Origin of the sequence: Prevotella conceptionensis 9403948, from assembly GCF_000312305.1 — a bacterium.
GTDB classification, from domain to species: domain Bacteria; phylum Bacteroidota; class Bacteroidia; order Bacteroidales; family Bacteroidaceae; genus Prevotella; species Prevotella conceptionensis.
Genome location: NZ_HE999450.1, coordinates 57,983 through 107,027 on the forward strand (window position 1 = coordinate 57,983; position 49,045 = coordinate 107,027).

General features: G+C 47.1%; 32 protein-coding genes and 1 pseudogene. 15 read left to right on the forward strand and 18 right to left on the reverse strand.

Annotated features, from left to right (window positions below):
• Positions 1-796: hypothetical protein (locus BN93_RS18075; protein WP_052311380.1), on the reverse strand; the 796-nt coding region annotated here is incomplete at its 3' end.
• A 246-nt stretch (positions 797-1,042) separates the two neighbouring features.
• On the opposite strand from BN93_RS18075, the gene prmA reads away from it, so the two are divergent.
• Complete coding sequence (gene prmA / locus BN93_RS12135) at positions 1,043-1,912, forward strand: 50S ribosomal protein L11 methyltransferase (RefSeq protein WP_019188590.1); 870 nt, start codon at positions 1,043-1,045, stop codon at positions 1,910-1,912.
• Between the two features lie 76 nt (positions 1,913-1,988).
• Here the strand turns inward: prmA and BN93_RS12140 are convergent, their stop codons facing one another.
• Together BN93_RS12140 and BN93_RS18080 are read right to left on the reverse strand one after the other, a co-directional pair.
• Complete coding sequence (locus BN93_RS12140) at positions 1,989-2,426, reverse strand: hypothetical protein (protein ID WP_019188591.1); 438 nt, start codon at positions 2,424-2,426, stop codon at positions 1,989-1,991.
• A 358-nt stretch (positions 2,427-2,784) separates the two neighbouring features.
• A complete protein-coding gene (locus BN93_RS18080) occupies positions 2,785-4,362 on the reverse strand; it encodes an SEC-C metal-binding domain-containing protein (RefSeq protein ID WP_198007522.1) in 1,578 nt (525 codons plus the stop codon).
• 1,071 nt (positions 4,363-5,433) lie between these two features.
• Here BN93_RS18080 and BN93_RS12155 point away from each other — a divergent pair.
• Positions 5,434-7,512: a DUF7017 domain-containing protein gene (locus BN93_RS12155; RefSeq protein ID WP_009229142.1), complete on the forward strand. Its 2,079-nt coding sequence runs from the start codon at positions 5,434-5,436 to the stop codon at positions 7,510-7,512.
• A gap of 241 nt (positions 7,513-7,753) precedes the next feature.
• On the opposite strand, the gene BN93_RS12160 is transcribed toward BN93_RS12155, so the two are convergent.
• Both BN93_RS12160 and BN93_RS12165 read right to left on the reverse strand, forming a co-directional pair.
• Positions 7,754-8,386: a helix-turn-helix transcriptional regulator gene (locus tag BN93_RS12160; protein ID WP_019188594.1), complete on the reverse strand. Its 633-nt coding sequence runs from the start codon at positions 8,384-8,386 to the stop codon at positions 7,754-7,756.
• A gap of 336 nt (positions 8,387-8,722) precedes the next feature.
• Positions 8,723-9,295, reverse strand: coding sequence for a 30S ribosomal protein S16 (locus BN93_RS12165; protein WP_019188595.1), 573 nt, complete (start codon positions 9,293-9,295; stop codon positions 8,723-8,725).
• A 323-nt stretch (positions 9,296-9,618) separates the two neighbouring features.
• On the opposite strand from BN93_RS12165, the gene BN93_RS12170 reads away from it, so the two are divergent.
• The 5 genes from BN93_RS12170 to BN93_RS12190 all read left to right on the forward strand — a co-directional run bounded on the left by BN93_RS12170 (position 9,619) and on the right by BN93_RS12190 (position 13,245).
• On the forward strand, positions 9,619-10,419 hold the full coding sequence (locus tag BN93_RS12170) for an RsiV family protein (protein WP_019188596.1): 801 nt from the start codon (positions 9,619-9,621) through the stop codon (positions 10,417-10,419).
• Between the two features lie 99 nt (positions 10,420-10,518).
• Positions 10,519-11,139, forward strand: coding sequence for a 16S rRNA (guanine(527)-N(7))-methyltransferase RsmG (gene rsmG, locus BN93_RS12175; protein WP_019188597.1), 621 nt, complete (start codon positions 10,519-10,521; stop codon positions 11,137-11,139).
• Positions 11,140-11,242: 103 nt separating this feature from the next.
• Entirely contained in the window at positions 11,243-11,887 is a 645-nt protein-coding gene (locus tag BN93_RS12180; protein WP_044260686.1) for an MBL fold metallo-hydrolase, read from the forward strand.
• Positions 11,888-12,097: 210 nt separating this feature from the next.
• Positions 12,098-12,670: a crossover junction endodeoxyribonuclease RuvC gene (ruvC, locus tag BN93_RS12185; RefSeq protein ID WP_019188599.1), complete on the forward strand. Its 573-nt coding sequence runs from the start codon at positions 12,098-12,100 to the stop codon at positions 12,668-12,670.
• 104 nt (positions 12,671-12,774) lie between these two features.
• A complete protein-coding gene (locus tag BN93_RS12190) occupies positions 12,775-13,245 on the forward strand; it encodes a hypothetical protein (RefSeq protein WP_232211181.1) in 471 nt (156 codons plus the stop codon).
• A 310-nt stretch (positions 13,246-13,555) separates the two neighbouring features.
• On the opposite strand, the gene carB is transcribed toward BN93_RS12190, so the two are convergent.
• The 4 genes from carB to BN93_RS12210 all read right to left on the reverse strand — a co-directional run bounded on the left by carB (position 13,556) and on the right by BN93_RS12210 (position 20,654).
• On the reverse strand, positions 13,556-16,786 hold the full coding sequence (gene carB, locus BN93_RS12195; protein ID WP_019188601.1) for a carbamoyl-phosphate synthase (glutamine-hydrolyzing) large subunit: 3,231 nt from the start codon (positions 16,784-16,786) through the stop codon (positions 13,556-13,558).
• Between the two features lie 15 nt (positions 16,787-16,801).
• Positions 16,802-17,881 carry a glutamine-hydrolyzing carbamoyl-phosphate synthase small subunit gene (carA, locus tag BN93_RS12200; RefSeq protein WP_019188602.1) on the reverse strand — a complete coding sequence of 360 codons (1,080 nt, stop codon included), beginning with the start codon at positions 17,879-17,881 and terminating at the stop codon, positions 16,802-16,804.
• A gap of 6 nt (positions 17,882-17,887) precedes the next feature.
• A complete protein-coding gene (locus BN93_RS12205) occupies positions 17,888-19,783 on the reverse strand; it encodes an amidophosphoribosyltransferase (protein ID WP_019188603.1) in 1,896 nt (631 codons plus the stop codon).
• 76 nt (positions 19,784-19,859) lie between these two features.
• Entirely contained in the window at positions 19,860-20,654 is a 795-nt protein-coding gene (locus BN93_RS12210; RefSeq protein WP_009229154.1) for a polysaccharide biosynthesis/export family protein, read from the reverse strand.
• Between the two features lie 1,031 nt (positions 20,655-21,685).
• On the opposite strand from BN93_RS12210, the gene yfcE reads away from it, so the two are divergent.
• The 3 genes from yfcE to BN93_RS12230 all read left to right on the forward strand — a co-directional run bounded on the left by yfcE (position 21,686) and on the right by BN93_RS12230 (position 23,987).
• The gene (gene yfcE, locus BN93_RS12220) at positions 21,686-22,231 is read left to right on the forward strand and encodes a phosphodiesterase (RefSeq protein ID WP_044260688.1); all 546 of its coding nucleotides are present in this window, start codon (positions 21,686-21,688) and stop codon (positions 22,229-22,231) included.
• A 96-nt stretch (positions 22,232-22,327) separates the two neighbouring features.
• A complete protein-coding gene (locus tag BN93_RS12225) occupies positions 22,328-22,834 on the forward strand; it encodes a DUF6155 family protein (RefSeq protein WP_019188608.1) in 507 nt (168 codons plus the stop codon).
• A 349-nt stretch (positions 22,835-23,183) separates the two neighbouring features.
• Positions 23,184-23,987, forward strand: coding sequence for a TrmH family RNA methyltransferase (locus tag BN93_RS12230; RefSeq protein WP_019188609.1), 804 nt, complete (start codon positions 23,184-23,186; stop codon positions 23,985-23,987).
• 118 nt (positions 23,988-24,105) lie between these two features.
• Here the strand turns inward: BN93_RS12230 and BN93_RS12235 are convergent, their stop codons facing one another.
• The 4 genes from BN93_RS12235 to BN93_RS12250 form a co-directional block, all read right to left on the reverse strand.
• A complete protein-coding gene (locus tag BN93_RS12235) occupies positions 24,106-26,436 on the reverse strand; it encodes a glycoside hydrolase family 20 protein (RefSeq protein ID WP_019188610.1) in 2,331 nt (776 codons plus the stop codon).
• A gap of 132 nt (positions 26,437-26,568) precedes the next feature.
• Entirely contained in the window at positions 26,569-27,048 is a 480-nt protein-coding gene (locus BN93_RS12240) for a hypothetical protein (RefSeq protein WP_019188611.1), read from the reverse strand.
• Positions 27,049-27,336: 288 nt separating this feature from the next.
• Entirely contained in the window at positions 27,337-27,972 is a 636-nt protein-coding gene (locus BN93_RS12245; RefSeq protein WP_019188612.1) for a hypothetical protein, read from the reverse strand.
• Positions 27,973-28,194: 222 nt separating this feature from the next.
• Complete coding sequence (locus BN93_RS12250) at positions 28,195-28,878, reverse strand: hypothetical protein (RefSeq protein ID WP_019188613.1); 684 nt, start codon at positions 28,876-28,878, stop codon at positions 28,195-28,197.
• A 224-nt stretch (positions 28,879-29,102) separates the two neighbouring features.
• Here BN93_RS12250 and BN93_RS17705 point away from each other — a divergent pair, with 224 nt between their 5' ends.
• The 4 genes from BN93_RS17705 (at position 29,103) to BN93_RS12270 (ending at position 39,091) form a co-directional block, all read left to right on the forward strand.
• Entirely contained in the window at positions 29,103-29,285 is a 183-nt protein-coding gene (locus BN93_RS17705; protein ID WP_157462833.1) for a hypothetical protein, read from the forward strand.
• A 1,625-nt stretch (positions 29,286-30,910) separates the two neighbouring features.
• Positions 30,911-31,831 carry a TolB family protein gene (locus BN93_RS12255; protein ID WP_019188615.1) on the forward strand — a complete coding sequence of 307 codons (921 nt, stop codon included), beginning with the start codon at positions 30,911-30,913 and terminating at the stop codon, positions 31,829-31,831.
• Entirely contained in the window at positions 31,828-35,571 is a 3,744-nt protein-coding gene (locus BN93_RS12260) for a prealbumin-like fold domain-containing protein (protein WP_019188616.1), read from the forward strand. Before BN93_RS12255 ends, BN93_RS12260 begins: the two co-directional genes overlap by 4 nt.
• A gap of 2,743 nt (positions 35,572-38,314) precedes the next feature.
• On the forward strand, positions 38,315-39,091 hold the full coding sequence (locus BN93_RS12270) for a lipocalin family protein (RefSeq protein WP_019188619.1): 777 nt from the start codon (positions 38,315-38,317) through the stop codon (positions 39,089-39,091).
• A 618-nt stretch (positions 39,092-39,709) separates the two neighbouring features.
• On the opposite strand, the gene recA is transcribed toward BN93_RS12270, so the two are convergent.
• The 5 genes from recA to BN93_RS12300 all read right to left on the reverse strand — a co-directional run bounded on the left by recA (position 39,710) and on the right by BN93_RS12300 (position 48,789).
• On the reverse strand, positions 39,710-40,735 hold the full coding sequence (recA, locus tag BN93_RS12280; protein ID WP_009229180.1) for a recombinase RecA: 1,026 nt from the start codon (positions 40,733-40,735) through the stop codon (positions 39,710-39,712).
• Between the two features lie 37 nt (positions 40,736-40,772).
• Complete coding sequence (locus tag BN93_RS12285) at positions 40,773-42,011, reverse strand: saccharopine dehydrogenase family protein (RefSeq protein ID WP_044260722.1); 1,239 nt, start codon at positions 42,009-42,011, stop codon at positions 40,773-40,775.
• 81 nt (positions 42,012-42,092) lie between these two features.
• Positions 42,093-42,695, reverse strand: a complete 603-nt coding sequence (locus BN93_RS12290; RefSeq protein WP_019188622.1) for a DUF6621 family protein — start codon at positions 42,693-42,695, stop codon at positions 42,093-42,095.
• A 478-nt stretch (positions 42,696-43,173) separates the two neighbouring features.
• Positions 43,174-44,388, reverse strand: a complete 1,215-nt coding sequence (locus BN93_RS12295) for a porin (protein WP_019188623.1) — start codon at positions 44,386-44,388, stop codon at positions 43,174-43,176.
• A 612-nt stretch (positions 44,389-45,000) separates the two neighbouring features.
• Complete coding sequence (locus tag BN93_RS12300) at positions 45,001-48,789, reverse strand: hypothetical protein (protein ID WP_157462837.1); 3,789 nt, start codon at positions 48,787-48,789, stop codon at positions 45,001-45,003.
• 88 nt (positions 48,790-48,877) lie between these two features.
• On the opposite strand from BN93_RS12300, the pseudogene BN93_RS16980 reads away from it, so the two are divergent.
• Positions 48,878-49,021, forward strand: a pseudogene (locus BN93_RS16980) (transposase); the annotation flags it as partial.
• Positions 49,022-49,045: the final 24 nt, after the last annotated feature.

A 49,045-nucleotide genomic window follows, 5' to 3' on the forward strand; every position in this document is an offset into this window, starting at 1 on the left:
TATAGAAGTCGCCGTTGCTGCTGCGTTCGTAGCTGTTGCCATAGCTGCGGCCCGACGAGCGAGTGTTGTCGTTGTATTGGTAACGATAGTCGGTGCGGTCTCTTGCTGCTCGCGAACTCATGCTGCCATGATTGCGCGTGCCTGTTACGCCGCCATAAGAGTAGTAGCCCGGCGAATAATAATAGCCGCCATAATTGTAGTAGGGGCTGTAATATCCATAGTATGGGCCGTAGTAGCCGCCATAATAGTAGGGCGAACGCCAACCATAGCCGTAATAGGGATAAGCCCAATCGTTATACCAATAAGAATAATAACCACGCCAACGTGGGCCATAACCGTAGTAGAATGGGTCGTACCAATCCCAATCCCAACGTGAGTAGCCGTAGTAAGGCGAGTAAGCATAGTAGCCGAAGAACCACGGGTCGTAGAAACGGCTAACGCGGCGGCTATAATAATAGTCGTCGTCATCGTAATAGTCGCGCCTGTCGCGCCAGTCTCGTCGCGAACGGTTGCGGTCCGAAGACATGGCACTAACGTCTTCTTCAACGATGACGTTGCCTAGCGAGTCACGCCTAATCTTTTGGTAACTGCTGCCGTTTCGATTGCGGCGATTGTACTCGTCTACATTCCTGTTCGACCCCGAATAATACACATCGGCATCGCGTTCCCCCTTGTCTTGATATTCTTTGTTAATCCTGTCTGATTTTTTAGGTACGAAATACACATCGTCTGTTTGGGCCATTGCCGTGAATGTCCCCAGTGTCAAGCCGATTGCCAATAATCCTAATCTTTTCATGTCAATGTTCCTTTCTGCCAAAGGCAAGTTGTTACGTTGCAAATTTACTAATGATAGTTATGCAAATATAAGGATTTTCCCTAACTAAAAGGGGGATTTTCCCTATTTTTTTAGTATTTTTGCGAGGCACGTCCGACTAGTCGGGCTAGTCGGACGGGTCGGACAGGTCGGACTAGTCGGACTGGTCCGACAAGTCGGATTAGGCGGCTTGTTTGACATTACTTAAAGATAAAAGCACATCTATATATGGAATATCTCAAAACGGTCTTCACGCTGAACGTGGCGGAAGAATACATGGATGCAGCCAAAGACCTGCTTGCCGACCTTGCTGCGGCGGCTGGTTTCGAGGCTTTTGAAGAAACGGATAATAAGTTGGTGGGTTATGTTCAGCCGCAATTACTGGACAAAATGGCATTGGATGAGGCTATCGCCGACTTCCCCATTGCCTCGACAAGCATTGCTTACGAAATGGTTGAGGCAGAAAATCGCAACTGGAACGAGGCGTGGGAGGCCAGCGGTTTTGAGCCAATCTGCATTGATGGGCGTTGCATGATATACGATGCGCGACATTATTCGCAGGCCGACTTGCCTGTGGGGTTCGACCTGCAAGTGGCCATCGAACCGCGACAAGCCTTTGGAACGGGCGCACACGAAACCACGCAGATGGTTGTTGCCCAACTGCTGAGTATGCCCTTGAAAGGCAAACGCATACTAGACTGCGGCTGCGGAACGGGCATCTTGGGCATTGTGGCTTCTAAATTGGGGGCAGATAGGGTGTTGGGATACGATGTTGATGAGTGGAGTGTGGACAACAGCCTGCACAATGCCGACCTGAACGGTGTGCAAAACATGGCTGTGCGCAAGGGCGACGCCACGACATTGAACGCCGGCGACGGACTGTTTGACGTGGTTATGGCCAACATCAACCGCAATATTCTTTTGGCCGACATGCCCCGTTGGGTGCAAATGATGGCGCAGGGGGGAAGAATTGTGTTCAGCGGATTTTACCAAACGGACGTACCGATGCTTGTTGAGGCGGCTGCCGACTTGGGGTTGAGGCTCATTTCGGAGCGCGAACAGGAAAATTGGGCGTGTTTAACGTTCTGTAAAGAATAACTAAGCGCTACGGTTAAGGGCCGAACAAAGGCACGATGCCTGGCGTGTGGGCATTGTGTAGACGTGGCGTTTGGCGTTATTTCATCAAGTCTTTCATGAAACTATCAAGGTCTTCATCAAGGTTTTGGAGCAGCTCTCCCGTGATGATACTTGTATCATCGTCAACGAGATGCAGCTCTGCCACATGGTTCTTCTCATCGTCTTCGAGCACAAAGCTGAATGGTCTGAGAATGCCCATCCTTTCTACCACGTTGTTCAGTCTTCGTAAGCAGCCTTGCAAAATGTGTGTAACGCTGTGGTAAAAGTGTTCGTCCTTGCTTTCAATCCACTGCTCAACCACGCAGCGGGTTATCTCCCTGTCGTCGTCGTCGAAGGCAAGCAGCTCGCCTGAGTCTTGCGAAACCCTAATGTGGATGTCGGTGAGGGCGGTGTTGTTTTCTAGGTTTGGAAACTTTTGCGCTATTTTGTTGATGGCGCGTTCCACCTGCATGATGGTTTGTTCCGTAGCTTTCATAATGCAAATTGTTTTAATGGTATTGCAAAGATAGTAAAAAACCGCAAAGGCAAGCGCGTTTGTATAAAAAATGTTCGTCTTTTAAGGATATTTCATCTTGGCGGTAGGGGATGGTGTGCCTGCGTTGTGGGGTTGTAGTGGATGGGCTAACGGCCGACAATTTTGCGCCGCGACTCTTTGTTCCTACCACGAAACGGCATGGGCACATGGGGCAAAATCCCCTTAAAAGCAAGCCCCTTGAAACGCGCAAAGACCAGCTCCAATGCCCCAAAAAACAGAGGGCGGGGCAAAGCGCAGCCCCGCCTTAAAGGCTGTTTCCTAGCGGTACGGGGTGGGGCGGTGTTTGCCCCTTACGGGTTTAGTTTTCTCTTCCGCAGCATTTTTTATACTTCTTTCCGCTTCCGCAGGGGCAGGGTTCGTTGCGCCCAACCTTAGGTTGCTCCAAGTTTAAATTGCCAAAGGGATTTTTAAAACCGCTGTCAAAGGGAGAGTCTATGTTGAACATGGGGTTTGCAGCGGCAAAGTGGGCGTTCGGTCGCAGTCGTTTGCTCGCTATCTGTTCTGGCGAATACCCATTGAAATGCGGACGAGGAACGTTGTTTACGAATGTGGTGATGATGCTTATGTCTTTGTCGCTGGGTAACTTACTTTGTGGAAATACCTCAATAATTTCGCTTAACAGTTTTCCGTTAGGCATGCGCTCTTCCTGAATGCGGTGGAAAATTTGGGTAAAATGCACAAAGGCTTCATCCTCACTGAACCCCTTTCTCGTTAGTAAGTCGAAGAAATCCTGTTCTTCGGCGTTTATGGGGCGAATGAAAGGGTAGAGGCCGCGCAGCATTAAGTCGTCGAATGAAAGCTCGGGACGGTCGTCGTCCTCCCAATCGCTTTTGCCTAGGTTGGGCATGTCTTTCAGTCGCGGCGTACACAATGTACCGCCTTGTTTGTCCCAAGAGGCGGCACAGGTAAAGATTTTCGTCAGTATGCTGTGTTCAAAATAGATGTTCACGAACATACCCATTTCTTTTCCCATCTCTTTCCGCATTCTTTCCGACAATATTTGGATGGCTTTTTTGCGGCTAATCCATCCCACCGTGTTCATCAGTCCCACCAGCAAGGTCTCCAAAGTAAACTCGGCTAACGTCAGCTTAGCGATGATGGTGGGGCGGATTAGTGGTTGCAGAACCTCTTTAAGGTCGTCGTATATAGCTATATATTCGCCCTCCTTGCCGTCTATCGCTGTGTCCATAACGATTCTTAGCCAGTTTAAGGTGGGCGGTGTGTGGCTGTAATCAACCCTCACCAACTTTCCGTTTACCATTTCTTGTAGTAAATACAAGTCGCGCATCGGAAGTCCTAGCAGCCATTCCTCGGGGTGTTGGGTAACAAATTTGTAGATGTCTTGCTGCATTTTCTTCATCGACGATGCCCTAGTCGCCTTAATGGTGCTTGGCGCGCCGAGGAGGAAGGCTTCCTGTTCTAGCATGTTTGGGTTCATTTCGCCCAGTGCCTTTTTGTATGAAGTTGGCTCAAGGTCAAAACCACTGGGCTCGAACAGAAAGTCGTCGGACACATACAAGTCTAGCAACTCTTGGTACGTGTTTTCTATTTCGTTAGTCACCCTGTTCAGCTCTTCATCAATTTCCACATCAAATACGCTGTTTAACAGTGCGGCGCAGGCCGGTGCGGCCGTGCTTTGTACGTATGGCGTCAAGTCTTTGGTGGTGCATTCGCCTTGTACCTCCAAGTCTTTGAAGGCTTCGTATAGCATCTTTGTGGGCACATCCATGTTCTTTGTGCTGCCCACTTCGGTGAGGGTGGCTGTTTCGCGTGTTACATTCACCAGTGCGAATAGTTTTTTGCCCCTTCTCAACTTGAAAGTATCCAGTTTTTTTAGTGCTTCTTGAAACTCTTTAAATGTCATTGTTCTTGTCATTGTTGTTTGCGGTTGTATCAGTTTTTGTTGGCTTAGTGCTAACACTAAGCCTTTTTGTGGGTAACACTGCGGTGCATACGCGGTGACATACATGTTAATGGGGCAGCCCTGTCCGCATGTGCGAAGTTACAAAATTTCTTTCATAGTTACAAACTTCTTACTCGGTTTTGTTGTGTGCCGAATGGCTCGCCGCGTTGTGGCCGATGGTTAAGGCCCATCACCAACTCACCAATTCATCAATTCACAAACTCCTCAACTCGGAAACTTACCACCTCACAAACTCCTCAACTCGAAATATTAAATTGTTATTATTAATTTTACAAAATCGTTCTAATTCTCACTCCATTCTAGCGAAAATGTCGGCTATAAAATAGGCAAATAGCCACAATTTCTAGCCTTTCACGTCTTTTGTCTTGTCTGTTTTTAGGAGCAAAACCTGCATTTTGCACCATTTTGCCTTTCTAGTTTGGCTGCCGTCTCGATATTTTTCAAGCCCAATTACGCACTTTTAGCTCCTAAAACGCCACTTTTTAATGGCTATTTTGTCCTTTTTAGTCCTGTTTTTAATGCCTCCAAGAGGTTTTATTTATACCTTTTCAGCGTATTTTTATGCTTTTCATCTCGCATTTTGCCGCATTTCATCTTGCATTTAGCATCAAAACGCATTGCATTTAGCATCAAAACGCACTGCGTTTAGCGGCATATTGCACTGCGTTTAGCATCAAAACGCACTCCATTTAGCGGCAAATAGCCCCAAAATCTGGTCCAAATGGCAGTTTTCTAAATAAAAATTCATTTTGTCTGCATTCACAGGCTACCCCTTTTAGCATCAAAACTAACCTTCGCGAGAATCGATTTTTTGCGGCAAGGTTGGCGATTGGCCATGAATTTCGCAGCCATAGTGTTAAAATTTATGCGCAAAAGATTACATTGTCGGGCGTGCCCTAAAAGTTTCCATGCTTGTGTCTTTTCTCCTTTTAAGCCCGCTTTTCATTTTATTTTTAGAACCTGCCTAAAATAAAACAACAAAGTCGACGTTATTAACTACAAAGAAACCACTAAACCTAAACCATGAGTTTTATTGCTACCATGACACTAAGAAAAGCGGGCCGACTGAATGAGGCCTTGCAACAAGCCAACGCCGATTGGCAATACGAGAAAAGCCCACATGCATGCATGGCTATGTTTTGGGTACAGAAAGACATCTGCGACTGGCTAATCAAAGAACAACGATTGGACGAGGCCAACCAGCGCATCGCCCTTTTGGAACAGCTGCAACCCCTGATGAACGACACGGAGGGCATTGCCAGCAAGGCTATCGAACGGCTGAAAGAACACGCTCTGCCCTTTTATCCGCAGATACGACACATCGAACAAATGAGTAAAGACGGCTGCGAAAGGGTAGCATACGATGCCTTGCTGCCGTTTTTGGGCGAAAACTTGCCAACTGCCTTGCACGAAAGAGTGGGCTGGGTGGTGTTTCGCTATTTGAAACGCCTGCCATCCGAATGCCAATCTGCTACGGCACGAAGGGCTTTACTGAACTATATCATGCTGAAAAACCAACGCCCTTCTTTACTTCACTCGCAAATGTTGCTGATGGCTATCGCGGTAAAGGAGCGGTTTGCCGACTTTAAACTGCTGAATTTTATCGCTGCCTGGGACGTGAATGCCTTTGCCGAGGCCGACTTCCAGCCCTCGCAACACGAGGAGCAAACGTTCCGTCCACTGGCCGAGCGCGTTGTGGAGCATTGTTTCGATTTAGGTTATGGCTTGCAAGAAGTGCTCAATACATTCTTGCCTAACGTGCGTTTTACAGACGAAAAGGTGAAAGAACTCTATGCCCGAAGTAAATATTTCGCAATAATCAAGCTGCAAAAACAAGACGAAACGGCCGCCATTGGTCTGGCTGAACATTATGCGCAGACGATAAGCGGAACGTTTGTGCGCAACGAATACCATTCGGCCATTCTCCATTTCTACCTTCGGCATCTGCCCAAAGCCCATCAGCGACAGGCATTGCGGTTTGTTAAGGGGTGGGGAATGGACAATTTCAGGGATGAAGACTGGCAGCGCACCACCAAAGACGACCGCCGATACCCTGCATTGGTAGAGAAAACACTTGTTGCTTTGCTGTCGGCATGCGAGAAACACGAACTGAGAAGGCTGAACGAGCGGCCACCCGCCATCCTGCAAAAGGCTCTTGATGCCTATGCCGACAACGAAAGCTTGATGCGGCTATGGGTGAAAGTTAAGTTGGCTGCGTGTAAGGACCACGAGGCACTTGAAACACTTCGTTGCCTAATACGTAAGCAACAGCGTTTTTACTTATGGAAGGAGCTGGCCGACATTACACCAGACGAACAGCTTAAACTATCGGCTCTGTGTAAGGCCATATTGCTGCAACCCAAGGACGAGTTCTTGGGTAAGGTTCATTTTATGCTGGCCTTGTTGCTTAAAGGGCAGGGCTTGTTGTCTGAGGCTCAAGCGCAGATTAACGCGTATGTGGAAACCTATCGGCGAAACGGCTGGACGCCAACACCCGAAATGCAGGCCTTAGCCAATGCCATGCCGCCAGGCATCGCCCCTTGTGCCGATGTTTCGGCTTTCTATAATGCCCACTTAGATGCAGCCCACGACTTCTTGTTCCCCGATTTGCATTGGAACCTGCTGGTGGTGATGAACTTCTTTACGCAAATTAATCCCAAAACGGGCCGAAAAACAGACAAGGTGGCCTTGGCCGACACCAATGGAAACACCCTTTCTGTTAATCGTAAGCAATGGCCTAGTGGACACAGCTTGGCGAAGTTTGCTTGCGTTGAGGCCAAGATAGCAGTAGAAGGCAAACGAAAAAACATCGTAGCCATGCGCCCGTCGGCTGCCAATGGTCAGGATATTTGGCACTTGGAAACCGTGCAAATCGTTCGGGCAGATGAACAAAGACAACGCTATGTGGCCAAGAATGAGGCCGGATTAACATTTGTCGTTCCTTATTATATAATAAGGAGTAGGGTGGATTGTGGTATAAAGGCACGTCTCTGGTGGGTTGATGCCGCAACGAAGGAAGGTAAAGGCATGCGCCGAACGATAGCGGTAGAGTTTGTTGATGCAGAAAACAAACCTAAACCGCGCCCAGAAAAGAACGCTTGATGGCATGGCGTGTGCTGCTTTTGTTAATCTTTCGCCCGTTAGCTTGTCGGACGGTGTCGTTACCTACTTGTAAGGGCGCAGGTTCAACAGCCATTACGGGCAACAACCTTTTTGGTCAACACGTCGCCAGAAGTTTACAAGAGTGCAGGTTTAACAGCCATTACGGCCAATAACCTTTTGGGTCAACACGTCGCCAGAAGTTTACAAGGGTGCAGGCCCAACAGCTCATTTGCTCACATTCTTAAATGTAATACTCTGCTGCATCTACCATTCCTGCTCGTAAGGCGTATTTTGTTGCTTCATGAACATTGTTCACATTCAGCTTGCGGAAGATGTTCTTGCGATGGGTATTAACGGTATGAAAGCTAGAAAAACGTTTCTCGGCAATCTCTTTCGTGGTCAATCCTAGGGCGATGTCGCGTAATACCTCCATTTCTGTTTTTGTAAGTTTCACCCGTTCCACTTCTTGCCATTGTTCATTGGCCATTTGCACAAGGGGCGCATAGTGGTATGGCTCTCCGCGTAGGGCATCGTGCAGGGCTTGGCGAATTTGCGGAAGGGGTGCATCTTTGAGGATGAGGCCAAAGCGCGGTCCGCTTGCAACGACCACGCGTACGAAGTCGCTGGTAAGCGTTTCGCTAAATAAAAGCCATTGCACGCGGTGAAATCGCTGTTGCCAAATAAGCAATTCGTCGAAACTGGTGAAGTCGAACAAAGTATAGTCCAACACCACGGTGGCGTGTTCTTGTCCTTCGAGAAGTCTAGCGAGTGTTGTTTTGTCCGTGGCAATGGCGATGTCGTTATGTTTCATTTCGCTGCAAAGCCATTGCAAACCAGCTCGGGTGATGTCTTGATTGTCGGATAGAATGAGCATAATGAAAAGGGCTTATAAAGGTGAAAAGGCTTATAAAGGTGAAAAAGTGAAAGGGTGAAAGGGTGAAAAAATGGCTGCGCCTTTTAAAGGTGAAAGGGTGAAAAGGTGAAAGGGTGAAAAAATGGCTGCGCCACTAAACTTGCCAACATATTCTCTCGTAACCCCGCCAACTTATAAGTTTATCCACTTGTTAACTCGTCAACTTGTCAGCTCGTCAACTCGTAAACTTGTCTTCTTGTCAACTCGTAAACTTGTTAGCTGATTAAACAAGAAAGCAAAAAGGGACATGCCGTTTTGTGGCATATCCCTCGTTTGTTGTTTGTAAAGCGTTGTGCTTTATGCTTCAGCAGGAGCCTCGTTGGCCTCTTGAACAGGTGCTTCGGCTGTTGCCTCGGCAGCGTTTTCTACTTCAGCGTTAGCAGCCTCGGCCTCAGCTTTTGCGGCAGCCTCAGCAGCTTTCTTTTCGTTTACTTTCTTGGCGATAGCAGCGTTGACGCTCTTTTCAGCCTCTAGCTTTTTGGCTTCGAGGTCTTTCTTGGCCTTAGCCTCGTTGTTACGGATAGCTTCGTTGCCCTTGTTCTTCTCTTCTTTCCAAGCGTCGAACTTCTTTTGTGCCGTTGCCTCGTCGAATGCGCCTTTCTTAACGCCACCACGTAGGTGTTTCATCAAGTAAACGCCTTCGCCTTTAAGGATGTTGCGAACGGTGTCGGTGGGTTGTGCACCACACTCTACCCAATGCAGGGCGCGTTCGAAATTCAAATCTACGGTTGCTGGATTGGTGTTGGGGTTGTACGTACCAATCTTCTCAGTAAATTTACCATCACGTGGTGCTCTTGCGTCGGCGATAATGATGCCATAGAAAGCATAGCCCTTACGGCCGCCGCGTTGTAATCTGATTTTTGTTGCCATTGTGCAAATTAAAATGTAATTAGGTTTGAATTTAATGCCGTCAACTCGTGACAGCGGCTGCAAAGGTACGCATATTTTTCTGATAATGAGCAAGGAAGAGGAAGAAAAATTGATTTGAAGGAGTTGAGGAGTAAGGGTGAAAGGGTGAAAAGGTGAAAAGGTGAAAAAATGGCTACGCCCATTAATTCGCCAGCTTGTCAACTCGCCAACTTGTTAACTTGTAAACCGCTCAACTCCCCATAAAAAACACAGATTAACACCCAAGAAACCCAATCTTGCGCAATTTATTCGTAACTTTGCACATTATCACGTAATTGAATAACATGAAACGAATACTCATCGTTTGGGCCGTTGCACTTGTGGCGTTTGCTGCTTGCACGAACAAATCTGCTACTTCGGCCAAGATTGAAGGGCTGGATTTCGACAGTATTGTGGTGGATACCACCGTGGCGTTGACCGATTTGAAACTAACGCCGCAATGCCGAATCAGCCTTAATTTGCAGTACGCCAAAGGCAATAACGCCGACAAAATAAACAACGCGCTGCTGCATGCTGGCATCTTGATGCCCGATTATCTGGGACTTACCAACCAAAAGTTCAGCATGAAACAGGCGGTTGACTCGTTTGTGACACGTATGCTTAACGACTATGCAACCGATTATGCCGCGCTGTATAGGCAGGATAGGCAACACACCTCATCCTATAACTACGAGTATAAGGTGAAAACCTTCACGCGAAACGGAGCTGAGAACATTGTTGTTTATACGGCTAAGATATATACTTTCGGCGGTGGAGCACATGGAATAAACCAAACGTTGGTGAGAAACATCGACGTTACCACCGGAAAAGTGCTGCAACTGCAAGATGTTTTCGTGCCTGGTTACGAGCCTACGCTGAAAGAATTGTTGCTTAAAAAGGTGGGCGAACGCTTTAATGCCGACGGATTGGACGAGTTGAACAAGAAAGATATATTTGCCGATGGGCATGTGTATGTGCCAGACAACTTCGCCATAGACGATGATAGTTTCACCTTTATATATTGTGAAGACGAAATCGCACCGCACGCCGTGGGCGAAATAAGCGTTACTTTGAGTCGTAGCGAGTTGAGCAGAATATTGAAATGAATGGCGGATTGACTCGCACGGCGGCAGAATTTGCCCGACAAATGTGGGTCCGCAACAGACGAAACGAGGCATGAAACCTCGTAAGGAACAGAAAAGACAATGGACGAGATACGTAAATATTTTACCGAACTGACCGCCACGCAGCTTGAACAGCTAACGCAACTGGGCGAACTATACCGCACATGGAACGAACGAATAAACGTGGTTTCGCGAAAAGACATCGACAACTTGTACCTGCACCACGTACTTCACTCGCTGGCCATCGCCAAGTATGTGCAGTTTAAGACTGGTACACGCGTGCTAGACTTTGGTACGGGGGGCGGTTTCCCCGGCATTCCGTTGGCAATCGTGTTTCCCGAATGCAGTTTCAAGCTGATTGATCGCACGGCGAAGAAGATACGCGTAACGCAAGAAATTGCCGCAGCCATAGGCTTAACCAACGCTACTGCCGAGCAAAAGGCAGGCGAAGAAGAGCGGGGCGAGTACGATTTTGTGGTGAGCCGAGCCGTGATGCCCTTGCCCGATTTGATGAAAATAGTGCAGAAGAACATTTCGCGCGAACAACACAACGCCTTGCCCAACGGCTTGATATGCCTCAAAGGGGGCAATCTTGATGCGGAAACGCGCACGGTGAAGAAGGTTGTCGACATTACACCTGTGGGCAATTGGTTCGAAGATGCGTGGTTTGAAGAGAAAAACGTGGTGTATGTACCTATGTAAAGGGTAGTAGCCGCAAGTAATAAGGGGTTAGGGAAATGGTTGAATGCAGATAGCGGGCGACCACGATGAACCGATAACATAAAATGCAAAACGATTTAGCACAATGCTGAATATACATCACATAATGTGCAACATGTTGCAGGAAAACTGCTATGTTGTATCAGACGAAACAAAGGAATGCGTGATAATAGATTGTGGCGCATTCTTCGAGAAAGATAAGTCGGCGCTTACGCAGTACATCGCCGACAACGAATTAAAGCCCCGTCGACTGTTGGCTACGCATGGGCATGTGGACCATAACTTGGGAAATGCCTTTGTGTTTGCCACGTACGGCTTGCGTCCTGAGGTGCACGAAGACGATGGCGAGTTGTTAGAACATCTGCCCGAACAGGCCGCTTATCTGCTGAACATGCCACTGGATGAACAGCAACCGCGCGTGGAACGATATCTTACGGAGGCCGATACCATCGAATGGGGTAGTCATCGGTTCACCATCATTCATACGCCAGGCCATACGGAGGGCAGTTGTGTGTTCTATTGCGAGTCTGAAGACGTTGCCTTTACGGGCGATACGCTTTTCAAAGGCTCGATAGGCAGGGTGGACCTTCCTGGCGGAAGTATGTTTAAGATGATGCAAAGCATACGCCACCTGTCGCAATTGCCCGACACAACCCGCGTGTTTTCGGGGCATGGCCCAGAAACAACGATTGGTTACGAGCTTGCGCATAATCCGTATTTGGATAGATAAGGGGAGTAGTAAAGGTAATAAGGAGTAAAGGTAGTAAGTAGTAAAGGTAGTAAGTAGTAAGTAGTAAAGGTAGTAAGTAGTAAAGGTAGTAAGTAGTAAAGGTAGTAAGTAGTAAAGGTAGTAAGTAGTAAAGGTAGTAAGTAGTAAGCTAGTTAAGCCTAGGGTAACTAGATAAACTCGTTAACTCGTTTCCAACTTACAAATCGATTCATGTATAAGGAAGAAGCAGAAAAGATAATAATGGGTATCGACCCTGGTACCACGTTGATGGGCTACGGCGTTATCCGTGTGGTGGGCAAAAAGGCGCAGATGGTGGCTATGGGCGTTATCGACTTGCGCAAGATGCCCGACCCATACTTGCGCTTGGGGCATATCTTCGAGCGTGTTTCGGGCATCATCGATGCCTATCTGCCCGACGAACTGGCTATCGAGGCACCGTTCTTTGGTAAAAATGTGCAATCGATGTTGAAGTTGGGGCGGGCGCAGGGTGTGGCTATCGCTGCTGCCATACAGCGAGACATTCCCATACACGAGTATGCACCATTGAAAATAAAGATGGCCATAACGGGACAAGGACAGGCCTCGAAAGAGCAGGTGGCTGGTATGTTGAAACGTATGTTGAAACTAAGTGATGACGATATGCCCAAGTTTATGGATGCAACCGATGCTCTTGGCGCAGCCTATTGTCACTTCTTACAGATGGGCAGACCCGAAACAGACACCAAGTATCGCGGTTGGAAAGACTTCGTAAGTCGCAACCAAGACCGCGTGGCAGGCAAATAACTTGAGGATTAAAGCGATTAAGTTCGTGACAAATACGCAACCCCAATACTCAAAAACTCACAAACTCAATAAAATTAGAAGTATAAAAAATGAAAGGAACAGCAATGAAAAAGATTTTGATTTTGGTGCTGATGGCATGTACCACGGCGTTTACGGCGCAAGCACAAGAGGTGTATAAGCGCATATTGAAGGTGTCGAAACAAACGGCATCCGATAAGAGTAAGAGCATAGACGTGCGCAAGGTGGCCACGTTTAAGGTAGACGAACTGAACTATATGGCGATGAAGTCGAAAGAACTGATGCCCGACAGCACCGTTCGTATGCTTGATACGCAGGCTTACGCCATGCACGAGTTCATCAACTTGTTCTTCAAACGCCTTTCCGAGGCAAAGAAAAAAACGCAGAAAGAGTTGGTTATGGCTCGTTTTAAAAACGCCTCCATCAACAACAGTCGCTTTAACGACATGGATAAAGAACTGGTGTTGAGCTATTATGACAATGGCAACTATATGACGCAGTTCTCATTAGACACCGACTGGGTGAAGGCATTGGCCGAAATTCGCAGTAAAAAGTAAAGGCTTTTACCTTGCCTTTCCTCAACCGTAACGTTTCTTTTGTGCGTGAAATAAAGGAAAGGGTGGGGTAGGCAGTCGTTATTTTGATAGGCGAAGGCGTTTGAGCAACGAAAATGTTCGGCACTATCGCTACACATTATATAATACAATAAGGGGCTACGGATATTTCTTCCATAGCCCCTTATTGTATCATGACTTGCGTTTTTAGGGTTTTAGCGCTTGTGGGCTTTATCGAATTTGGTTCATAAACAAAGTGCTTACGAGCAGATATGCCTATCAACTCTATAACTTACAAGCGCACCGGCTTAAGCTATTTATACTCCGACCATGCCTTAATCTCGATGTCCTCAACGCGCATAGTGGTAAAGGCCGTGATGAATGCACTGGCCAAACGCGTGTTGGTGATAAGCGGAATGTTGAGGTCGATGGCCGCGCGGCGTATGCTGTAACCATTGGTAAGTTCGCGTGGGGTGAGGTCTTTGGGGATATTCACCACCATATCTATCTTCTTATCGCGCAACACATCAAGCACCTTGGGTTCCATTCCCTCGTCGGTAGGCCAGTACACGGTGGTGTTGGCAATGCCGTTCTCTGTTAAGAAGTGCGATGTGCCGCTAGTGGCATACAATTCGTAGCCGTTGTTTACCAGTCGTTTGGCGGCATCCAGCATCTCGGCCTTTTGTTTTCCGCCGCCTGTTGAGAGCAGAACGGTTTTCTTCGGGATGCGATGACCCACCGAAAGCATGCTTGTAAGCAGGGCAGCGTTGGTGTCGTCGCCCAAACAACCCACTTCGCCAGTAGATGCCATGTCGACTCCCAGCACGGGGTCGGCCTTTTGTAGGCGGTTAAACGAGAACTGCGAGGCCTTGATGCCCACGTAATCGAGGTCGAAAAGGTTCTTGTTGGGTTTCTCAACAGGTAGGCCAAGCATAACGCGTGTGGCCAAATCAATGAGGTTTAGTTTAAGAACCTTGCTCACAAAGGGGAACGAACGCGAGGCGCGCAGGTTACATTCGATAACCAGCAGGTCGTTATCGCGTGCCATAAATTGGATGTTGAAGGGTCCCGATATGTGCAACTCTTTCGCTATCTGACGGCTAACGCGTTTAATTCGGCGTACCGTTTCTATGTAAACTTTCTGTGGAGGGAATTGGATGGTGGCATCGCCAGAGTGAACACCGGCAAACTCGATGTGCTCGCTGATGGCGTAGGCCAGTATTTCTCCGTCTTTGGCCACGGCATCCATCTCTATTTCCTTGGCGTGTTCGATGAAACGACTCACCACTACGGGGTGGTCTTCGCTGACATTGGCGGCCAATTGCAAGAAACGTTCAAGCTCTTCGCGGTTTGAACAAACGTTCATGGCCGCACCCGACAGTACGTAAGAGGGGCGAACCAGCACGGGGAAACCTACGCGGTCGATAAATTCATTAATCTTATCCATCGATGTTAGCGCGCTCCATTCGGGTTGGTTGATGCCGTTTCGGGTGAGCATGGACGAGAACTTGGCGCGGTCTTCGGCGTTGTCGATGTCTGTTGCCGATGTTCCTAGTATGGGTACATGTTGCTCATCGAGTTTCATGGCCAGGTTGTTGGGTATCTGTCCGCCGGTAGACACAATCACGCCGTTGGGCGTTTCGAGGTCGATAACGTCCATCACGCGTTCAAATGTCAACTCGTCGAAGTACAGACGGTCGCACATGTCGTAGTCGGTAGATACCGTTTCGGGGTTATAGTTAATCATAACCGACCGATAACCCTCACGCCTAATGGTGTTAAGGGCTTGCACGCCGCACCAGTCGAACTCTACAGAAGAGCCGATACGGTAGGCACCCGAACCAAGAACAACTATAGAACGGCGGTAGTTGTCGAACCGAACGTCGCTTGCCACGCCCGAATAGGTGAGGTAAAGATAGTTGGTTTGTGCAGGATATTCGGCTGCGAGCGTGTCTATTTGCTTTACAACGGGCAGAATGCCATACGACTTTCGTAGGTTTCGTACCACCAAAGCGGCCTTGTGCATGTTGCCCATCTCCTTTTCAAGTCCCACGGCACGAGCAATCTGGAAGTCGGTAAAGCCATACACCTTTGCCGTTCGCAGCAATTCCTTATCCAATACGTTCACGCTGGTGCATCGTTGCAAGGCCTCGTCGATGTCGATGATATGTTTCAGCTTTTCCAAGAACCACTTGTCTATCTTCGTGAGTTCGTGTATCTGGTCGATGGTATAGCCTTTGTGCATGGCTTTCGAGATGATGAACACGCGTTTGTCTGTGGGTTCGCGCAGTGCTGCATCGATGTCGTCGATCTTCAATTCCTTGTTTTCAACAAAGCCGTGCATGCCTTGGCCAATCATGCGCAGGCCCTTTTGGATGGCCTCTTCGAAGGTGCGGCCGATGGCCAAAACCTCGCCAACCGACTTCATCGACGAGCCAAGTTCCTTGTCTACGCCGCGGAACTTGCTCAAGTCCCAACGTGGTATCTTGCAGACAACGTAGTCGAGGGCGGGTTCGAAGAAAGCGCTGGTGGTCTTTGTTACCGAGTTTTTCAGTTCGAACAGTCCGTAACCCATGCCCAACTTGGCTGCAACGAAAGCCAGCGGATAGCCAGTGGCCTTTGATGCTAGGGCCGACGAACGGCTAAGGCGCGCGTTTACTTCGATAACGCGATAATCTTCGCTCTTTGGGTCGAAGGCATATTGCACGTTGCATTCGCCGACGATTCCGATGTGGCGGATAATCTTAATGGAGAGTGCGCGCAGCTTGTGGTATTCGCTATTGCTAAGCGTTTGTGAAGGGGCAACAACGATGCTCTCGCCTGTATGTATGCCAAGCGGGTCGAAGTTCTCCATGTTGCAGACGGTTATGCAGTTGTCGTAGCGGTCGCGCACCACTTCGTATTCAATCTCTTTCCATCCTTTAAGGCTTTTCTCTACCAGCACTTGTGGTGAGAAGGAGAATGCTTTCTCGGCTAGCTTGTTCAGCTCTTCCTCGTTGTCGCAAAAGCCACTGCCTAGTCCGCCAAGGGCATAAGCTGCTCGCAAGATAACGGGATAGCCAAGGCTTGCAGCGGCTCTACGTGCTTGCTCGATGTTGGCGCAGGCCTCGCTCTTGATGGTCTTGACATTAATCTCGTTCAGTTTCTCAACAAACAATTCTCGGTCTTCGGTGTCCATGATGGCTTGCACGGGTGTACCCAGTACTTTAACGCCATACTTTTCGAGAACGCCGCTTTGATAAAGCTCTACGCCGCAGTTAAGCGCCGTTTGTCCGCCAAAGGCCAAGAGTATGCCGTCGGGACGCTCTTTTTCGATAACCCTTTCAACGAAATACGGCTGAACGGGTAGGAAATATATTTGGTCGGCTACGCCTTCTGAGGTTTGCACCGTGGCGATGTTGGGGTTGATAAGCACTGTTTTAACGCCCTCTTCGCGCAGGGCTTTGAGTGCTTGCGAGCCAGAGTAGTCGAACTCACCCGCTTCGCCAATCTTCAATGCGCCGGAACCCAGCAGCAATACTTTCTTTATGCTTTCGTCTTTCATTTTCTCTAAGGGGTTTTAAAGGGTGAGTTTTTCTACGAATAGGTCGAACATAAACAGCGTGTCGACCGGTCCTGAGCAGGCCTCAGGGTGGAATTGGGAAGTGAACCAAGGGTTGGTGTTATGGCGAACGCCCTCGTTGCTGCCGTCGTTCATGTTCACAAACAGCTCACTCCAATCCTTATCTAGTGTAGAGGCGTCCACAGCATAGCCGTGGTTCTGGCTTGTGATGTAGCATTTATCTGTGCCTACCATGCGCACGGGCTGGTTGTGCGAGCGGTGTCCGTACTTTAATTTGTAGATGTTAGCACCGCCTGCCTTGGCCATAAGCTGGTTTCCCATGCAAATTCCGCAGATGGGTTTTCGGCTTTTGCTCATCTGTTGGCGCAGAATGTTTACCGCATCTTGGCACAAGTCGGGGTCGCCAGGGCCGTTTCCAAGGAAAAGTCCGTCGAATTCCATTCCTGTATAGTCGTAATTCCAAGGCACGCGCACCACTTCTAGTCCACGTTCAATGAGGTTGCGAATGATGTTGGCCTTTACGCCGCAGTCTACCAGCACAACTCGCTTTCCTGCTCCTTCGTTGTAGCGAATAATCTCTTTGCAGCTAACGCGGTCTACAAAGTTCACGCCTTCGTATTGTGCTTGGGGAATGTTTGTGGGGTCGTCGTCGAAGATTATTTGTCCCATCATTACGCCGTGTTCGCGCAGAACCTTGGTGAGTTCGCGCGTATCAATGCCCGTAATGCCAGGAACTTGTTCGCGTTTTAGCCATTCGGCCAGACTTTCATTGGCGTTCCAGTGGCTGTATTGCTCGCTATAATCGCTTACAATGATGGCCGAGCCGTGTATGTGGTCGCTTTCCATGAACGTGGGTAGACCTTCTGGACCGAAGGTGAAGGGCGGAACGCCGTAGTTGCCAACCAAAGGAAAGGTGAGTGTTACCAACTGACCAGCGTAAGAGGGGTCGGTAAGACTTTCGGGATAGCCCATCATAGCTGTGTTAAACACCACTTCGCCTGCCACGGGCGCATCGTAACCAAACGACTTGCCGTGGAATTTGGTGCCGTCTTGCAGAACCAATGTTACATTTCTCATTATATCCTAGAATTTCTGTTCGTTTTGATAAACCTTTTCGATGTAATTAACGAAGGCCTGATTGCATGGTCGCATGCCTCCTGGGGTGGGGTAGTTGCCCGTAAAGTACCAATCGCCCTTGTGTTGGGGTATGGCCTCGTGCAGTCCTTCGATAGATTGGAACACCAACTCGATGGGCGTCTTCACGCCTTTGGGGCGTAGCATCTGCACAATCTTGCGGTTAATCTCGTCTACCGTAACGGCCTTGTATATTTGTCGCACGCAGTTGTCCATCTCTTCCACGGGCTTTTTCAGCTCACGTCGGCAGTTGTCGTAGGTTTGCTTGATAAGCGCGTGCATATTCTTCTCTTTGAGCAATTCGATGGCGGCTCGGAAAACGCAGAACTCTTCCAAGCGCGGCATGTCGATGCCGTAATAGTCGGGATAGCGTATCTGGGGTGCGCTACTTACCACGATTATCTTCTTGGGATGCAGCCTGTCGAGAATGCGAAGGATGCTTTTTTGTAGCGTTGTTCCGCGCACGATGCTGTCGTCGATAATCACCAAGTTGTCTTTTCCTGCGCGAATACTCTCGTAAGTAACGTCGTACACGTGCGAGGCCAAGTCGTTGCGCGAGTTTCCTTCGGCGATGAAGGTGCGTAGCTTGATGTCTTTCCACGCCACCTTGTCCAGCCTTACGGTGTTGCTAAGTATCTCTTCTAGTTCTTCGGCCGTGGGTGCATGGTCTAATGCCTGAATCTGAGCCACATGTTGTTGGCGCATGTAGCGTTTAAATCCAGCTACCAAGCCATAGAATGCCACCTCGGCCGTGTTGGGGATGTACGACAAGACGGTGTTCTTCGTGTCGTAGTCGATGGCGCGAAGAATGGGATTTGTTAGTTGTTCGCCCAGTTTTTTGCGCTCCTTATATATGCTGGCGTCCGATCCGCGACTGAAATAAATCCTTTCGAACGAGCAAGAACTGTCGGCTTTCTGCTCCATGATGCGCTCGATGCGACAGTCGCCGTCGCGTTTTACGATAAGCGCAGTGCCGGGTTCCAGCTCTTTCACGTCGTCGCACTCAATGGCGAAGGTGGTTTGCAGCACAGGTCTTTCGCTAGCTACAACGGCAACTTCGTCGTTCTTATAGTAAAAAGCGGGCCTAATGCCCCACGGGTCGCGCATCGAAAACATCTCGCCACTGCCCGTAACGCCGCATACCACGTAGCCTCCATCAAAGTGGGGCATGGTAGTTCGCAGCACGTTGGCCACGTTTACGTTGTCTTCGATGTATTGGGTAATGTCGGTGTCGGTAAGTCCTAGTGCTTGTGCCGCCACAAAGTTACGCTCCACTTCGCGGTCTAGTCGGTGCCCCATCAGCTCGAGCATGATGTAGCTGTCGCTGTAAATGCGTGGGCATTGCCCTTGGCGGGTTAGGCGTTCGAATATCTCGTCGATGTTGGTCATGTTGAAGTTTCCGCACAGGCTTAGGTTTTTAGCGCGCCAGTTGTTGCGGCGAAGAAAAGGATGCACGTACGAAAGGCCGCTCTTACCCGTGGTGGAATAGCGCAGGTGCCCCATGTATAGTTCGCCAGCAAAGGGCAATGTGCGTTCGGCGTAGCGTGCATCGGCAAGGTGTTCGGCCGTTTCTTTGGCGAACCCCTTTTGCACCGTCGAGAATATTTCGGTGATGGCATTGCTGCCTTCGGCACGTTCGCGGAACATGTACTCGTGTCCGGGTGTGGTTTTCAGCTTAACGCACGACATGCCCGCAGCCTCTTGTCCGCGGTTGTGCTGTTTCTCCATCAGCAGGTAAAGCTTGTTAAGCCCATACATCCACGTGCCGTATTTCTGCTGGTAATATTGCAGCGGTTTAAGTAACCTTATCATGGCCACACCGCATTCATGTTTTAATGGTTCCATCAAATCTTGTTCTTTTTGCCTGAGGTTTAAACAAGTTGAGGGATGTTGGCAAACATCCCTCAACGGCTTATTGTTGTTATCTCACAAGGTTCACTATCAAAGAGCTGAGCGACAACACGCTGCTTATCACCGAGAACCAGATGGTTGTAGAGGTGCTTGTCTTAGAGTTGGCAGCCTTCGCCTTGTTCGGCTCTACGTATATAACGTCGTTTTGTTGCAGATAATAGTAGGGCGAGTTGATGAGGTTGGCGTCGCGCAAGTCAATGCGGTGAGCCTCTTTGCGGCCGTCGGGGTTTTCGCGTAACAGCATCACGTTGTCGCGACGTCCGTAGATAGACAAGTCGCCCGCCTGAGCCAAAGCTTCAACGATGCTCATCTTTTCGCTCGTAACAGGTATTACGGTGGGTTTGTTCACTTCGCCCAGAACCGTTACTTGGTAACTAGCCATGCGAACCGTAACGATGGGGTTTTCGCTGGCGGCTAGGTAGCCCGATATCTTGCTCTTAATAAGGTCTTGGCATTCGTTCTTGTTCAGTCCGCCCACGTGCACTTTACCAATTACGGGGAAATCGATGTCGCCGTTGTTGTCTACCAAGTAGGTTTGAAGGTTGGACCCTTGTGCCAACTGTCCCTTTGTGCCAACACTGTTGCCCACCGTTAAGTTAAACGGCGCAGCTGCTGCTGGGTCTGTCGTAACCACCGTGATGGATAGCTGGTCTTTGGGCATAATCTTGGCTTCGTAAAGGCCCTTCGACGGCTCTAAACTAGTGTTATCAATGTTTTGGAAATACACAACATCCTTACTTCCACCACAACTCCCTAACAATAAAACGAATGTCAATAAGACAACTGAACTAAGAATTTTATTCATACCAATAATACAATCAATTTATTATGCTTGCAAATTTACGTTGTTTTTTCTGATTTCGCAAGTCTTTAACCTATTATTAATGCGAGTTCGAGGTGTAGTCTTGCGCTTTTTGCCCAAGCGGCACTGCCTATGGGTAAATCGAACAGTATTTTAGAGTTCTCGAACAGCCCTTTCAATGTTCCCTTTCTTTTAACAAAGTAGGGCGGGATATGTGGGAAACAGCTGTTAAGATAGTCGCCTCCCCACTTGTGTAGCAAGGCTTTTTGTGCAATCGGTTGCCTTAAATTTTTGTCACTTTCCGCATGTTATATAGCATGGTATTGAAAGTCTTTACGTATCTTTGCAGCCGTAAAAGAGAGACAGAGTTAGATAAGGTACAGTATAGCATGGGGCTTAAAGCCCATTTGCATCCACAATACCATAGGTATTAGATTGGCAATAAAAAGATTTATTCAAGGATTAGTTACATGGTAAGACGTTGGATATCGGTTGTTCGATAATTGAATACAAGCTTTTCAGTACGTATCGGACGCACAACGTCACTTCGTCAAGACCGTAGAGAGGGTTAGAGTTAGGCCATTTACAATTAAGAAAAGGAGAGTTGGGAATAGCTTTCAAGTTTCCGCCTATTACCGCGTGATACGGATATTGAACGAAGAAATTTTTTATGTTAGTAGAGAGAACCCGGCTGCATGTGTATGTGGCCGGGCTTTTTTATGCGCCTATTTTGGGCCGAACAAAATACATTTGGTAAAAAAGAAGGCCGCAGAAGGCGTGTATGGGCATTTTTTGTTACCTTTGTATGCAGCTCGCCAAGGTTGCCTACATCTTGCCGTAGCCTATGCTCGGGGTGTGGAATGCCGCCGAGTGGCTTTAAAACCAAGGCGAAAGGGTTGCTTGTTTACCTGATATGATGGCAGTGAACCCTTTAAACGGACCCTTTAATCGACTTTTTGAAACGAACATGGTTGCGGCTTGTTGGCTGATGGTGCTACGAACCGAAACCGCCAAATAACTTTAATACACAGAGAATGAAGTATCTATTGATTTCAGACATACATGGCTGTTTGCCTGCGTTGGAACGCGCATTGCACTTTTATAAGGAGCAGCACTGCGACATGCTCTGCATCTTGGGCGACATCATTAACTATGGTCCACGTAACCAATTGCCAGAAGGACTTAACCCCAAGGGCATTGTGGAGCAACTTAACGCTATGGCCGACGATGTTGTGGCCATTCGCGGCAATTGCGATTCGGAGGTAGACCAAATGCTGCTAAACTTCCCCATCATGGCAGATTACCTGCTACTTGTTGATGGCAACAAGCGATTAATGCTTACCCACGGACATGTTTATAATAAGGAGAAACGGCCGTTGGGCAAGTGCGATGCCCTATTTTATGGACATACGCACCTTTGGGAACTAACGCGCACACCTCAAGGCGTGGTGTGCAACCTAGGTTCGATAACCTTTCCCAAAGGCGGAAACCCGCCAACGTTCGCCACTTACGAGGATGGTGTGATAAGTGTTTATCAGACTGACGGCACGCTTTTGCAGACAATGAACCTCAACGAGTAGGGCAGTGGTTCGTAGTAGGCGGGCAGTAACAGGCAAACAAATGTGTAAGCATACGAGAAGAATAAACCCAACAGCAACAAAAACAACAAGTGATTCATGTCGAAAGCAAAGCTGAAAAAGCATCTATTGGCATTGTCCAAGGAGGAGATTATAAACGTTGTGCTAGATTTGTATGATGCACGTACTGAGGCGAAAGCGTATTTTGAGTTTTATCTTGCGCCAGATTGCACTGCCGAATTGGAGAAACTTAGGATGCGTATTATGCACGAATTTTTTCCTGTTCGTGGCTTATCGGAGAATCCTTCGTTTGCTAAATGCAAGAAGATTGTTACCGATTTCGCCAAGATGCAGGCTTCCCCCGACTGTGTGGCCGACCTTATGCTGACTGTAACTGAGCAGGGAAACAACTGGGCACTTACGTATGGCTATTGCGAAGGGGCGTATGAAATGGCTTTGGCAAATAGTTTTGCAAGGGCTATGGACTTTATTTTCCGCAATGGTTTGCTGCTTCATTTCTACGAACGGATAGAAAGAATGCTCGCTAGTGCCGCAAATGGATGGGGAGGCGACAGCTTGCGTGATATCTATCAGCAGTATAGATAGCGTATTTTCAGTTGACGAGTAGGCAAGTTGATAAGTTAACAAGTTGACGAGTTGACAAATTAACGGGTTGACAAGTAAACAAGTAAACAAGTTAACAAGTAAACAAGTAGACAAGTTAACAAGTTAACAAGCTGACGAGTTGACGAGAGGACGGGTTAACAAGTTGACGAGTTGACGAGAGGACGGGTTAACAAGTTGACGAGTAACGAGTGAATAAACTTTTAGTAGGTGGGCTTACGAGAAGAGTTGTTGGCTGGTTGAGTGGCGCAGCCATTTTTTCACCCTTTCACCTTTTCACCTTTTCACCCTTTCACCCTTTCACTTTTTCACCTTTAAAATACTCCTTTTCATGTCGATAGAACGACTTACATCACTCACTCACCCAGGCGTTGAAGTGTTTAGCGCACTAACCGAAACGCAGTTGCGCAATAGACTTCAACCTGATAAGGGTGTGTTCATTGCCGAAAGTCCTAAGGTTATACGTGTGGCACTTGATGCAGGTTACGAACCGCTGTCGATGCTGTGCGAGGAACGCCACATTGTGGGCGATGCTGCAGACATCATCTCGCGCTGTGGCGACATACCTATGTACACGGGCGAACGCACGTTGTTGGCCCAGCTAACTGGTTATACGCTAACGCGCGGCGTGTTGTGTGCCATGCGCCGAAAGCCTGTGGGCAACGTGGCAGAGGTTTGCGCCAATGCCACGAGAGTTTGTGTGATTGACGGCGTTACCGACACAACCAACATCGGGGCCATATTCCGTTCGGCTGCGGCATTGGGTATTGATGCCGTTGTTTTGGCCCTAAACGCGTGCGACCCGCTTAATCGTCGTGCCGTGCGCGTGTCTATGGGTTCGGTGTTTCTTGTGCCGTGGACGTGGTCTGAGCAACCTTTGGCCGAACTTTCTGCTATGGGATTCCGTACGGCAGCAATGGCACTGACACACAATTCTATTCCACTAAACGATGACCGGTTGAAAACCGAACCGCGTTTGGCCATTGTTATGGGTACGGAGGGCGACGGATTGCCACACCAAGTGATTGCGCAAGCCGATTATGTGGTGCGTATCCCTATGGCGCATGGCGTAGATTCGCTCAACGTTGCAGCAGCATCGGCCGTGGCCTTTTGGGAATTGCGGGTTGACAAGTAAGCAACTTGAATTAAGTAAACTAATAGATGAAAAAACAATTGACGAATTAACAGGGCAGCAAATAAACAAAAGGCAGCCCTATTAATTCGTCAACTAGTTATGTAAAAGCGTAGTTCTTCTATTCAATCGTCACCTCATCCACGAACAACCAGCCTGGTTTGCCCGTGTGAGGATGCCATGCAGGCATGCTCTTTTCTGACAGCATCTTGATGCGCACATAGCGAGCGTCTTTCGGCATGGGCAAAAGCACGTTGTCGGTGTCGATGTAGTCGGGCTTGTTTGCAGGCATCGGGTCGGCAGGCAGGTCGTAAATGTCCTCAAAGTTCTTGCCGTCGGTACTCACCCAAACGTACAGTCCGCGGTGGGGCATAATCCATTGGGCGGCACTAATCAACGTACGAACACTGATAAGGCGAATGGGTTTCACCTCGCCAAGGTCCAGTGTGAGGTCTAAATCCTTGCCAACGTAGCCCACCCAGCGACCTGAATTGAAGATAACACTACCTTGTAGACCATTAGTAAGTTCGCGAGGCGACAGCCCAGGGTACTTGGCATCGGGCTCAACGTTGTATTTTACCTCGGCCATCGTGGCCTTGCTGATGAGCAAATCTTCGCTGTTTTCGTTGCTGGTGAAGGTGGGATAAACGGCGATTGTGCGCAACTTGCACGACTTTTTCACAGGAAAGGGCTGCGTATAGCGAAGAGATTTTGCGGTGGGTGCCGTTCCGTCGAGGGTGTAGTAGATGGTTGCGCCCTTGCGCGCCGTGAGCGTTACGTTCAGGCTACCGGGCTTTTCGGCTGGCGAGAGTGCGATGTTAACGTTGAAAAGGTGTCGGCCGTAGCGGTATTTGTTCAAGTTATAGATGTTGAGCAATTGCGGCATGCGGTTGGCAAAGTCGTCGAAGTTCTTCTTTTCGGGCATAGTCCATTGCACCTCGCTTGCTGCGGCCAAACGTGGCAACGCCATGTACTCCACGTGGGGGAAGTTATCCATGTGCTCAGTCCAGAGGTTTGCCTGCACGCCGATGATGTGTTTGGCCTCTTCGGCCGTGAGTTTGGGCGATACGGGATTGAAGTCGTAGGTCTTTTCGATGGGTATGAAACCGTTGAAGGCCAGCGGTTCGTGTTCGCGATCGTTCGTTTGGTAATAGTCTAGATAGAGATGCGACACGGGGCACATGATGGCATCGTGGCCCAAGCGTGCAGCCTCGATGCCGCCTTCCATGCCGCGCCACGACAGCACCGTGGCATTGGGAGCTATTCCGCCTTCCAAAATCTCGTCCCAACCACCAACTTTACGTCCGCGAGCGGTAATGAAGTTGGCTATGTCGCTCATAAAGTAACTTTGCAAGCGTTCTTCGGCCGTGTGTTTGCCGTCGGCCGTCAGGCCTTTCTCCTTGATGCGAGCCTGGCAACGCGGACATTTTGCCCAGCTAACCTTCGGGCATTCGTCGCCACCGATGTACACATACTCGGCAGGGAAGATGTCCATCACCTCCGAAAGTACGTCTTTGGCAAACTGTAAAGTGCGGTCGTTGCCTGCGCACAGCACCTCTTCGGCAATGCCCCACGTGGTACGAACCTTGTAAGGGCCACCCGTACAGCCCAATTCTGGGTAAGCGGCCAGGGCAGCAACCATGTGTCCGGGCATGTCTATTTCGGGAATAACCATGATATGTCGGTCGGCTGCGTACTTAACAATGGCTCTTGCCTGTTCTTGGGTATAGAAACCGCCATGCGGTTTGCCATCGAACTTGCTTGCATCGTGGCCAACCATCGTTTCGGGACGCATCGACGAAACCTCGGTCAGCTTGGGATATTTCTTTATTTCGATGCGCCAACCTTGGTCGTCGGTAAGGTGCATGTGAAAGCGGTTGATGTTGTGTAAGGCTAAGATGTCGATAAACGTCTTCACTTCTTCGAAAGAGAAGAAATGACGAGCCACATCGAGCATCGCACCACGATAGCCAAAGCGTGGTTGGTCGGCGATGGTTACGCTGGGAAAGCTAACCCTTTGCGCACCTGTTTGCGGTATGGCCTTGCGCAAAGTCTGTATGCCGTAGAATGTTCCTGCGGCCGATGCGCCGTTGATGGTAATGCGGTCTTTGGTTACTTCTAGGCGATAGGCCTCCTTGTTGTTGTTTTTCAATGTGGCCGAAAGCACAATGAGGTTGCGTCCTTGTGCTGCTGTGGTTAGGGCGGGGCGCACTTTGGTGGCTGCAAAGAGATATTGCGCCAGCAATTCGGCATCTTTTTGCAGGGCTGTGTTGCCTTTGGGGTAGGCGATACGCGTCTGGGCGTTGAGCGAGAAGGCACCAGCCGATGTGTTCGTTATTTCTTGTGGAAGTGGCACAACGCGGAAGTTGGCCTTTGTTGTTGGGGTTTGCGCCTGGGCAAAGGTTGTGGTAAGCAGACCTAATGCGCCGAGGATAAATTGTTTAAAGTACATTTTTCTTATTATATTAACAGGTTTGTTTATCGTTTTATGGGTGTGTGCGATGGTTGTTGTGGCGGAAGAGGGGGTGGGGTAGAATGCGTTTTTTTGATGTGGTGAGGGTGCTTGTTGTAGGGTTGCAGAATGTCAGTACGTTTTAAGAATACGCTCGTTCATCTCTCGTTCCTTCTTCGAAGGACGTCTTGTGCGTTTGTCGAACATCCTAAAAAAGTCGAATCCAAATCCCCCTGGCGCCATCCTTGCCCCTATTCTCGCACTTTGCCTAGCAGCCTCTTGCACGTCGAACCCTGGCTTTGGCGCCTTACCATATACCACCACCTCGTTAAGCATGGTGGGAAGAAGTAGCACCGTGTCGGTTAATTCCTCCTTATTCATCATTCGGCGCATATATCCATAGGACACAAACGTGAGAGATTTGAACGTGGCAGGCAAGATGCACGTTCCCATAAAGTCGGTTTCGATGGTGGTATTGGTGTTGGTTTTCACGCGCACACCCTTCAAGGGGCGGTGTGTTTCCATGTCGGCCACCACGCATCGGGTTTGTGCCAAGGCCGTATTTGCCCATGTTATGACCACCCAACATAATGCAGTTGCACATCTTTTCATTTCTCAACATTGTTTCTTCCAAATGCTTTTTGATGCACCGAACAACTCTTTTTGCACTACAAAGATAACGAATTGTTGCTTATTTAACAAAAAAGTGGCCAAGTTTTCGTTGCAATACCCAAATAAGACATATTCTTTTGTATCTCGCTCCTGTATCTAATAACAGTGCATCCACTTATGAGTAGTATAACTGGTTTTTGTTAATAGTTGGCGTGTGAAATCGTTTGCATGGGTCGAGATGAATGAAAATGATGTTTAAGGGTTGTTTTTGCGGTTTACAAATGCTCATTATTTGTTAGTCCTTGTGGGCTTGCACTTGGTTCTTTTCACACAAGTAAGTGGTGGCGTCCATTCAACTCTTTTGCGACCTAGAAAGGTATCTGCTCGCGTAGACACCACTTTCGTTGGTATTTCTCTTCCAATTCTTATCACCCACGATTTTGTAATGTAGTTTGTTGCGGGCGAGGTGTATGACGATGTCGTGCCTTTTTCAAATGTGTCTAAGGGTTCGGCAAGTCGATTATAAGTGTCGATAACTGCCTTATCTGGCACAACAAACTCCTCCTGTAAGGTTTTTACCAATATTGTACGGCCGTTTAGTAGAAAGTACGAGGTGGGATAGCTTGTGCCAAGGGTAAATTCTCCACCATCGAAAAGTTGCTCTAACGCTGGCCCGATGCAAAAATAATAGGGTGTTTTGTAATCAAACCATTCTTCTTCTTGTACTTTTCCTTGCGCCATCAGAAACGTTTTGTATTGCGGATGCACCTTGATATAGGCCCTCACCACGGCCTTCAGCTCGGGTCTGAGCTTTGCCGTGTCAATACGGTTAAGTGGTAATTCTGTGCGTTTGTCTGTGCGTTCGGTGCAACCTATCGCAGTCAGTGCAAGGCAGCCGATAATCCAAAGGGCGATTGTTTTCATGACGTTGCGCTTTTTATGATGCAAATATACGAAAAATGCTGATAACGACAATGGTAACTTGATGCACCGAACAACTCTTTTTGCACTACAAAGATAACGAATTGTTATTTATTTAACAAAAAAGTAGCCAAGTTTTCGTCTTATTCAATGCAATAAAGAGCATTTTCACGGTATGCAACGAGAACTAGAAACTTTTTAATGGATTGAGGTTAAGCGCATGGCCTATATGCTGTCTGCTACTGCGGTGTCGTTCAGCGTGGTGTCTTTCTTTGTTGCGTGCCTTGGTTTTCGTGCTTTACTATTGGAATAAAGCAATTCCATGTTGGGCAGATTGCAGGGTACCCTTTTTACAGTAGCAAGTGTATCGGCTCGTGTAGATAGGAGTTTTGTTGTTGTTTTGAAACCTGTTTCCACCACCCATGCCTTAAATATGTAGCTCTTTATTGGGTGTACGTATGGTGTTGGCGTACCTTTGTCGAACGTGTCTTGAGGTTCGGCAAGCCTATTATAGGTGTCAATGGCGGCCTTATCTGGTATTGTCAAATCTTCTTGTATGGTTTTTACGAATACGATATGGCCGTCTAGGTCGAAGTAACTGGTGGGATAGCTTTCCATAAAGCCGAATTCTCCACCATTGTATAGGCCATCAAATGCAGGACCGATAAGAAAATAGGTTTCGGGATACACCGACCAATCATCTGCGGGTAATTCTGTCGGTGCTAATAAGAATGTTTTATATTGCCGATGCGCCTTGATATAGGCTCTCACCACGGCCTTCAGCTCGGGTCTGAGCTTTGCCGTGTCAATGCGGTTAAGTGGTAATTCTGTGCGCTTTTCTGTGCGTTCGGTGCAACCTATCGCAGTCAGTGCAAGGCAGCCGATAATCCAAAGGGCGATTGTTTTCATGACGTTGCGCTTTTTATGATGCAAATATACGAAAAATGCTGATAACGACAATGGTAACATGCGCTTTATGATGAGGGCTTATTGGCTTTTTGTGTTTCTATAAATTGAGAGGAGTTTGTTGTCTTTGTGACACAGAACACAAGATAAACACTCCGCTCATAATACAAAGGGCTGGGCAAACTAACTCATTGGCTTATCAAGTCACGAAAACCCTAAATTCCTGAATGTATCAACTCACAACTTCACCAACCCACAACTTCACCAACCCACAACTTCACCAACCCACAACTTCACCAACTTGCAACCTCACCAACCCACAACCTCGTCAGCCTTACAACTTCGCCAACTTATCAGCTCATCAGCTTACCAACCCATCAGCTTACAACCTCACCAACTCGAAAACTTAAAAATGTTATTTTTTATTTTACAATACCACTCTAATTTTTATCCCATTCTAGCGAAAATTTAGGCTAAAAAGTAGGTAAATAGCCACTATTTCTAACCTCTCACGTCTTCTAACTTGTCCTTTTTTAAGAAAAAGACCTGCATTTTGCACCATTTTGCCTTTCTAGATTGGTTGCCAACTCATGATTGTTTACGCCCCAAAACCCACTTTTAGACCCTAAAATCATACTTTTTAACGACTATTTTGCCCTTTTCAGTCATGTGTTTCATGGATCTGATAGGTTTTGTTTATACAATTACAGCGTATTTTTATGCTTTTTGTCTTGCATTTAGCCGCATTTTGTGCTGCGTTTAGCACCATTTTACCTTGCGTTTTGCACCAAAACGCACTGCATTTAGCACCAAAACGCACTGCATTTAGCACCAAAATGCACCGCATTTAGCGGCATATTGCACTGCGTTTAGCAACAAATAGCACAAAAACTGGTGCAAATGGCTGGGAGTTTAAATAAAAATTCATTTTGCCAACATGTACAACAATCCCCATTTTGCACCAAAACCAACCTTCGCGAGAATCGATTTTTTGCGGCAAGGTTGGCGATTGGTGGACAGAAAGGGCAGTCAGAATGTTAAAATTTACACTGAAAAGTTGACAAGGAATCTAGTTGGCAAGAATTCAAGTTGACAAGTTAACGAGTTAACGAGTTGACAAGATTTTAAGTTAATGAGTTAACAAGTTAACAAGTTGACGAGTTAACAAGTTGACAAGTTGACGAGTTAACAAGAATTCAAGTTGACAAGTTAATGGGTAGACAGGTTAACGTGCGTGTTGGTTCGTGAGTTTATAAGCAGTGGATTGATTTGTCCTGCCCTTTGTATATGAGCGGAGTGCTTATCTTGGTTTTGCAACACAAAGATAACAAGGGCCTCGCGTTAGAGAAAGATTAAAAATCAAGGCTACTTCTATGACTTATATTTTAAGGAATGACCACGGTTAATTGGATTTTAGGCTAGCCAACTGGTCCATTTGCGTGCTCAACAGCACATTGTTTGTTCATCTTTCTGCATCAATGTCATTACAATATTTAAATATCATGAAAATAAATTAAGGCTTATTGCAGGGTATTTATTTATTTCCTAACTTCGCAAATGAGAGCGCTGGAAGTATGCCATTGGGCTATTTTATATGGAAATCGGACATTTTGAGAAGAGAGAAACTGCGCATTAGGCGAAAAACAAAGAAGAACAGCGCAACACAAAACTGTAAGAAACTTGTTTTTTTGATTTGTTTTTACTGGCCAAGCACGCCCAAGCGCATGAGCAAATGGGCGAGTTAGTGGCGTTGGAGTGTTGTGAAAGCGAGTGAAAACATCTAAGGATAATTTGCCAACCCTGGCAAACCTAAGGCATATCGCCTTACACACGCCATCGTAAAAGACCATCTTTCGGCCGTAAGCGTGCGGCCTACGAAAGCCTAAATTATGCGTGTTCGTGTTTTATTGGCGACTTTGAGTTTTGTGGTTTCTCGCATTCAACCCACATACTAGCTAACTCGCCAACTCAATAACGCACGAACTTGCTATCTAAGAACCTAACATTATTATTTTAACCTAAAAACAACTTTCGTATGAGGAAAGTAGCATTAGCCTTCGCCGCAGCACTTACTGTTGGCTGTTGGGCGCAAGTTTTCAACGTCGCAAGCCTTGTTCCTGTGGAACTTCCGTCGGATGTGGGGAGCAAGGTGGTGGCAATCAGTGGGCAAGGAGATTTCCTTTTGCTCACAACCGACAACAACAGCGGACTTACTAAGCTAGACCTGAACACAGGGAAAGCCCAAAACATTACGCAGGCAGCAGGTGCCGGCTACGATGCACGTGTGTCGCCCGACGGCAAACGCGTGGTGTATCGAGAAAATTCGTTCACGTCTGGACATCTCCGAATGGTGTCGTTGCGTAGCATTAACCTAGAATCGGGACAGCATAAAGAACTGGTTGCCCCCACGAGAAGTTTGCAAGGGGTGGCCCTAAACAATCAGGCTGCCCTGCCCGTTACGCGTGGACAGGTGGCTGCCAAGGGGTTCGAGGGCAAGGTTTCGGCCAAGAATGCCGTGGTGTTAAGCATCAACAACAGGCAACTGATGATTTCGCGCAATGGCAAAACCAGCAATCTCTCGCCCAATGGCAAGGATAAAAGCTATCTGTGGCCATCGCTTTCGCCCGACGGAACCAAAATTTTGTATTATGTGGGGGCCGAAGGAGCATTTGTTTGCAACCTCGATGGCAGCCATGTAAAGCCGCTTGGCATGATGCGCGCACCCCAATGGTGGGACGATTCCACGGTGGTAGGCATGTACGACCAAGACGATGGCGAGTTTGTTTACGCATCGCGTATCGTGGCCACCAACCTCAAAGGCGACAAACAGACGCTTACGCCCGACTCGCTCATAGCGATGTACCCCAAAGTTTCGGCTCAGACGGGCAAGATTGCATTCTCAACGCCCGAGGGAAAGGCATATATCATCAACGTAACTAAAAGCCAACAGCCATGAAGAAGATATTACTTTTTATAGCAATGGCCTTTACTGCCCTTGCGCAAGCACAGACAAAAGACGCAAGTAAGCTGCGTATCTACCTCAATCCTGGGCATGGATGCTACGGGCCTAACGACCGTCCGATGCCTACCATACCTTATCCCAACCTGCCAGAAACAGGCAGGCCAGATAAGAAGGGCTTCTACGAGTCGTCTACCGTGCTGATGCGAACCCTCCCTATGGTAGACAAGCTGGTGAAGATGGGCGTTAAACGCGATAACATCATGCTTTCGCGAACAGACAACGGACCATATCCCTATGTTACTGGTGACCCAGAGAACGATAAATACGACCGACCATTGTCGGAGATTTGCGAAGAGGTGGATGCCAACAACATGGATTTCTTTATCTCGGTACACTCTAATGCCGCCACCGATGGGGGAAACACCAACTATCCACTTATTCTTTATCGTGGCAAAGACGATAAGGATGGCGACCTAGTACCAGGTAGCAGAGACATGGCCATAAAGATGTGGGAACCCCATTACATGGACGAACTGGACCCGCAAAGCTATTACAGCCGAACGAACATGAACGTTCGGGGCGACATCTCGTTTTATCATAGCTCGTCCGTTCGTCACGGAACGCATGGCGATTACGAAGGTTATTTGGGCGTTTTGAAACATGGTGTGCCTGGTTTTCTTATCGAAGGCTATTTCCATACCTACCAACCTGCTCGGCATCGCGCCTTAAACCCCGACTATTGCAAGCAGGATGCCATCAGGATGTCGCGCGGATTGGCCGACATCTTTAACCTCCCGGCCGAAAAAACGGGCTACATTATGGGTACGGTGAAAGACCTTCACGAGCGTATCGTTAACCCCGTTTTCCACTATGCGCCGCGTACCAACGACCAATGGCTGCCCCTGAACGGAGCCACCGTAACGCTCTTTAAGGGCGATAAGGCGGTGAAAACCTATCAGGTAGACACGCTTTACAACGGTATCTTTGTGTTCGAAGACCTCGAACCAGGCGAATACACCGTGCGAGCCGCCCTTAAAGGCTATAAAGAACAAGGCCATTTCACTGCCGATGCCACTTCTACCGAGTATCAAAAACTCGTGGCACAGAGCATGGAAAAGCTGGTAGTAAAGGCAAATCAAACGACTTACACCAAGCTATACCTTGAAGTTGAGGGCTACGAACCGCCTGCCGACACTTACGTTAATTATCCCGACCCCGTGCAACCGGCCTACTTAACCATGCCAGAGGCTATGAACATGAAGGCGGAAGAGCCCGTTACACTGGCCATTAAGGGCGAAGTTAAGCGTGCCATCACGCGCGAAGGCAAGACGGTTATATTGACCAACGACAACGGAACGCCACAGCTTTACTTGGTGAACAACGCCACGAGGAAGGTAGAAAAGCAGTTGAGCACCAACGGACTGCCGCCTGCCGAAACCGATAACAAGGGTTTCCACAGCCGTTTGAACGACATCGCCTTTACTGCCGACGGACAATTGGTGGGCGTAAACAGCGTGGAATGCCAGTTTAACGATGGAGAAGTGGAAACGGACAAAGGTTACAAGCGTGGCACGTTGCGCATCTTTAAGTGGCAAGACATGGATGCCAACCCCATTGAGTGGCTCACAACGCAAAGCTCGGCCAACTTCCTTAACGCCGATATGGGCAAGACGGTGGCCGTAAGCGGTGCTGCCAAGAGCTGCAAAGTGATTGTTGGCGGAACCAATGCCAATGGTGTTGCCAAGGGGGTGAGAAACTTAGTGCTCTATGTTGAGAACAACACCATCACCTCTTCGCTCTTTACCGAGAAAACCATCAACGCCAGCAGCAACTTCACCGAGGTGAAATTGGGCAACGATTACAAGCTGTGCGCATCGCCCTTTGCCGACGATCAGTGGATGGTAGACGGCAGCGTAACCTCGCCGATGGAGTTTAAGCCCGCAACAACATCTAATGTAGACAGCGAGATACTTGGCCGTTTGCCTGCCGACATATTGGGCAACGAGGGCGAAGTGGCTGCTGCATCGGGTGCCGTTTTCTTTAAATACGCCAAGCATACCCTCTTGGCCACGCCTTATCTCAAAGATGCAAAGGTGGCCGGACTGCGCTTGTTCGACGTGAGCGAAGGCCTGGCAAAGGCCCAATTGATAAAGGCAACCACGCTAGACCTTGCCACGCCACTAGAAAAGGTGGGCTTTATGGCAGCTGCGGCCACGGTGAAGGATGCCGACATCACCCTTACGCTCATTACCGACAGCGTGCTGACAAACTTTACCACCAAGGGTGTTGCCCAGCCCGCAGTGAAAGGTGTGTATGCCTACAACCTGCGTTTGGCACAGGCCGGCGAACGTTACACCTTCTCGTTTGATGCCAACGACGAACCCACAGCCGCTAAACTGGTGTTTACTGATGCCAAAACAAACGCTGCCGTGGGCGAACTGCCACTCACTGGCGTGAAAGCAGGCCGCAATAGCTTTGACTTTGCCACCGACCAATTGCCTGGCCAATTGCAACAAGAACTGAATTGGGCCGTGAGTCTAACGGGAAATCGTATCGCAAGCATCAACCGCATCAACCCCGAAGTGGCTTCCACAGTCTACAATCGTGCAACAGTGGCCATCGACAAGAGCACCGAGAGCGACTTCTTTGGCCGCATGTATGTGGGCGAAGCCAATAAGAAACAACTTGACGTGACGGGCGTTTACGTGTGCGATGCCAACGGCGCGCGCACCAATGCAGCTCCGTATAAGGGCGGACAAAAGCTGATGGGGAATTACAGAATGAGTGTTGACGCAACAGGTAAACTCTATATTGCCGAGTTTAGCGACGAAAATCCGGGTGTGTTTATTGCTAACCCTGCTCAGATGGACGGCAAGTTCGAGCAGTTCTTCGTTGGTCAGCCTGATGAAGACGGACTAATCACCAACGATGGACAAAGCGTTGGCTCGTCGGCCTCGATGGTTTTGCCTACGGGTAGCGGCAGCAATGCCAAGCTATACGTTTGCTTAGAAGACATGAAGGCGGCCATTGGCGTGTACAACATTGGGCAACCAGATGGCTCTGTACTTACATCGTGGAACAGGGCACCTAGCCTGACGCTTAAAGTTAGTGGGCTTATCAATGCCGACGACAACCTGGCAGCTGGTCCTGATGGTGGACTTTGGGTGGTGCAATATCGCGGAGCAGGCAACAACACCAAGGGTGTGCCTTCGCTGATGTACGTAGATAAGGACGGAAAAGTAACCTTTAACTCTGGCAATGCCGATTGGGTAGAGAATCTCAATGGGTCGCGTAGGTCGGGATTTGCCGTTAGCGACGATGGAAAGACCCTCGTTATATGCGATGGCAGCTTGGCATTGCAGTTCTTCAACGTTGCATGGAACGGCTCAACGCCCACGCTTACCAAGAAGTATAGCTACGAGGGAATAGGTACAGAGGTGTACCAAATGGCCTTCGATCCCGCAGGAAACTTGGTATGTGCAGGTAAGGAGGTTTACATTTTGAGTATCCCCACCGAGCATAACCAAACGCTTACGCCTGCCAAACGCTCCTTAACGGTGAAACGACAGCCCACAACAGCTATTGAACAACCCGCCGCAGGCAAGCGCGTGGTTAGCATCCGCTATTACAATGCAGCTGGTTTGCAGTCGGCACAACCTTTCGAGGGCGTGAACATCGTTGTTACTACGTATGCCGATGGTAGCAAGAAAACCGAGAAAGTTATTCGTAAATAGCGACTTGAAACGTTATTATTAATGCCTGTAAGCGTAATTAATATCGCCTAGAAGTGTAATTAATATCGTCTCGAAGTCATAATTAATATCGCCTAGAAATGTAATTAATATGGTCTAGAAGTGTAATTAATATCGCCTATAAGCGTTATAAATACCGTCTTGAAATTTATCATTGTCCCACCCCAGCCCCCTTTCGAGGGTAGCATGGGGTGGGCTTTTTTGTGGCTTAAAGCCAATCGGTGAATGGTTAAACCCAATCGGTCGTTAGACCGCTTACCTATTATTTTTATGTTGTTTCCATCGCTTCCTGTTCATCTTTCGTTTGCTTGTCGGCATCTTGCCTGTCTTATTCTCTTGACGTAGCCCGCTTCGTCTTCAATAATAAGTCAGACAATATGCTCAACAATACACAAAATCTGCACAAGCTCTAACGGCCGATTAGGGTTAAAATGGTAAATATGTTTTACAAAACATATTTTTGTGGCTGCCACTTCTAGACAAACAAACCTGCCAAAACATATAAAAATGCGCTAAAGAGGAGAAAAGTGTAGCTGACATAGCGCACTTATTCACCCCGATTCTTGCTATTTACTATGCTTTTGCATTTCTCTTTGAAGAAAAATTGTCCCAAATTTGGGTTCGAAACAACATGAAAATTCGGTTGAAACATTTGTGGTTGTAATGTGTTTTGCACCAAAACGCATTGCATTTAGCACCAAAACGCATTGCATTTAGCATCAAAACGCATTGCATTTAGCACCAAAATGCAGCACATTTAGCAGCAAATAGCTCCCAAGCAACATGCAAATAAATTATAACTGCTTGCTAATAAGTTATTTATCTTTTATCGGCTAAAAGCCACTTGATGACTTTTAGCCGTGCGTATAAATATGCTGAAAGCCCTGATAAAACGTTAAAAGAAAGTATATTCTTGCGCTTTTATAGATAAATGCCAGTAAATCAGTGTGTTATAAACTTCTGAAATACGCGCGTAAATTCGCCCTGTGTCTGGAAATTTCGCACCGATGGCACTCATGATGTTAAAATACGGTGCAAATATTTTACATTTCATTGGCTTTGTTCTGCGCATGGTGCACCCGTGTTCTAGATTTTTATAGTCAAACAGAAATGGATTTGGAAAGTCATAGGTGCATCGTAATCAAACAAAATGTGCTCCTTTTCTTTTGCGTGAAGGTTTATTGATGCCATGCTACGCACACCTTGCATTCTTCTAACAACTATTTTCCAACAGCAATTCTGTTTGACTATAAATGGGCACTTCTTATAGTCTTTCACCTCTCCTATCTTGTCTGTTTTTAAGAAGAAGACCTGCATTTTGTACCATTTAGCCTTTCTAGTTTGGTTTCCAGCTCATTATTTTATCACCCCAATTTCCCGCTTTTAGCCCCTAAAATCCCACTTTTTGTCCACTATTTTGCCCTTTTCAGGCATGTGTTTCACGGCTCTAAAAGGTTTTGTTTATACTATTGTGGTGTATATTTATGCTTGTTGTCTCGTATTTAGCAGCATTTTGCACTGCATTTAGCACCAAAATGGCTTGCGTTTAGTACCAAAATGGCCTGCGTTTAGCACCAAAACGCACTGCGTTTAGCGGCATATTGCATTGCGTTTAGTAGCAAAACGCAGTGCATTTAGCTACAAATGGGCCCAAATGTGGTGCAAACGGCGGCTTGCTTAAATAAAAATTCATTTTGCCGGCATTTACAACCACCCCCTTTTTGCATCAAAAACTACTTTCGCGAGAATTGATTTTTTGCGGCAAGGTTGGCGATTGGTGGACAAAAAGGGTAGTCTTGGTGTTAAAAACCATGCTGAAAAATTGACATGGCTTCAAGTTGACGGGTTGGCAAGTTGACGAGCTGACGAGTCGATGGGCGTGTTGGTTCGTACGTTTTTGATTTGATGAGTTGGCGATTTTTCTTGTTGATGAATTTACGAGTTTGTGAGTTGATAAGGATTGTTGGGCACCCCATGCAAGTCATTGCACTTAACTCTTTAACCTCGGCATTCCTCTTTGTCCCTTTTTGGGGTTTATTCCTTTTCAACCCGTAACCACGTTTTGCCTCAGGCAAATGGGAGTGGATTTTGGACTTAATCGTATCTTTCTCCGCTACATTCGTACATGAGCGGGATGTTTGTCTTGGTCTTGCATCGCAAGGACAACAAACGATACAATACGTTTTTCTGAGGCCGTAATTTGATAAGTGTTCCTTTAAATCGTTGTAAGTTGGGGTTATGTAAGTTGTGTCTCAAGTTGGCAGGTTCGGGTACGCTTAGTTTGTTCGTGGGTTGTTGGATTGTGTTGTTGCCATGTTCCCTAGGTGGGGAGCTGATGTGTAGAGCAAGTGGGGCGCACAGAACCTCATCGGGGAATGATGGTGTGTTCACGTCGACGCGTGGGTGGCTTTCAATGTCGTAAACTTGCCTGTTTTCTCTGTGGTTTAGATTTCTTAAGCGTTGGCTTTGTGCTAGAAGACGTTTTGTTTTGTGTTGACACAATGGGGGAAGTGTAGGGCGACAGTATCTCTTATCGTGGTTTGGACTTTGCCGTATTGGGGTACAACAGGTGTGGTGTCTTGGGTTTTGGTGACTTCTGGCTAGATGGGGTTACGACTGAACCACAGTAGTTAAAATAAGAGAAAATCGCGGCGTAACTTTGGAGGGAAACAAACAAATAGCTATCTTTGAAAGGATTAATTATGTTTCAAAAAATGGAAATCTTATGAAAAAGTTTATTTATTTGGCATTTGCTGTTTTGGCGTTGCTTGCTTCGTCTTGCAGTAAAGACGATAATGAGGGTAGCACCTCGTTAGACGGCGACTGGTATATTTACGTGGGAAATAACAATAGCAGTAACAAGGGATATAGGTGGTTTCCCCCCAACCAATGTTCCCAAAAATCTGTATGGCGCATATCCGGAAACAGAATACATTTCGATTGGTATGATGGCAGGGATGGTACTTGCAAGCTTAAGTCCACATATTACGAATATACCGCCAACAATGGCGTGTTTGATATGATAGTTGCTGCAGACTCGCCTACCGATAGGGGCAAGAGAACCTCCATTAACTATCGCATGATAGGCAAGGAACTAATATTTAGCTGGAAGAACGGCTTATACGGAGACGAGATACAAGTGCTGCATAAAAAGGGAGTTGACTATGGTTACCTAGATCCGCTTGTAGGCTATTGGCGGTTAACTAAGGCAAGCGTGGGCAGCACCACGGTGTTTGTGAAACCTAATGAATGTTTGTCTGGCTCTGTTGTGGCCAGTGTGCTGGGGCTTACCATATATTTGGATTACCCAGAGAACGGCAGGTGCGTTAAGACAACAACGAACTTTACCTGGAAGAATGAAGGGGGGAGATATTCTGGCGTTAGCGATAGTGGAGAACACGTTACGTTCGACATGAATTTCGAAAACAACAACCAAACGTTGATTTACAGAGTGAATACCCAAAATGGGCTGATGACACTGTACTTTAATAAAGTTAGGTGAGACGACTGTTGTTGGGCCACGGCCTAGATTGACAAAAGGCGGACCGCACGATGGTGTGGGGTTCGCCTTTTAGCTGTTTATTGAAGATGTGCGCCCTGTTCGGACCTTGCATGGGGTAAGCGATAAGGGTACGCAGACGGGCTATGGCAGCAGCCGTAGCGAGGGGGAATGTTTTTGGTGGCCGTGTCGGCCTGCTGTTTTAAGGATAAAGGGTGTTGTGTGCCGTATGGGCAAAGCCGTTCTGCGCCCTGGCACACGTTTAAACCCCATTTGGTGGTTATACTGCTTACCAATTATTTTAGGTTGTTTCCTTTGTTTCCAGTCCACCTTTCGTTTGGTTGTCGGCATCTTGCTTGTTTTATTATCTTGACGTTGTTCGCCATACCTTGAAGGAGACAGACAAGATGCCCTGCAAGACACAAAGCCTGCACAGGTTTTAGCGGCCAATTTAAGGTAAAGGCAACGGCCAATTGGGGATAAAAGCATGTTTGCGTTTGGTGGCGACAGCATCCATCTAGGGTGTGGGCAAAGGGAAAAATAAAAAGCGGAACGGGCTGATGTCCGTTCCGCTTTGATGTTTTTTGTGCCATCGGGGCGCGCAAGGATAGGGGGTTAATCCTAGTCTTGCTTATCTTTAATGGCTTGCATGATTTTTGCTTCCAGCTCTTCGCACAGTTCGGGGTTGTCTTTGAGCAGGTTTTTGGTGGCATCGCGGCCTTGACCTAGCTTGGCCTCGTTGTACGAGAACCATGAACCGCTCTTCTTAATGATTTCGTATTCAACGCCAAGGTCGAGAATTTCGCCCACCTTAGATATGCCTTCGCCGAAAGTAATTTCGAATTCGGTTTTGCGGAAAGGCGGTGCAACCTTGTTCTTCACCACTTTTACGCGCACTTGGTTGCCCACGATGTTGTCGCCATCTTTAATGCTGGTTACTTTACGAATGTCTAAACGAACACTGGCGTAGAACTTCAATGCGTTGCCGCCAGTGGTTGTTTCGGGGTTGCCGAACATCACGCCGATTTTCTCGCGCAACTGGTTGATGAAGATACACGTGGTGTTGGTTTTGCTGATGGTAGACGTTAGCTTGCGCAAGGCTTGGCTCATCAGTCGTGCTTGCAGGCCCACATTGTTGTCGCCCATGTCGCCTTCAATCTCCTTTTTGGGCGTAAGTGCCGCCACAGAGTCGACAACAAGGATGTCGATGGCCGACGAACGGATAAGCTGGTCGGCTATTTCGAGAGCCTGTTCGCCGTTGTCGGGTTGCGAAATCCAAAGGTTTGCCACGTCTACACCAAGTTTTTCGGCATAGAAACGGTCGAAGGCGTGCTCGGCATCGATAAAGGCGGCAATGCCGCCAGCCTTTTGCGCCTCGGCAATGGCGTGGATGGCGAGTGTGGTTTTACCCGACGATTCGGGGCCATAAATCTCGATGATGCGGCCGCGGGGATAGCCTCCCACGCCTAAGGCCACGTCTAGACCGATGCTGCCCGTGGGTATTACCTCTACATTCTCTATCTGCTCGTCGCCCATTTTCATTATCGAGCCTTTGCCAAAGTCTTTTTCTATCTTGCTCATCGCCGCTTGCAGGGCTTTGAGTTTGGCCTCATCGGGCGAAAGTTGTTTGCTTTCTTCTTTTGCCATTTGTTGTTGTTTTAGGTATGATGGGGTGGTTTAAGGGTTACAATTCAAGGTCGCCACCGAACTCTTCGTGCCAGGGCAGTCCCTGTATGTTAAGCTGTTCCATGAATGGATCGGGGTCGAACTCTTCTACGTTCCATACGCCTGGCTTGCGCCAGAGGCCCTTGAAGAACATCATTGCACCAATCATGGCCGGTACGCCCGTGGTGTAGCTAACACCTTGCATGCCCGTTTCTTTGTAGGCATCTTGGTGTTTGCAGTTGTTGTATACGTAGTAAGTAAGTTCCTTGCCATCTTTTACGCCACGAATACGGCAGCCGATGGATGTTTCGCCGTCGTAGTTGGCGCCCAAGTCTTGTGGGTTGGGCAGCACGGCTTTAAGGAATTGCAAGGGAACGATGTTCACTTTGACACGCTTACCCGAACCATCGGCTAGCGGTGCCTCGTATTCTATCTCGTCGATACGCGACATACCGAGGTTTTGTATCACGTCGAGATAGGTGAGATATTGTTGTCCGAAGGTCATCCAAAAGCGCGCTTGGCGAATGGTGGGATAATTCTTTACCAAACTTTCAAGCTCTTCGTGGTGCATCAGGTAACTTTCGCGCGAGCCAATATTGGGGTAAGTGATGGGCTGATGTACAGCCAGCGGTTCGGTTTCGAGCCACTCTCCGTCTTTGTAGTACAAGCCTTTTTGGGTTATCTCGCGTATGTTAATCTCTGGATTGAAGTTGGTTGCGAAGGCCTTGTGGTGGTTTCCGGCGTTGCAGTCGACAATGTCGAGATAGTGAATTTCGTCGAAATGGTGCTTGGCAGCGTATGCCGTGTAGATGCCGCTTACGCCTGGGTCGAACCCACAGCCCAGAATGGCGGTGAGTCCTGCCTCTTCAAAGCGTTGCTTGTAGGCCCATTGCCACGAATATTCGAAGTGTGCCTCGTCTTTGGGTTCGTAGTTGGCGGTGTCTAGATAGTTGCAACCGCAGGCCAAACAGGCCTCCATGATGGTGAGGTCTTGGTAGGGTAGGGCCAGGTTGATAACCAGTTCGGGCTTAAAGTCGTTGAACAGGGTTTTCAGTTGTTCAACGTCGTCGGCGTCTACTTGTGCCGTCTTGATGTCCATATCATAGCCTTTGGCATGTATGGCATCCACTATTTCGTCGCACTTTTCCTTTCGGCGACTTGCAATCATAAACTCGCCGAAGTGCGTTTTGTTTTGTGCGATTTTAAATGCGGCCACGGTAGCAACGCCACCTGCGCCAATCATAAGAACTTTTCCCATATCGTTTTGTTGTTTCTGTTTGCTATGTTTGTGTTGCCGCAAGATGTTGCGGGGGTGCTGTATGGTGCTAACGCCGTGTACTTATTGGGCGTTTATCTCGTCGCTCCTTATGCCGAGGGCGTTCATGAGCGAGTAACCCAATATCTCTTGGCGGAAGTTTCCGCCTGGGAGGGGCTGCATGGCGAAGACGGTTACGCGCTTGCTGTCGTCGTCTAGGCGGTGCATCTGATGGCGAATGCCCTCGTATAGTTCGGCGTTTTCGGCGTTTGGCACAACCATCACGCGCTTAACTTCGGACTGGGCACAGACTGTTTGCACCACATCGAGAAAAAAGTCGGTGGCGTTTACCAAGTCTTCCACGGGGTATGTGCCGATGGCGAACTCGCCCAAGCCGTCTTTGAAGGCCTTGCCGTTTAGCTCATCAGCGAAGTTGGCAGGCGCAAAGTTCTCCATTTGGGTTTTCGCCTTGCTATGAACCATCACCACTTGCAGGCTGTTTTCGCCGTTGCGCACGCCTCCATCGAGGGCGATGCAGTCGAGCCAGCGTGCCAAGTCGGCTTGCGGAATGCGCCGGCCGATGATGCGTTCGAAGTTAACGATGAGGTTGAATGCCACGTTGTCTACGTAGTCGGCATCAACTACGATGACGTTTTCGCTCCAATTGTTTTTTACGGCTTGTTCCATTGTTGCAAAGATAACAAGAACTTGCGTAAAAAAGGCAGGGTGGGGCGATTATTTTTAGTTTGAGGAGGTGAAGTTGTTTTTCAGGAGTTGAGGAGTTGTTTTCAGGAGTTAAGGAGTTATGGAGTTAAGGAGTTAAGCCAAATGCCTTGTTGCAGAGTTGCAGTTCTCCTTGTACACTCGTGTGCTTGGCAACTCGTTAACTGATGTTTGGCTTAATTCGGTTAGTTGACAAGTTAACAAGTTAAGAAGTTGACAAGCTAACAAGTTTAATGTGGAGAAGTTAACAATGAGCAGGAAAGGCTGCCGTTAATCACAAAGCATTTGGCTTAACTCCTCAACTCCATAGTTCCTCAAAAACAGCAACCACTCTGCAACATGGCATTTGGCTTAACTCCTTAACTCTATAGTTCCTCAAAAACAGCAACCACTCTGCAACAAGGCATTTGGCTTAACTCCTTAACTCCTCAAATTAACTCCTCTAATAGCATTTGATGCGATACATCAGGCCCAGTTCGAGCTTGTTGGTGTGGTAATCGGACAGGCCGCAAGCGTGGTTGTAGTCTACTTTCTGACCCATGTAAGCCAAGAAAAGGCGTAGGTTTTGCCCTTTGACGGGGAAGTATTCTAGGCTGGCCACGTAGCTGTAATACTTGCGATAGTTTTTTAACGCCTCGTATTGGGGAATGCTCGTGGTTTCGTAACTGCCCCGAAGTTTAAGGTTGCATCGCGGTGCAAACTGCCAATTGGCTTCGCTGACGAGGGTGTTGTAGTGCACGTTGCCGAAGAACACGCCTTCTTCGTTGTTTACAAGGCTATTTAACTCGCCCGATGCGATGCGCAAGCGGTCTAGTTCGTCAATGGCCCCATAATAGTCTATGTACCATTGCAGCTTAGGCAAGTTGAGCCTTTGACCAAGACTAAGCATGCGCGAATATTTGTCCTTGGCCTGCGTTTGCAGTCCCCATGCCCATCGGGTTTGTAGGCGGTCATTGAAGAAGTTGCCGTTCCAGTTGGCGATATAGGTGAGGGGGATGTTGCTGGGCGTTAGCAGTTGGCGGTCGTTGGCAAGGTCGGGACCAGCCATTTTGGCATCCTTGGCATACTCTTGCTCGAACGTTCCGTTGTGCGAGTCGGTTATTTGTAGGCCAAACTCTTGGGTTGGCACGGGCTTGAATGTTACTTGCGCACCCGCAACAAAACATTCCATGTGCGCCACGAAGTCGCAATATTGGTATACAAAGAGTGGGTTCTCGTCGTATTCGTAGCCTCCCCATATCTGTCCTATCTTTCCTGCCTGCACTTCCCACTTGGGATTGAAGGTGTAACCCACCATCATCATGTCGGTGGCCTTGGCAAAATTGTCTTCGCCTTGTGGTTCGTAGCCGCTGTTAAGGTGCTGTCTCAGGCGATAGAAGAGCTTATCCGTGACGTGTCCTTTAATCTCCAAGCGCAACTGTCGGTTGACAAACGCCCCCTTCCACGTGCCGTTATGTTCGGTGGCGCGTGCTGCTGCGGCGAAGTTGAGGTAGAGGTTAAAGGCATCTGTTTTCTTTTCTAGCTTCAACACCCGTTCGGCAATTGAGGGTGTGTCGTCGTCTTCGCCGCCCATACCCGTGTTGTTTCCCTGCGCCCGAGCCGTTAGGGGCAGGCATAGGAACAGGGACATGGCGGCAAGTAGATTGTTTACTTTCATGATGTTTGTTAGTGAGTATTTAAAGTTTATGAGTGTTTGGGTTTGTTAGTTGGTGAACTTGTGGGGTTCGTTAATTGATGTGCTTATGGGGCTTATGCTTTCATTCGGGCGCCAACGCGGACGAACGTGAACACGCTTACGAGTTGCAAAAGGATGATTGCCGTAGCCATAGCCTGATTGTTTGATGGTTGTGTCGCACCCGTCCATCATTCGTTAGTATATGATGATTGTACGTACCAATATGCAAATATAGGAAAGTTTGCGCTAGTATGGTGCATAGATGGGATGTTTTTTGAGAATGAGGGGAGAAAAGTGGGTGTTGTTGCTACTGCGGAGTGTTTGTGTTTTTGATTTTGCAGCGTGGTTTTAGGGGATGTAAAGGGGCTTTTCAGTAGTAGGTGAGGTGTGTAAAAGTCAGGCAAACATGTAATGCCTCAATAGCTTTTGCGGGCTATTGAGGCGTTATATGCTTGTTTATTGCATCATTTCTTCAAATATATCCTATACTGATTATCAGCAAATTATATTTGCATGGTACAAGAATGTTTCCTCAATTAGAGTAGTATTGATTAGAAAACATCTTGGATGTTGTCACTATTATTACTCAATCTCTCAACGATTTAGAACTCCTTCTGCATCTCGATTCTTTTCGACGTTTATTTGTTTCTTCAAGTAGGCTGACATTTTTACTGACCAAGTCCTAACCTTCTCCGAATTATGATTTGATAGTCCTTCTATACACCTAAGTTGTTTCTCATAAAGTGGTACGATAGAGCCAACGAAACTGAATGAGCCCATATTGCAAGACAATGCAGTTAAAACAGCATCTTGTTCTCCGTACAAATCAATAAGCTTACGCACAATATCCGAGAATCCGTTCTCTCCATACAGAGGAGCCATCAACATGAGGCGTTCTGGAGCAATTAAAGGGTGCTTTGCACACCAAGCCAATAAGGCTTCACTATGATCAGTTTGGAACAAAATGCCAAGCTCATTATTGTAACCTGTCATAGAACCGAGGATTGATTTCAATTTGTAATATAGGATACACCTTTCTCCGTCACAGACGAGAGCTTCTGATAAATCATGCCAAACCTCATTGAAATACTTGCCTATTAACAGTCCCATACAATCCTCTATGTTATAATCTTTATAATGCATGTCATTTGGTTGCTCTATAAAAAGTAAGATGCTGCGCATAATCTCCCTCGCAAAAGCAGGGTTAGCATCATCTTCAAGTATTTTCTTTAAGACATGCCAATAGTCATCATCTATTGCCAATTTACTAAAATCATCCAATCGCTTGGTTATTTCTTCCTCGATAAATTTGCGCAACTTTTTTATATTATCCTTCACTCCACCCCATAATAGCATCATAGCTACTATGTGGACAAGCGTATTGAAAGACTGTGGCAGACTTGCGATACGTTGAAATAGGTATAGGATATCCTCCTCAGTATACTTACCAAATGATATATTTCGCCAAAGGTGTTCATATTCACTGACCTCCGCTTTCTGGTCTTTAACCATCTGATACAAGGCCTCAGGATAAGGATCGCTAAAATTATAGTTTCTTACCGCCACACATGCGAACAGAACTGATTTCCTTTCTAAAGCTACCATTGCTCCAAATGCTGTTTCAAAAACCTCCTCATTAACTTGTCTGATAAAATCAACAAATATCGAAAAGTTGTATTTATCCAGCATTTGGAACGATTCTATAGAGTTGCAAATAAAAACGTTCTGAGCATCCTTATCCATAGAGTTTGCTACTACGCCACCAAATATATTACTATGGTAAGCATCGAACGAGTATATTTTCTTGAGAACATCAGTAGTATACAGTTTATGGTCAGACGCCATTTCTTTTGCCAACTCTTCATAATCTTTATTGTTTCTATCAATTATTTCCTCATAGTTAAACTTATCTGATACCCATCTATTTTTCTTCTCAACCTGTGAGAACCTAAAGAAGAAATCATTATTACTAAGCTGGGATATCATTTCTTCCATATCCGCACGTAGTTCGTCTGTTAGTCTTATTGCCTTATGACATAGAACAAAACGAATCGCATCAAGCATTTTATCCCAAGAGTGCTTTTTCAGCTCTGCTATTTTATGTATGCAATTCATTGTGCTATTGCCATAGCCAGCTTCGCATAAGCAGCCCAAATTACTCTCAAGTATTTCACTGCATCTATCTAACAAATTAGGGTTATCCTCAACAAGCACCATTAACATATCCAAACATCCATGAATATACTCAGATATCTCTTCGCTTGTTTTTGGTTGATAATTTGACATTTTTTCAGTCCCCCTCTCCTCCGAACCTCGCAAGAAAATAAAATCCCGTGTTCTTAAAGCACGGCCTAAGGCACTCAATAATATTAACTGCCTTTCCTTATATTGCACTTGTTTTTGAAGGAACCGAAGTCTTTGGCCCAATGTTGCTGCAGTTGCTGGCAGATACAATGGAAACAATGAAATAAACTGTCCGGTAGCATTATTGCTGAAATGCTCATTTTCGGCAATGGCCAAAAGCAGCATCATCTCTGCACCTTTGTCGAAAGTGCGTGGTTCAAAACACAATTTCTCTATTGACCAGACCAAGTTTCTACGCCCTTTGTCTATCAATCTTAAACCATCAATACTAGAACTACCAATTACGCTCCATAAGCAATCAGCCACAGCATCTGGATTCACTTCCACAAACGCGCGGAAGAGTCGTGAACCCAAGTCTGTGTTAATCACTTCCACGTTTCCAAAAGGGCCATTCTTATCAAGGAGCTTATCGAGCATTATACGAGCCTTTTCATTATGCCCCATGTATCTAAATTGATCAGCAAACGAGTCTGTTAGAGGTTTTGCGATGTCAGACTCTTGTATAGCTTTGATTACAGCTAACAATCTTGTATCCGAACATTGTTCTATCCATTCATTGATAAGATACAAGGCTATCGGTGTTGGTCTTATACTGATAAGTCTTCCTTTTCGTTCAATTATCTTTCTTTTTATGTATTTTAGTATTACTTGTTCAAAGTCTTGTACCAATACCCTGTTATCTTTATCAATGGATGTGATACATTTTGTCGTGGCTACAAACTCCAATTCGTTGTGTAATTCTCCTTCAAATCCAATAAAATTAAAAAGAGAAAGTGTACGCATTATTTTTCTAGCATCGGAATCTTCGTTTGCATCAAGTATTTTATTCATCAATGCTGCGTCATTTACTACTCCAATAGGATCTCCGTTTCTTAAGCCTTCAACTAGCAGTTGTGCCATCATCGGGATACCTCCTGCGAATGTAAGAAGTTTTTCCTTATCCTCTGGCTTGTAAAACGACTTGAATCTTTCAAGTATTTTCTCAACCACGTCATTGAAATCCTTTTGTATTTTCAAAGGTGTAGAATAACATGTACTATTTTCATCAGGATCATTATATATAGTGATTATCGGATTAGCGCCATGATTCGAACGCTTTACACAGATAATTCTGTTATGCAGTTCCATGTCACAATTATCAAATACGAGAACCATCTCCTTGTAGTGTTTAAACATAAAGCTTGTTTTTTTGAGAATCTCCTCTGCATCATGTTCTTGACAATCTATGTAGGAATATAAGTATCGTACTGAGGTGTCCTTAAATGCTTCTAATACCATTCTTGTTTTGCCCAAGCCAGAAAGACCACAGATGCGAAGATTACCTTTATTTCCCCGGATCAGCTGCAAATACTGCTCAAGCCCATTGACAATATATCCACCTTCAAAACCAGAAATCTCATAATGACTTTCCCTTGTGAGGAATGGCTTAATATCTTCATCAAGATGAAAAATAGCTTGTTCGGCACATTCCTTTATAGCTCCAGTTAATGCTGATATAAACTCCTTTCGCTCTTTCTGATAAACAAGCGCGGAAACATTGTCATTGTATTGTTTAAGCGCAAAAGATAATGGGAATCTTTTGCCTCTTTGGTCAAAGAACATCTGAGATTCATCCTCTACGGGGTTGCCAAAGACACTATTCAATACATAAAACCCTTGATATTTCATAAAAGGACGTGCCATAAATAGAGAAGATTCTCGTATAACATTTGGATTAGAGGTAGTCTTGTATTTGATGCCGAATATTTTTCTTAGAAACTTTATTATCGGATCTTGATTGATAAACGTCAAATCTCCAATGAAAATATGGCATTTACTTATACGATCTTCAATTTCGGGAACGATATCGGGCGCTCCAGAAACGCCCTTAACTCCTTCTTGATATTCAATATTTACATGTTTCAGCTCGCTATTGACATTTGCAATGGCTGACTTAATGCATGCCTTAATAAACTTTGTCTGATGTAACTTCTTGGAGTCAGTATCCGATTGCCAAGAAAAAAATAATCTTAAATCCATATAGAAGTCATCTAAACTTTTAAAATCTCTACAAATTGAGAGGAGTTTATTATCTTTATGCTGTAAAACCAAGATAAACACTCCTCTCATGTACGAAGTACTGGACAAAGATACAATAAAATTTGAGATCTTGCCACATTTGTCGGTGGCAAAACGCGGTTATGTTACAAAAAGTGACCTGTTGGAGGTCATTCTGTGCATTCTCTACAAGTTGAAAACGGGCTGTCTGTGGGACATAATGAGGAAAAGGTAAAGA

Coding starts and splice junctions, on each gene's coding strand:
- prmA (WP_019188590.1), top strand. CDS start 1,043: ATGGAATATCTCAAAACGGTCTTCACGCTGAACGTGGCGGAAGAATAC.
- BN93_RS12140 (WP_019188591.1), bottom strand. CDS start 2,426: ATGAAAGCTACGGAACAAACCATCATGCAGGTGGAACGCGCCATCAAC.
- BN93_RS18080 (WP_198007522.1), bottom strand. CDS start 4,362: ATGACAAGAACAATGACATTTAAAGAGTTTCAAGAAGCACTAAAAAAA.
- BN93_RS12155 (WP_009229142.1), top strand. CDS start 5,434: ATGAGTTTTATTGCTACCATGACACTAAGAAAAGCGGGCCGACTGAAT.
- BN93_RS12160 (WP_019188594.1), bottom strand. CDS start 8,386: ATGCTCATTCTATCCGACAATCAAGACATCACCCGAGCTGGTTTGCAA.
- BN93_RS12165 (WP_019188595.1), bottom strand. CDS start 9,295: ATGGCAACAAAAATCAGATTACAACGCGGCGGCCGTAAGGGCTATGCT.
- BN93_RS12170 (WP_019188596.1), top strand. CDS start 9,619: ATGAAACGAATACTCATCGTTTGGGCCGTTGCACTTGTGGCGTTTGCT.
- rsmG (WP_019188597.1), top strand. CDS start 10,519: ATGGACGAGATACGTAAATATTTTACCGAACTGACCGCCACGCAGCTT.
- BN93_RS12180 (WP_044260686.1), top strand. CDS start 11,243: ATGCTGAATATACATCACATAATGTGCAACATGTTGCAGGAAAACTGC.
- ruvC (WP_019188599.1), top strand. CDS start 12,098: ATGTATAAGGAAGAAGCAGAAAAGATAATAATGGGTATCGACCCTGGT.
- BN93_RS12190 (WP_232211181.1), top strand. CDS start 12,775: ATGAAAAAGATTTTGATTTTGGTGCTGATGGCATGTACCACGGCGTTT.
- carB (WP_019188601.1), bottom strand. CDS start 16,786: ATGAAAGACGAAAGCATAAAGAAAGTATTGCTGCTGGGTTCCGGCGCA.
- carA (WP_019188602.1), bottom strand. CDS start 17,881: ATGAGAAATGTAACATTGGTTCTGCAAGACGGCACCAAATTCCACGGC.
- BN93_RS12205 (WP_019188603.1), bottom strand. CDS start 19,783: ATGGAACCATTAAAACATGAATGCGGTGTGGCCATGATAAGGTTACTT.
- BN93_RS12210 (WP_009229154.1), bottom strand. CDS start 20,654: ATGAATAAAATTCTTAGTTCAGTTGTCTTATTGACATTCGTTTTATTG.
- yfcE (WP_044260688.1), top strand. CDS start 21,686: ATGAAGTATCTATTGATTTCAGACATACATGGCTGTTTGCCTGCGTTG.
- BN93_RS12225 (WP_019188608.1), top strand. CDS start 22,328: ATGTCGAAAGCAAAGCTGAAAAAGCATCTATTGGCATTGTCCAAGGAG.
- BN93_RS12230 (WP_019188609.1), top strand. CDS start 23,184: ATGTCGATAGAACGACTTACATCACTCACTCACCCAGGCGTTGAAGTG.
- BN93_RS12235 (WP_019188610.1), bottom strand. CDS start 26,436: ATGTACTTTAAACAATTTATCCTCGGCGCATTAGGTCTGCTTACCACA.
- BN93_RS12240 (WP_019188611.1), bottom strand. CDS start 27,048: ATGAAAAGATGTGCAACTGCATTATGTTGGGTGGTCATAACATGGGCA.
- BN93_RS12245 (WP_019188612.1), bottom strand. CDS start 27,972: ATGAAAACAATCGCCCTTTGGATTATCGGCTGCCTTGCACTGACTGCG.
- BN93_RS12250 (WP_019188613.1), bottom strand. CDS start 28,878: ATGAAAACAATCGCCCTTTGGATTATCGGCTGCCTTGCACTGACTGCG.
- BN93_RS17705 (WP_157462833.1), top strand. CDS start 29,103: ATGTATCAACTCACAACTTCACCAACCCACAACTTCACCAACCCACAA.
- BN93_RS12255 (WP_019188615.1), top strand. CDS start 30,911: ATGAGGAAAGTAGCATTAGCCTTCGCCGCAGCACTTACTGTTGGCTGT.
- BN93_RS12260 (WP_019188616.1), top strand. CDS start 31,828: ATGAAGAAGATATTACTTTTTATAGCAATGGCCTTTACTGCCCTTGCG.
- BN93_RS12270 (WP_019188619.1), top strand. CDS start 38,315: ATGAAAAAGTTTATTTATTTGGCATTTGCTGTTTTGGCGTTGCTTGCT.
- recA (WP_009229180.1), bottom strand. CDS start 40,735: ATGGCAAAAGAAGAAAGCAAACAACTTTCGCCCGATGAGGCCAAACTC.
- BN93_RS12285 (WP_044260722.1), bottom strand. CDS start 42,011: ATGGGAAAAGTTCTTATGATTGGCGCAGGTGGCGTTGCTACCGTGGCC.
- BN93_RS12290 (WP_019188622.1), bottom strand. CDS start 42,695: ATGGAACAAGCCGTAAAAAACAATTGGAGCGAAAACGTCATCGTAGTT.
- BN93_RS12295 (WP_019188623.1), bottom strand. CDS start 44,388: ATGAAAGTAAACAATCTACTTGCCGCCATGTCCCTGTTCCTATGCCTG.
- BN93_RS12300 (WP_157462837.1), bottom strand. CDS start 48,789: ATGGATTTAAGATTATTTTTTTCTTGGCAATCGGATACTGACTCCAAG.